General features: G+C 66.9%; 56 protein-coding genes, 1 other RNA gene, 1 pseudogene and 1 riboswitch. Of the genes and pseudogenes, 31 read left to right on the top strand and 27 right to left on the bottom strand.

Annotated elements, in window-relative coordinates; translation table 11 throughout:
• The 5 genes from AC1DBQ_RS04040 to AC1DBQ_RS04020 all read left to right on the top strand — a co-directional run.
• On the top strand, window positions 1-1,637 hold a 1,637-nt coding region (locus AC1DBQ_RS04040), incomplete at its 5' end, for a multifunctional oxoglutarate decarboxylase/oxoglutarate dehydrogenase thiamine pyrophosphate-binding subunit/dihydrolipoyllysine-residue succinyltransferase subunit (protein ID WP_476927280.1).
• A gap of 111 nt (window positions 1,638-1,748) precedes the next feature.
• The gene (locus AC1DBQ_RS04035; RefSeq protein ID WP_476927279.1) at window positions 1,749-2,348 is read left to right on the top strand and encodes a GDSL-type esterase/lipase family protein; all 600 of its coding nucleotides are present in this window, start codon (window positions 1,749-1,751) and stop codon (window positions 2,346-2,348) included.
• A gap of 141 nt (window positions 2,349-2,489) precedes the next feature.
• Window positions 2,490-3,317, top strand: a complete 828-nt coding sequence (locus AC1DBQ_RS04030) for a DUF4097 family beta strand repeat-containing protein (RefSeq protein ID WP_476927278.1) — start codon at window positions 2,490-2,492, stop codon at window positions 3,315-3,317.
• A complete protein-coding gene (locus AC1DBQ_RS04025; RefSeq protein ID WP_476927277.1) occupies window positions 3,317-3,952 on the top strand; it encodes a PadR family transcriptional regulator in 636 nt (211 codons plus the stop codon). The genes AC1DBQ_RS04030 and AC1DBQ_RS04025 overlap by 1 nt, the downstream gene beginning before the upstream one ends.
• Window positions 3,953-4,058: 106 nt before the next feature.
• Window positions 4,059-4,133, top strand: coding sequence for a 50S ribosomal protein bL37 (locus tag AC1DBQ_RS04020; protein ID WP_369299106.1), 75 nt, complete (start codon window positions 4,059-4,061; stop codon window positions 4,131-4,133).
• A 90-nt stretch (window positions 4,134-4,223) separates the two neighbouring features.
• Here the strand turns inward: AC1DBQ_RS04020 and rsrA are convergent, their stop codons facing one another.
• Complete coding sequence (gene rsrA, locus AC1DBQ_RS04015) at window positions 4,224-4,484, bottom strand: mycothiol system anti-sigma-R factor (RefSeq protein ID WP_116766878.1); 261 nt, start codon at window positions 4,482-4,484, stop codon at window positions 4,224-4,226.
• Window positions 4,481-5,233 carry a sigma-70 family RNA polymerase sigma factor gene (locus AC1DBQ_RS04010; protein ID WP_476927276.1) on the bottom strand — a complete coding sequence of 251 codons (753 nt, stop codon included), beginning with the start codon at window positions 5,231-5,233 and terminating at the stop codon, window positions 4,481-4,483. The genes rsrA and AC1DBQ_RS04010 overlap by 4 nt, the downstream gene beginning before the upstream one ends.
• 249 nt (window positions 5,234-5,482) lie before the next feature.
• Between AC1DBQ_RS04010 and AC1DBQ_RS04005 the strand changes: the two genes are divergently transcribed.
• From AC1DBQ_RS04005 to AC1DBQ_RS03970, 8 genes are all read left to right on the top strand, one after another.
• Window positions 5,483-6,031, top strand: a complete 549-nt coding sequence (locus tag AC1DBQ_RS04005; protein WP_476927275.1) for a DoxX family protein — start codon at window positions 5,483-5,485, stop codon at window positions 6,029-6,031.
• Window positions 6,032-6,038: 7 nt separating this feature from the next.
• Window positions 6,039-7,457, top strand: a complete 1,419-nt coding sequence (gene aroA, locus AC1DBQ_RS04000; RefSeq protein ID WP_476927274.1) for a 3-phosphoshikimate 1-carboxyvinyltransferase — start codon at window positions 6,039-6,041, stop codon at window positions 7,455-7,457.
• Window positions 7,441-8,556: a ribosome small subunit-dependent GTPase A gene (gene rsgA / locus AC1DBQ_RS03995; protein WP_476927273.1), complete on the top strand. Its 1,116-nt coding sequence runs from the start codon at window positions 7,441-7,443 to the stop codon at window positions 8,554-8,556. Before aroA ends, rsgA begins: the two co-directional genes overlap by 17 nt.
• A 76-nt stretch (window positions 8,557-8,632) precedes the next feature.
• Window positions 8,633-9,445 carry a histidinol-phosphatase gene (gene hisN / locus AC1DBQ_RS03990; RefSeq protein ID WP_476927272.1) on the top strand — a complete coding sequence of 271 codons (813 nt, stop codon included), beginning with the start codon at window positions 8,633-8,635 and terminating at the stop codon, window positions 9,443-9,445.
• A gap of 172 nt (window positions 9,446-9,617) precedes the next feature.
• Window positions 9,618-9,731, top strand: a riboswitch (SAM riboswitch).
• 34 nt (window positions 9,732-9,765) lie between these two features.
• Window positions 9,766-11,196, top strand: coding sequence for an aminotransferase class V-fold PLP-dependent enzyme (locus AC1DBQ_RS03985; protein ID WP_476927271.1), 1,431 nt, complete (start codon window positions 9,766-9,768; stop codon window positions 11,194-11,196).
• A 146-nt stretch (window positions 11,197-11,342) separates the two neighbouring features.
• The gene (locus tag AC1DBQ_RS03980) at window positions 11,343-12,116 is read left to right on the top strand and encodes a class I SAM-dependent methyltransferase (RefSeq protein ID WP_476927270.1); all 774 of its coding nucleotides are present in this window, start codon (window positions 11,343-11,345) and stop codon (window positions 12,114-12,116) included.
• Window positions 12,117-12,269: 153 nt separating this feature from the next.
• Complete coding sequence (locus AC1DBQ_RS03975; protein WP_476927269.1) at window positions 12,270-13,556, top strand: Nramp family divalent metal transporter; 1,287 nt, start codon at window positions 12,270-12,272, stop codon at window positions 13,554-13,556.
• 16 nt (window positions 13,557-13,572) lie between these two features.
• Complete coding sequence (locus AC1DBQ_RS03970; protein ID WP_476927268.1) at window positions 13,573-14,286, top strand: metal-dependent transcriptional regulator; 714 nt, start codon at window positions 13,573-13,575, stop codon at window positions 14,284-14,286.
• On the opposite strand, the gene AC1DBQ_RS03965 is transcribed toward AC1DBQ_RS03970, so the two are convergent.
• Window positions 14,283-15,599 (bottom strand): MFS transporter, encoded by a 1,317-nt coding sequence (locus tag AC1DBQ_RS03965; RefSeq protein WP_476927281.1) that lies wholly within the window; start codon window positions 15,597-15,599, stop codon window positions 14,283-14,285. The genes AC1DBQ_RS03970 and AC1DBQ_RS03965 overlap by 4 nt on opposite strands.
• A gap of 162 nt (window positions 15,600-15,761) precedes the next feature.
• On the opposite strand from AC1DBQ_RS03965, the gene AC1DBQ_RS03960 reads away from it, so the two are divergent.
• From AC1DBQ_RS03960 to AC1DBQ_RS03945, 4 genes are all read left to right on the top strand, one after another.
• Window positions 15,762-16,133, top strand: a complete 372-nt coding sequence (locus AC1DBQ_RS03960; protein WP_476927267.1) for a hypothetical protein — start codon at window positions 15,762-15,764, stop codon at window positions 16,131-16,133.
• A 47-nt stretch (window positions 16,134-16,180) separates the two neighbouring features.
• Complete coding sequence (locus AC1DBQ_RS03955) at window positions 16,181-16,315, top strand: hypothetical protein (RefSeq protein ID WP_476927266.1); 135 nt, start codon at window positions 16,181-16,183, stop codon at window positions 16,313-16,315.
• Between the two features lie 138 nt (window positions 16,316-16,453).
• Window positions 16,454-16,924: a DUF6325 family protein gene (locus AC1DBQ_RS03950; RefSeq protein ID WP_476927265.1), complete on the top strand. Its 471-nt coding sequence runs from the start codon at window positions 16,454-16,456 to the stop codon at window positions 16,922-16,924.
• Window positions 16,925-16,960: 36 nt separating this feature from the next.
• The gene (locus tag AC1DBQ_RS03945) at window positions 16,961-17,287 is read left to right on the top strand and encodes an SHOCT domain-containing protein (protein ID WP_476927264.1); all 327 of its coding nucleotides are present in this window, start codon (window positions 16,961-16,963) and stop codon (window positions 17,285-17,287) included.
• 113 nt (window positions 17,288-17,400) lie between these two features.
• On the opposite strand, the gene ssrA is transcribed toward AC1DBQ_RS03945, so the two are convergent.
• The 13 genes from ssrA to AC1DBQ_RS03880 form a co-directional block, all read right to left on the bottom strand.
• Window positions 17,401-17,769: a transfer-messenger RNA gene (gene ssrA, locus AC1DBQ_RS03940) on the bottom strand.
• 151 nt (window positions 17,770-17,920) lie between these two features.
• The gene (gene smpB / locus AC1DBQ_RS03935) at window positions 17,921-18,391 is read right to left on the bottom strand and encodes an SsrA-binding protein SmpB (protein WP_476927263.1); all 471 of its coding nucleotides are present in this window, start codon (window positions 18,389-18,391) and stop codon (window positions 17,921-17,923) included.
• 103 nt (window positions 18,392-18,494) lie between these two features.
• Window positions 18,495-19,895, bottom strand: a complete 1,401-nt coding sequence (locus tag AC1DBQ_RS03930) for a M23 family metallopeptidase (RefSeq protein ID WP_476927262.1) — start codon at window positions 19,893-19,895, stop codon at window positions 18,495-18,497.
• 26 nt (window positions 19,896-19,921) lie between these two features.
• Window positions 19,922-20,836, bottom strand: coding sequence for a permease-like cell division protein FtsX (ftsX, locus tag AC1DBQ_RS03925; protein WP_476927261.1), 915 nt, complete (start codon window positions 20,834-20,836; stop codon window positions 19,922-19,924).
• Window positions 20,833-21,648, bottom strand: coding sequence for a cell division ATP-binding protein FtsE (gene ftsE / locus AC1DBQ_RS03920; RefSeq protein WP_476927260.1), 816 nt, complete (start codon window positions 21,646-21,648; stop codon window positions 20,833-20,835). Before ftsE ends, ftsX begins: the two co-directional genes overlap by 4 nt.
• 194 nt (window positions 21,649-21,842) lie before the next feature.
• Entirely contained in the window at window positions 21,843-22,958 is a 1,116-nt protein-coding gene (prfB, locus tag AC1DBQ_RS03915) for a peptide chain release factor 2 (RefSeq protein WP_476927259.1), read from the bottom strand.
• A 173-nt stretch (window positions 22,959-23,131) separates the two neighbouring features.
• A complete protein-coding gene (locus tag AC1DBQ_RS03910) occupies window positions 23,132-23,545 on the bottom strand; it encodes a pilus assembly protein TadG-related protein (protein ID WP_476927258.1) in 414 nt (137 codons plus the stop codon).
• A 62-nt stretch (window positions 23,546-23,607) separates the two neighbouring features.
• On the bottom strand, window positions 23,608-24,000 hold the full coding sequence (locus AC1DBQ_RS03905) for a hypothetical protein (protein WP_476927257.1): 393 nt from the start codon (window positions 23,998-24,000) through the stop codon (window positions 23,608-23,610).
• Window positions 24,001-24,094: 94 nt separating this feature from the next.
• Complete coding sequence (locus AC1DBQ_RS03900) at window positions 24,095-24,511, bottom strand: TadE family protein (protein WP_476927256.1); 417 nt, start codon at window positions 24,509-24,511, stop codon at window positions 24,095-24,097.
• Between the two features lie 3 nt (window positions 24,512-24,514).
• The gene (locus AC1DBQ_RS03895; RefSeq protein ID WP_476927255.1) at window positions 24,515-24,760 is read right to left on the bottom strand and encodes a hypothetical protein; all 246 of its coding nucleotides are present in this window, start codon (window positions 24,758-24,760) and stop codon (window positions 24,515-24,517) included.
• Window positions 24,761-25,094: 334 nt separating this feature from the next.
• Window positions 25,095-26,036 (bottom strand): type II secretion system F family protein, encoded by a 942-nt coding sequence (locus AC1DBQ_RS03890; RefSeq protein ID WP_476927254.1) that lies wholly within the window; start codon window positions 26,034-26,036, stop codon window positions 25,095-25,097.
• Window positions 26,033-26,887, bottom strand: a complete 855-nt coding sequence (locus AC1DBQ_RS03885; RefSeq protein ID WP_476927253.1) for a type II secretion system F family protein — start codon at window positions 26,885-26,887, stop codon at window positions 26,033-26,035. Before AC1DBQ_RS03885 ends, AC1DBQ_RS03890 begins: the two co-directional genes overlap by 4 nt.
• Window positions 26,887-28,110, bottom strand: a complete 1,224-nt coding sequence (locus tag AC1DBQ_RS03880; RefSeq protein ID WP_476927252.1) for a CpaF family protein — start codon at window positions 28,108-28,110, stop codon at window positions 26,887-26,889. Before AC1DBQ_RS03880 ends, AC1DBQ_RS03885 begins: the two co-directional genes overlap by 1 nt.
• A gap of 366 nt (window positions 28,111-28,476) precedes the next feature.
• Here AC1DBQ_RS03880 and AC1DBQ_RS03875 point away from each other — a divergent pair, with 366 nt between their 5' ends.
• Window positions 28,477-30,051: a DUF2142 domain-containing protein gene (locus AC1DBQ_RS03875; RefSeq protein ID WP_476927251.1), complete on the top strand. Its 1,575-nt coding sequence runs from the start codon at window positions 28,477-28,479 to the stop codon at window positions 30,049-30,051.
• On the opposite strand, the gene AC1DBQ_RS03870 is transcribed toward AC1DBQ_RS03875, so the two are convergent.
• The gene (locus AC1DBQ_RS03870; RefSeq protein ID WP_476927250.1) at window positions 30,048-30,524 is read right to left on the bottom strand and encodes a GtrA family protein; all 477 of its coding nucleotides are present in this window, start codon (window positions 30,522-30,524) and stop codon (window positions 30,048-30,050) included. The genes AC1DBQ_RS03875 and AC1DBQ_RS03870 overlap by 4 nt on opposite strands.
• 265 nt (window positions 30,525-30,789) lie before the next feature.
• Here AC1DBQ_RS03870 and AC1DBQ_RS03865 point away from each other — a divergent pair, with 265 nt between their 5' ends.
• Both AC1DBQ_RS03865 and AC1DBQ_RS03860 read left to right on the top strand, forming a co-directional pair.
• Window positions 30,790-31,794 (top strand): substrate-binding domain-containing protein, encoded by a 1,005-nt coding sequence (locus tag AC1DBQ_RS03865; RefSeq protein WP_476927249.1) that lies wholly within the window; start codon window positions 30,790-30,792, stop codon window positions 31,792-31,794.
• Window positions 31,791-33,455: a DUF2142 domain-containing protein gene (locus AC1DBQ_RS03860; RefSeq protein ID WP_476927248.1), complete on the top strand. Its 1,665-nt coding sequence runs from the start codon at window positions 31,791-31,793 to the stop codon at window positions 33,453-33,455. The genes AC1DBQ_RS03865 and AC1DBQ_RS03860 overlap by 4 nt, the downstream gene beginning before the upstream one ends.
• Before the next feature lie 87 nt (window positions 33,456-33,542).
• Here the strand turns inward: AC1DBQ_RS03860 and AC1DBQ_RS03855 are convergent, their stop codons facing one another.
• The 4 genes from AC1DBQ_RS03855 to rfbB all read right to left on the bottom strand — a co-directional run bounded on the left by AC1DBQ_RS03855 (window position 33,543) and on the right by rfbB (window position 37,429).
• Window positions 33,543-34,349: an IS3 family transposase gene (locus AC1DBQ_RS03855; RefSeq protein ID WP_476927247.1), complete on the bottom strand. Its 807-nt coding sequence runs from the start codon at window positions 34,347-34,349 to the stop codon at window positions 33,543-33,545.
• Window positions 34,350-34,393: 44 nt separating this feature from the next.
• Window positions 34,394-34,720, bottom strand: coding sequence for a transposase (locus tag AC1DBQ_RS03850; protein WP_476927246.1), 327 nt, complete (start codon window positions 34,718-34,720; stop codon window positions 34,394-34,396).
• A 180-nt stretch (window positions 34,721-34,900) separates the two neighbouring features.
• Window positions 34,901-36,427 (bottom strand): sugar nucleotide-binding protein, encoded by a 1,527-nt coding sequence (locus tag AC1DBQ_RS03845; RefSeq protein WP_476927245.1) that lies wholly within the window; start codon window positions 36,425-36,427, stop codon window positions 34,901-34,903.
• 3 nt (window positions 36,428-36,430) lie between these two features.
• Complete coding sequence (rfbB, locus tag AC1DBQ_RS03840; protein ID WP_476927244.1) at window positions 36,431-37,429, bottom strand: dTDP-glucose 4,6-dehydratase; 999 nt, start codon at window positions 37,427-37,429, stop codon at window positions 36,431-36,433.
• Window positions 37,430-37,583: 154 nt separating this feature from the next.
• Here rfbB and AC1DBQ_RS03835 point away from each other — a divergent pair, with 154 nt between their 5' ends.
• Window positions 37,584-39,374, top strand: coding sequence for a GH25 family lysozyme (locus AC1DBQ_RS03835; RefSeq protein WP_476927243.1), 1,791 nt, complete (start codon window positions 37,584-37,586; stop codon window positions 39,372-39,374).
• 91 nt (window positions 39,375-39,465) lie between these two features.
• Here AC1DBQ_RS03835 and AC1DBQ_RS03830 read toward each other — a convergent pair whose 3' ends face one another.
• Window positions 39,466-40,230, bottom strand: coding sequence for a glycosyltransferase (locus tag AC1DBQ_RS03830; RefSeq protein WP_476927242.1), 765 nt, complete (start codon window positions 40,228-40,230; stop codon window positions 39,466-39,468).
• Window positions 40,231-40,317: 87 nt separating this feature from the next.
• On the opposite strand from AC1DBQ_RS03830, the gene AC1DBQ_RS03825 reads away from it, so the two are divergent.
• The 7 genes and pseudogenes from AC1DBQ_RS03825 (at window position 40,318) to AC1DBQ_RS03795 (ending at window position 46,734) form a co-directional block, all read left to right on the top strand.
• Window positions 40,318-41,553 carry a polysaccharide biosynthesis protein gene (locus tag AC1DBQ_RS03825; RefSeq protein ID WP_476927241.1) on the top strand — a complete coding sequence of 412 codons (1,236 nt, stop codon included), beginning with the start codon at window positions 40,318-40,320 and terminating at the stop codon, window positions 41,551-41,553.
• A complete protein-coding gene (locus tag AC1DBQ_RS03820; protein WP_476927240.1) occupies window positions 41,540-42,481 on the top strand; it encodes a glycosyltransferase in 942 nt (313 codons plus the stop codon). The genes AC1DBQ_RS03825 and AC1DBQ_RS03820 overlap by 14 nt, the downstream gene beginning before the upstream one ends.
• A gap of 77 nt (window positions 42,482-42,558) precedes the next feature.
• Complete coding sequence (locus tag AC1DBQ_RS03815; protein ID WP_476927239.1) at window positions 42,559-43,308, top strand: glycosyltransferase family 2 protein; 750 nt, start codon at window positions 42,559-42,561, stop codon at window positions 43,306-43,308.
• 3 nt (window positions 43,309-43,311) lie between these two features.
• Window positions 43,312-43,815: a DUF2304 family protein gene (locus AC1DBQ_RS03810; RefSeq protein ID WP_476927238.1), complete on the top strand. Its 504-nt coding sequence runs from the start codon at window positions 43,312-43,314 to the stop codon at window positions 43,813-43,815.
• Window position 43,816: 1 nt separating this feature from the next.
• A complete protein-coding gene (locus tag AC1DBQ_RS03805; RefSeq protein ID WP_476927237.1) occupies window positions 43,817-44,704 on the top strand; it encodes a glycosyltransferase family 2 protein in 888 nt (295 codons plus the stop codon).
• Window positions 44,705-44,728: 24 nt separating this feature from the next.
• Window positions 44,729-45,766, top strand: a pseudogene (locus AC1DBQ_RS03800) (NAD-dependent epimerase/dehydratase family protein); the annotation flags it as partial.
• 74 nt (window positions 45,767-45,840) lie between these two features.
• The gene (locus AC1DBQ_RS03795; RefSeq protein WP_476927236.1) at window positions 45,841-46,734 is read left to right on the top strand and encodes a glycosyltransferase; all 894 of its coding nucleotides are present in this window, start codon (window positions 45,841-45,843) and stop codon (window positions 46,732-46,734) included.
• Window positions 46,735-46,781: 47 nt separating this feature from the next.
• Here the strand turns inward: AC1DBQ_RS03795 and AC1DBQ_RS03790 are convergent, their stop codons facing one another.
• Window positions 46,782-47,864, bottom strand: coding sequence for an acyltransferase family protein (locus AC1DBQ_RS03790; RefSeq protein ID WP_476927235.1), 1,083 nt, complete (start codon window positions 47,862-47,864; stop codon window positions 46,782-46,784).
• 163 nt (window positions 47,865-48,027) lie between these two features.
• Here AC1DBQ_RS03790 and rfbA point away from each other — a divergent pair, with 163 nt between their 5' ends.
• Both rfbA and AC1DBQ_RS03780 read left to right on the top strand, forming a co-directional pair.
• Window positions 48,028-48,897: a glucose-1-phosphate thymidylyltransferase RfbA gene (rfbA, locus tag AC1DBQ_RS03785; RefSeq protein WP_476927234.1), complete on the top strand. Its 870-nt coding sequence runs from the start codon at window positions 48,028-48,030 to the stop codon at window positions 48,895-48,897.
• A 78-nt stretch (window positions 48,898-48,975) separates the two neighbouring features.
• Complete coding sequence (locus AC1DBQ_RS03780; RefSeq protein ID WP_476927233.1) at window positions 48,976-51,072, top strand: DUF6541 family protein; 2,097 nt, start codon at window positions 48,976-48,978, stop codon at window positions 51,070-51,072.
• A gap of 60 nt (window positions 51,073-51,132) precedes the next feature.
• Here the strand turns inward: AC1DBQ_RS03780 and AC1DBQ_RS03775 are convergent, their stop codons facing one another.
• Both AC1DBQ_RS03775 and AC1DBQ_RS03770 read right to left on the bottom strand, forming a co-directional pair.
• The gene (locus AC1DBQ_RS03775) at window positions 51,133-51,861 is read right to left on the bottom strand and encodes a hypothetical protein (protein ID WP_476927232.1); all 729 of its coding nucleotides are present in this window, start codon (window positions 51,859-51,861) and stop codon (window positions 51,133-51,135) included.
• Window positions 51,845-53,227, bottom strand: a complete 1,383-nt coding sequence (locus AC1DBQ_RS03770) for a hypothetical protein (RefSeq protein ID WP_476927231.1) — start codon at window positions 53,225-53,227, stop codon at window positions 51,845-51,847. Before AC1DBQ_RS03770 ends, AC1DBQ_RS03775 begins: the two co-directional genes overlap by 17 nt.
• A gap of 76 nt (window positions 53,228-53,303) precedes the next feature.
• Between AC1DBQ_RS03770 and AC1DBQ_RS03765 the strand changes: the two genes are divergently transcribed.
• Window positions 53,304-53,663, top strand: a complete 360-nt coding sequence (locus AC1DBQ_RS03765) for a hypothetical protein (RefSeq protein ID WP_476927230.1) — start codon at window positions 53,304-53,306, stop codon at window positions 53,661-53,663.
• Window positions 53,664-53,831: 168 nt separating this feature from the next.
• On the opposite strand, the gene AC1DBQ_RS03760 is transcribed toward AC1DBQ_RS03765, so the two are convergent.
• Window positions 53,832-54,584 carry an ABC transporter ATP-binding protein gene (locus AC1DBQ_RS03760; protein WP_476927229.1) on the bottom strand — a complete coding sequence of 251 codons (753 nt, stop codon included), beginning with the start codon at window positions 54,582-54,584 and terminating at the stop codon, window positions 53,832-53,834.
• A gap of 1 nt (window position 54,585) precedes the next feature.
• The coding region (locus AC1DBQ_RS03755; RefSeq protein ID WP_476927228.1) for an ABC transporter permease at window positions 54,586-55,313 on the bottom strand (728 nt) is incomplete at its 5' end.

Genomic DNA, 55,313 nt, shown 5'->3' with positions numbered 1-55,313 from the left:
CCGCCCCGTCGTCCTCGCGGTCCTCCACCTACTCCACGGACGTCGCCAAGATGATCCAGGCGCCGGTGTTCCACGTGAACGGCGATGACCCCGAAGCCGTTGTCCGCATCGGCCAGCTCGCCTACGAGTTCCGCCAGCGCTTCCACAAGGACGTTGTCATCGACATGGTGTGCTACCGCCGCCGCGGCCACAACGAGGGCGACGACCCCTCGATGACCCAGCCGCTGATGTACAACCTGATCGAAGCCAAGCGTTCGGTCCGCAAGCTGTACACCGAATCGCTGATCGGCCGCGGTGACATCACCGAGGAAGAAGMCGAGCAGCTGCTGCGCGACTACCAGGAACGCCTGGAACGCGTCTTCGCGGAAACCCACGCCGCCCAGACGTCCCCGATCCMGATCATCACGGCCGATTCCGCCGCGGTGTCCGATCTCGAACGCCCCATGGCCCAGCAGTCCGATTCCGGCGTCAGCACCCCGACGTCCACCGCGATCTCCGCGCAGACCCTGGCCCGCATCGGCAAGGCCCACACCGAGATCCCCGGGGGCTTCACCGTCCACKCCAAGCTCAAGCAGCTGCTGGAGAAGCGCGAAGCCATGTCCCGTGAAGGCGGCATCKACTGGGGCTTCGGCGAGCTCGCCGCGTTCGGCTCGCTCATCATGGAAGGCGTCCCGGTCCGGCTCGCCGGCCAGGACTCGCGCCGCGGCACCTTCGTGCAGCGTCACGCCGTCTTCCACGACCGCGCCAACGGCGACGAGTGGCTGCCCCTGGCCCACCTGTCCGAGGACCAGGCCAAGCTGTGGATCTACGACTCCCTGCTCTCCGAATACGCCGCCATGGGCTTCGAATACGGCTACTCCGTGGAGCGCCCCGACGCCCTGGTGCTGTGGGAGGCGCAGTTCGGTGACTTCGTCAACGGCGCGMAGACCATCATCGATGAGTTCATTTCCTCCGCCGAGCAGAAGTGGGGCCAGCGGTCCTCGCTCGTGCTCATGCTGCCGCACGGCTACGAGGGCCAGGGCCCGGACCACTCCTCCGCCCGGATCGAGCGTTTCCTGCAGCTGTGTGCCGAAGAGAACATGATCGTGGCCAACCCCACGACGTCGGCCTCCCACTTCCACTTGCTGCGCCGCCAGGCATACAGCAGGCCGCGCAAGCCGCTGATCATCTTCACGCCGAAGCAGCTCCTGCGCCTCAAGKCGGCGGCATCCTCCGTGGAGGACTTCACCACCGGCTCGTTCCGTCCGGTCATCCCGGAGCACGAGCAGCTGCAGGCGGACGCTGTCGAACGCGTCCTGCTGGTCTCCGGGCGCCTGTACTACGATCTGCTGTCCACCCGGCAGAAGACCGAGAACAAGACCACGGCAATCGTGCGCGTCGAGCAGCTTTACCCGCTGCCGGCCGCCGAGATCGCCGCGGAGCTGGCCAAGTACCCCAACGCCGAAGTGGTCTGGGCCCAGGACGAACCCGCGAACCAGGGTCCGTGGCCGTTCATCGGCCTGAACCTGCCGGACGCCCTGGACCGCAGGGTCCGCCTCATTTCGCGCCCCGCCTCGGCTTCCACCGCCGCAGGGTCGATGAAGCGCCACGCGGCCGAGCAGGACACCCTGCTCAAGCAGGCATTCGCGCGTAAATAGCGTCATTGCTGCCCGGCCGGAGACTGAAACACAACACTCCGGCCGGGCAGCTCTGTTTAATGGACTGTTAGTGGTCAGCTTGATGGACAGCGTTGAAGTGAAGAGGTAGTCGTGGAAGATCGGAAGCTGCGGATCGCAGCCGTTGGGGACGAGCTGTTGGCCGGGCTCGGTGATCCGCGGGCTCTGGGCTGGTTGGGCCGGGTGCTGGCCCGGACGCCGCAGGACAGCGTCGCCCTGGAGTGCTACCCCCTGCCGTGCCCGGAAGAGGGCACCGAGGGAATTGCCGCGCGCTGGCTCGAGGAGGCGGGCCGCCGCTTCGGCAACCACCACGAAAACCGCCTGGTAATCGGCCTATCCGGGCGCGACATCGAATTCGGCCTGTCCACGGCCCGCAGCCGGCTGAACCTCGCCAACATCCTGGACTCCGCCTCGCAGAACAAGATCGAGGTCTTCGTCGTGGGGCCGCCGCCCACCCTCGACCCCGCGCAGAACCGCCGGCTCGGCGAACYCAACACGGCGTTCGCCGACGTCACCACGCGCCGCAAGCACCTCTACGTGGATACCTTCTCGCCGCTCCTGAACCACGAACAATGGCGCCAGGACCTCGCAGCCAACGGCGGCACGCCCGGCCAGGCAGGCTACGGCCTCATGGCGTGGCTGGTGCTGCACCGCGGCTGGTTCCAATGGCTCGGCATCGAGGCGCCGGAGTAGCCCGGCCAGCCCGCGGCCGGCCGGCTCTCCCGGGAATTTCGCGATATATCTTGACCCGCCGGAAAGCGCGATATATMGTGACTTCATAGTCGCGATATATCGTTAGTTGTCCAGCCGCTTTTCGCATTTTCCGGAGGAACCATGTCAGAGAACACGTGGACCGTGACAGGCCCGCAGACCATCGACGTCGACGGCGTCCGCTCGCTCAAGCTCGGCATCGTCCGCGGCCGCTTCGATATCGTCACCCATGACGAAGACGTGGCCAGGATCGAAGTCTCCGAAATCACCGGCGATCCGCTCACCATCTCCGTCATCGACGGCCGCCTGGAAGTCCGCCACCAGCTCCACGGCCCGCAGGGCTGGTTCAAAAACCTCATGGGGACAGTCAACAACCACAGCAGCAACTCGGTGGTCATCAGCATCGCCCTGCCCGCCGGCGTCGAGGTGGAGGCCGGAACGGTCAGCGGCGACGGCATGGTCTCCGGGACCAGCGGCCACGCCCGGCTCAACACAGTCTCGGGGTCCGTTCTGGCCGACGGCACGTCCGGGGACCTCTCCGTCAATACGGTCAGCGGCGAAGTGATCGCCCGCAACCACCGCGGCGTCCTGACCGCTAAGAGCGTCTCCGGCGAGGTAACGGCCTCGGGCCATTTCAGCCACATCCGCGCGAATACCGTCAGCGGCGACCTGAGCTTCGACCTCCACGGCTTCACCCAGGATTTCGGCGCCAATTCGGTCTCCGGTGACGTCACCATCCGGCTGCCGCACGACGTCGGCGTGGACATCATCGCCAAATCCGCCAGCGGAGCAGTGGTCATTAACGACCTGCGGTATTCCCAGCCCAACGGCACGGTGCAGACCATTGCGGGCCCGGACGCCAAGCTGATGCTGGTTCGGACCAACTCGGTCTCGGGAAAGACATCGATTTTCCACGGCCACCCCACTGCGGACACCGAAACGGTGCTCTGATGCCTCCCGTCTTCGCCCACGGGGCCCWGCGGCTGTACCTGCTCGCCCTGCTCGAATCAGGACCCAAGCACGGCTACGAGCTCATCAAGGCCCTCAGCGAGCGGTTCGGCGGCACCTACTCCCCCAGCGCCGGGACCATCTACCCGCGCCTGGGCAAGCTCGAGGAGGAAGGGCTTGTGGCGACCCACACGGAAGGCCGCCGCACCAACTACAGCATCACCCCGGCAGGGCTCAGGGAACTGAACAGCCGCCGGGACGAGCTCGCCGGCGTCGAAAACGACATCTCGGCCTCGGTCCGCCGGCTCGCCGACAACCTGCGCCAGGACATCCGCGTCAACATGCGCGGCCTCCGGGCCGATCTCGCGGCAACCGCGGAGGCGGCGCGCACCTCGGCCCGCGCCGCGGGGACGGCCGCCGGGACGGGCTCGGCCGGCGTCGCGGGCACGCGGTACTCCCCGGAGGGGGAACGGCGGCTGAAGGAGGCCGAACTGCTCGTCCAGGCCTTCCGCGACGACATGCGGGTGGAACTGCGGCGCCACGCCGGGAGCCGCCCCGTCACCGCCGTCACGCTCGAAACCGTCAGGACAGTGCTGGACCAGGCCCGGATCTCGATCCGCAACTCACTCGAGGACTGAGCTCGGTCGCCGAGGTCCCGTGCGGGGCCGCCGGTTCGCGGCGGGTGCCGTGATGTGGGAGACTTGAGGGCAGCTCTTTTGAGTACCAAGATTAAGGAGGCCAGCTATGAGCAAGCGTGCACGTAAACGTCGTGACCGTAAGCGTGGCGGCGCGAACCACGGTAAGCGCCCCAACACCTAAGCCACGGCTAGGATTGACTGCTTTAAGTGAAAGACCCCGGAAACCTCACGGTTCCGGGGTCTTTCGCTTTGGGGTCTCTCGCTGTGCGGCTTAGGCTTCCACAGTCCGGATGGAGTGGATCCGGTCCAGGATGGAGTTCTTGAGGTTCTCCGGAGCCGCTTCGGTGCACGAACGCTTGACCATCACGCGGATGACACATTCGAGGTCGTACTGCTCCAGGCACTCCGGGCAACTGTCCAGGTGGTCCTTGATCTCTGCGATGTCTTTATGCGTGAGCGCACCATCCAGATATTCATAGATACGTTGCATCCGGGCGTCGTCGCAATCGCCCAGTCCCTGGCAGTCGCTCATTTCCTGTTCTCCTGTTTGTTGCTGTCGGCCGCGCTGGTTGACTCGGTGGCGGCCCTGAATCCCCGCTCGGCGGCATAGTCCGCAAGCATGTCCCGCAGCATCTTCCGGCCGCGGTGCAGCCGGGACATGACGGTCCCGATGGGGGTGTTCATGATGTCYGAAATTTCCTTGTACGCGAARCCCTCGACGTCGGCGAAGTACACGGCCAGCCGGAATTCCTCGGGAATCGACTGGAGGGCGCGCTTCACATCGGAATCGKGCAGGTGGTCKAGCGCCTCGGCTTCCGCCGAACGCAGTCCCGAGGACGTATGTGACTCTGCCCGGGCCAACTGCCAGTCCTCGATCGTGTCCGAATTCGACTGCAGCGGCTCGCGCTGACGCTTCCGGTACAGGTTGATGTAGGTGTTGGTGAGGATGCGGTACAGCCAGGCTTTCAGGTTGGTACCGGGCTTGTACTGGTGGAAGGCCGAGAACGCCTTCGTGTACGCCTCCTGGACCAGGTCCTCGGCGTCCGAGGGATTCCGGGCCATCCTCATGGCCGCGGAATACAACTGGTCCACGTACTGCATGGCGTCGCGTTCAAAGCGCGCCCGGCGCTCTTCCGCGGACTCGGTGGAGACGTCCAGCGGCTTGCCGTCCACCTCGGTTTCCAGGGCGGCGGCCGCACTGGCATCAGGTGTGGGGGTGGGCGTGGCGTCGTTTCCGGCAACCTCGTGCATGGCCGTAACGGCCGGGTCCATGGTGCTCATTGCGTCCAAGTCTACTGTCACCTTCCGCCGGGCACCCGGAACTCCCGGAAGCGCGACGGTCCACGGCTGCCCGGAACCGGCTTCCAGTTCCGTTCTGTCCAACACTTGCGTCAAATCTCCGCCTTCCTGAGCCGTGCTTAAACCTGCCTTTCACAACCACGTCCGGCAGGCAAATATTCCGCAAAAGTGCAAGACTAGAACCGGTTCTYCCGCAGTGAATCCGCAGTTCGTCCATCCAGGAGGAAATTCATGTCGATTGTCCGCTTTCTCGCCCGGCCCATGCTCGCCTCCAGTTTCGTCCTCGCCGGCGTGCACAAGCTCAAGAATGCGGATGACACTGCGGCACAGCTGTCTCCCCTGCTCCGGCGCACTGCCGACGCACTGCCGTTCCAGGTCAACGAGAAGGTCCTGGCGCGAGCGATTGGCGGAGCCCAGGTCGGCGCCGGCGTCTGCTTCGCCCTCGGCAAGTCCGCCCGGCTGGCAGCCACCGTCTTGGCCGTCATTTCGGCCCTCAACAGCTACGTGGAATGGCGCAGCGCGGACATCTCCTCAAAGGAAGCCCGCGACGCCCGCCGCAAGCAGCTCCTGAAAAACGTTTCCCTGACCGGCGGCGCGCTGCTCGCTGCCGTCGACACCGCCGGCAAGCCCAGCCTGGCGTGGCGCGCCGGCACCTTCGCTGCGGACGCGAAGAAGAACGCGAGCCACTTCGCGGCMGATGCCAAAAAGACCACCAACAAGCGGCTGAAGAAGGCCGACAAAGTGGTCCGCAAGGCCGTMGACCACAAGGCCGGGGCCTAAGACGGTAATGACTGGCACCACCCCCTCCGCAGCCGCCCAGTCCCGCTCAGCCGGCCGCCATGCTGCCGTCGCCGCTCCGCCTTGGCCCGCGCCGTTCGCGGCACGGCCGGTCGACGCCACCGTCACCGTTCCGGGTTCCAAGTCCCTGACCAACCGGTACCTCGTGCTCGCGGCCCTCGCGGACGGGCCKTCCCGCCTGCGGGCCCCCCTGCACTCCCGGGATTCAGCGCTGATGATTGCGGCCCTGCGGCAACTGGGGGCCACCGTGACGGAAGTTCCCGGCGACGGCGCGTTCGGCCCCGACCTGGAAATCATCCCGATCAGCCTGGACGCCGCCGCGGCGGACACTGCGATCGACTGCGGCCTGGCCGGCACCGTCATGCGCTTTGTGCCGCCAGTGGCCGCGCTACGCCGCGGAGAGTCACATTTCGACGGCGACCCGCACGCCCRCAAACGGCCGATGGGCACCATCATCGCGGCACTGGCCGGCTTGGGCGTGGCGGTCAGCGCGCCCGACGGCGGTCCGGCGTCGTCGCTGCCCTTCACCGTGCACGGCACGGGTGCAGTGCGYGGCGGCCACCTCGTCATCGACKCCAGTGCATCGTCCCAGTTCGTCTCCGCCCTGCTCCTGGCCGGCGCCCGCTTCACCGAGGGGCTCCATCTGGAACACCAAAKCCGGGAAGACGCAGGCAGGCCCGTGCCGAGCCTGGACCACATCAACATGACGGTGTCCGTGCTGCGCGGCGTGGGCGTCACGGTCGATGACTCGGTACCGAACCACTGGGTGGTCTCCCCCGGCCCGATCCGCGCGTTCGACCAGCGGATCGAGCAGGACCTCTCCAACGCCGGCCCGTTCCTCGCGGCTGCCCTCGCCACCGGCGGCACCGTGCGGATCCCCAACTGGCCCGCCGGGACCACGCAGGTCGGTGACCTCTGGCGCGGCATCCTGGCCGCCATGGGCGCGACCGTGACGCTCGACGCCGGCACCCTGACCGTCACCGGCGGACGCGAAATCAAGGGCGGCGACTTCGACGAAACCAGCGAACTCGCCCCCACCGTCGCCGCGCTCTGCGCCCTCGCCACTGGCCCCTCCCGGCTGAGCGGCATCGCCCACCTCCGCGGTCACGAAACAGACCGGCTCGCCGCCCTCGTCGCCGAGATCACCCGCCTCGGCGGCGATGCCGAGGAAACAACGGATGGACTCATCATCCGGCCCGCCAAGCTGCACGGCGGCGTCGTGCACAGCTACGCGGACCACCGCATGGCCACGGCCGGCGCCATCCTCGGCCTGGCCGTGCCAGGCGTCGAGGTCGAGGACATCGCGACCACGGCCAAGACCATGCCCGACTTCCCACGGCTCTGGGAAGCCATGCTGGCGCAGGGACCCACCGCAGACGAGGACGCCGCCGGTGGCACGCAGCACTGATTCCTGGGACGAGTCCGACGTCCGGATCCGTCCGAACAAGAAGGGCTCCCGGCCCCGCACCAAGGACCGGCCCAGCTACGACGACGCCGTCACGGGCCGCATCATCACCGTTGACCGCGGCCGCTACACCGCCGTCGTCGGCGAAGGCACCCCCGGGGAACGCAAGATCATCGCGGCGCGGGCCCGGGAACTGCGCCGCAATCCCGTGGTGGCCGGCGACTTCGTCTCCCTCGTCGGGGACGTCACCGGTGAACCTGACACCCTGGCGCGGCTGGTGAAGATCCTGGACCGCAAGACGCTGCTGCGCCGCAGTGCCGATGACACCGACCCGATCGAACGGGCCGTTGTGGCCAACGCCGACCAGCTCGTGGTGGTGGTGGCGGCGGCCAATCCCGAGCCCCGGACCGGTTTCATCGACCGCGCGCTCGTGGCCGCGTACGACGCCGGCATTGAGCCGCTGCTGCTCGTCACCAAGGCCGATGTCAAGGATCCCGCCGAGCTGCTGTCCAATTACACGCACCTCKACTTCCCCGTCATCATCTCCAAGACGGCGGACTCCGCCGCATMAGGCATCGACGCCCGCTCCGACGACGGCCTTTCCGCCCGGCTCGATAAGGACGCCGTCTCCCAGCTCCGCGGCTACCTCGACGGCAAGGTCACCGTCATGCTGGGCCATTCCGGCGTCGGCAAATCCACCATGGTCAACGCCCTGACCGGGGCCGAACGTGCCACCGGAGGCGTCAACGCGGTGACCGGCCGCGGCCGCCATACCTCTTCCTCCGCRCTGGCGCTCAAAGTCAACGATGCCCCGGCSGGCAGCTGGATCATCGATACCCCCGGCATCCGGTCCTTCGGGCTGGCCCACGTGGATCCGGACCGGATCCTGAGGTCCTTCCCGGACCTGGAGCCGGGCACGGACGATTGCGAACGCGGCTGCAAGCACGACTCCACCGCCGTCAACTGCGGCGTCGATGCATGGGTTGCGGCCGGGCATGCGGGACCCTCCGGGCCGGCACGGCTGGCCTCCCTGCGCCGGCTGCTGGGCACGGACCCGCGGATGGAAGCGCAGGACACCAAGGAACTMGGCACTGTGTCCTGATGCGGCCCCTCACCGGCCCGCGGCGCAGCACCGCGGCCTCCCGGCGGCCCGCCCGCTTAGACGGTAGTTTGGAACCATGAGCCAAACCGATTCGAGCTACAACGATGACCTGCGCCTTGCCCATGTCCTGGCAGATTCCGTCGATTCCCAGACCATGAGCCGATTCAAGGCGCTGGACCTTCGGATCGAGACGAAGCCCGACCTCACCCCGGTCACCGACGCCGACAAGTCCGCCKAAGAAGCCATCCGCGGCCAGCTCTCCCGCTCCCGGCCGCGCGACGCGGTCCTGGGCGAGGAATTCGGCAGCTCGGGCCACGGCTCCCGGCGCTGGATCATTGACCCGATCGACGGCACCAAGAACTTCGTCCGCGGCGTCCCGGTCTGGGCCACCCTGATCGCCCTCGTTGACGAGGGCGAACCGGTGGTCGGCGTCGTCAGCGCGCCGGCCCTGGGCAAGCGCTGGTGGGCGGCCAAGGGCGCGGGCGCCTACACCGGCCGCTCCCTGGCCTCCGCCACCCGGCTGAAGGTGTCCAACGTTTCCAAGCTCGAGGACGCGTCGCTGTCCTACTCCAGCCTCGGCGGCTGGAAGGAACGCGGAAACCTGGACGAGTTCCTGGGCCTCACCGAGGAAGTGTGGCGCACCCGCGCCTATGGCGATTTCTGGTCCTACTGCCTCGTGGCTGAGGGTGCGGTKGACATCGCCTGCGAACCCGAACTGAACCTCTACGACATGGCCGCCCTCGTGCCGATCGTCACCGAAGCCGGCGGCCGCTTCACCTCGCTCGAGGGCGAGGACGGCCCCTTCGGYGGCAACGCCCTGGCCACCAACTCGATCCTCCACTCGGAAGTGCTCAAGCGGCTCAACCCAGGACTCGACGACCTCCTCTAGGATCATCTGACCTTTCACAACAACCGAACAAACGACGGCGGCGGCCCCCATTCCGGGGCCGCCGCCGTCGTTTGTTCGGTCGACGTGCGCTTTKCGGCGCGCACGTAACAAAACGCTTCACATTCGGAGGCCGCCTTTTCCCCGGCTGCACCGATGTCCTACGCTCGATGCAGGTCACGAGTGCCAGCGCTAAACCCCGGTTTGCTGGCCGGCAACCCTCCAGTCGCGGTGGGGTGCCCCGGGTGACGACCTGGCCGGTCCGGAACGGACCCGGCAAGCGCGGATTCCCACGATGTGGGGTCCTGTTCGAGTGAGGTCCCATGACAACTGCCATTTTCCCCGCCGCCCCCGAAGTCGACGCACGGTTTGCCGCCGCCGCACGTCCGCTCGCCGCCGTCACGGGCGCCGAGATCCAGTCCCCGCTGATCAAGGGCGGCCACGCCCGCTACGCCAACCTMGATTACGGCGCCTCCGCCCCGGCCCTGTCCGTGGTCTCGGCCTACTTGAACGAAATCCTGCCGTACTACGCCAGCGTCCACCGCGGCGCCGGCTACGCCTCCCAGATCAGCACCTCGGTCTACGAKAACGCCCGGGACATCGTGCGGGACTTCGTGGGCGGCCGGCCGGACGATTCCGTGATCTTCACCCGCAACACCACCGATTCCCTGAACCTGCTGGCCGGGTGCCTGCCGCTGCGGGACGGCCGGCCCGCGGGCGAGGTCATCTACCTCGACATCGAACACCACGCGAACCTCCTGCCCTGGCAGAACGTCCCGCACCGCAGCGTCGTGGCCGCACCCACCCTCGCGGCCACCATCGACCGCTTGCGGGACGAGCTCGCCCGCGGCGGCGTGAGCCTGCTGGCCGTTACCGGCGCCTCCAACGTCACCGGCGAGATCCTGCCAATCCGCGCCCTTGCCGCGCTGGCGCACGAGTACGGTGCCAGGATCGTCGTCGACGCAGCGCAGCTGGCGCCGCACCGGCGGATCGATATCGCCGCGGACGACGTCGACTACCTCGCCTTCTCGGGTCACAAGCTCTACGCCCCGTTCGGTACCGGCGTACTGGTGGGGCGCACGGACTGGCTCGACGCCGGCACCCCGCACCTGGCCGGCGGCGGCGCTGTCCGCGACGCCCGGCTCGACTCCGTCAGCTGGACCACCGGACCGGCCCRGCACGAGGGCGGCTCACCGAACGTCCTGGGTGCGGCCGCGCTGGCCCGCGCCACCCAGGTGATCGCAKAGCTGGACCCGGCACAGTGGTACGCCCACGAGGACGCCATCCGGTCCTTCCTGGTCGAGGGCCTCCAGCGCATCGAGGGCGTGACCGTGCACCAGATCTTCGCCGACTCGTCGTCTGCCGACTCGTCGCTTGCCGACGGTCAGCCGGGCGCAGGCACCATCGGCGTCGTGAACTTCTCCGTGGCGGGCTACGACGCCGGACTGGTGGCCGCCTACCTGTCGGCCGAACACGGGATCGGCCTGCGCGACGGCCGCTTCTGTGCCCACCCGCTGCTCAAGCGGCTMGGCCTGCCCGCCGGCTCCCTGCGGGCCAGCTTTGGCCTGGGCTCCCGGCTGGAGGATGCCGAGCGCCTGCTGGCCGGCCTGCGGCAACTGCGGCAAACAGGGCTTGGCTGGGATTACGTGGTGGATGCCGGCCGCTGGGTGCCGGCCAATGACACCCGCAGCTACCCGCACTGGGCGCCGAACACGCCGGGCACTGCCGGCGCCGCGCCGTGCACCCTGGACTAGGCACTGCTTGGCCTGGGCACTGCTGCCCAGGCACTACTGACTGGGCGCTGGGGATCAGGCACTGCGCCGGTGCGGTAAATTCGAAAGGTACCTGAACCAGCAGGACCTTCCCCGAAGGAGATCGCACGTTGCACAGCGTGCCCAAAATGCACGGCAGACCCAAACTGCACGCCGGGCCCAAGCTGCACAGTCAGCGGCGCCAGGAACTCGGACAAAGCTTCCAGGACGGCGGAGAGCACTACGACCGCGTCCGCCCGGGCTATCCGCAGGAATCGGCCGACTGGCTGATCCCGGCGGGGGCCAGGGATGCCGCGGACATTGGGGCCGGCACCGGCAAGTTCACCGCACTCCTGGCCGCACGGGGGCTGCACACGGTGGCTGTGGACCCCTCCGCCGACATGCTCGAGCAGCTGCGCCGGGCCCTGCCGGAGGTTATCGCCGTCGAGGGTACCGCGGAGGACTCGGGCCTTGAGTCGGGAGCCTTTGATCTTGTCACTGTCGCCCAGGCGTGGCACTGGTGCGATCCCMGCCTGGCCAGCAGCGAGATCGCCCGGATCCTGCGGCCGCACGGCGTCCTGGGCCTGGTCTGGAACCAGCTGGACACCGCCGTGCCGTGGGTACACCGGCTCTCCCGCATCATGCACGCCGGGGATGTCCACAAACCGCACTTCCGCCCGCCCGTGGGCCCCGAGTTCACCGCGTTGGAGAGCCATCTGACCCGCTGGGAAGACTCTGTCACCGGGGAGGACATCAAGGAGCTGGCGAAGTCCCGCAGCTACTATCTCGCAGCGTCGGAGGCCACCCGGGCCAAGGTCATGGMCAACCTCGACTGGTACCTGAACGAGCACCTGGGCCATGCCCCCGGCGAGATCCTCCGGCTGCCCTACCTGACGCAGACGTGGCGTGCCATCCGGGCCTGACCCCGGGCCGGATTGCAGGGGAAGGCCATCGGGGCTTATTGTTTCGGTATGCCTAATAATTTCTTGTAGGCAGGCAAAACTTTGACGCCGGCCATTTTCCCGCCGTCGCCGGCCACCGCGTCAACGAGGACGCGCCAATCACGGGAGCTGTCAGTGTTGGACGTAAAGGGACACGAACAACCGCCGCAGGGCGCCCGCACCTACAAGCATCCGGGTGCCCACAAGGCGCTGATCGGCCTGCTGGGCCCGGCGTTCGTGGCATCGATCGCCTACGTCGACCCCGGAAACGTGGCCGCCAACCTGACCGCCGGCGCGAAGTACGGCTACCTGCTGGTGTGGGTCCTGGTGGTCGCCAACATCATGGCCGTCCTGGTCCAGTACCAGTCCGCCAAGCTCGGGGTTGTCACCGGCAAGAGCCTGCCGGAGATCCTGGGCGAGCGGCTCAAGCCGTTCTGGCGCCGCGCCTTCTGGCTGCAGGCCGAAATCGTGGCCGCCGCCACCGACCTCGCCKAGGTGGTGGGCGGCGCAATCGCGCTGTACCTGCTGTTTGGCCTCCCACTCCCCCTGGGCGCCCTGATTGTCGGCGCGGTGTCGATGCTCCTGCTCGCTGTCCAGGCCCGGGAGAAGCAGCGGCCGTTCGAATTCATCATCATGTTCCTGCTCGGMATCATCACMATCGGCTTCCTGGCCGGGCTGATCATCAGCCCGCCCGATCCGAGGGCCGCCTTGGCCGGGTTGATTCCCGGCTTCCAGGGCCCGGACACTGTCCTGCTGGCTGCCAGCATGCTCGGCGCCACCGTCATGCCGCACGCCATCTACGTCCACTCGGCCCTGTCCCGGGACCGGCACCGGCCCGACGAGCACCAGCATGTCCCGCCGTCGGCCGTCGCCCGCCTGGTCCGGGCCACGCGGTTCGACGTCGTGGCCGCGCTGGCCATCGCCGGCATCGTCAACATCGGGATGCTTMTTMTGGCCGCCTCCACTCTCKGCGGCGAGGAGGGCACGGACACCATCCAAGGCGCGCACGCCGCAATCTCCGCCAACCTGGGCCCCGTCGTCGGTGTGGTCTTCGCGGTCGGGCTCCTCGCATCGGGCCTGGCATCCACCYCGGTGGGCTGCTATGCCGGCGKAACCATCATGCAGGGCCTGCTCAAAATCCGGATTCCTGTCATGGCCCGGCGTGTGGTCACCCTGATTCCGGCCGTCGTCCTGCTGGCGGTCGGCTTCGACCSCACGTGGGCACTCATCCTGAGCCAGGTGGTCCTCAGCTTCGGGATTCCCTTTGTCCTGGTCCCTCTGGTGGTCCTGACCAGCAACAAGGCGCTGATGGGCAGGTTTKCCGACGGCCTGGCCCTCCGGATCGCCGCCATCATCAGCGTGGTGCTCGTCGTCGCACTCAACCTGGTCCTGCTCTGGCTCACGTTCTCCGCCCGCAGCTGACGGTAGGCTTGGGTTTGTGAAGACCAGTACGCCCTCCTCCTCGATAGAGGACTACGTCAAGGTCATCTACTCGTTCACCGAATGGCAGCAGAAGCCCATCACCTCCACGCAGCTGGCGCAGCGCCTGGGGGTCGCCAATTCCTCGGTGTCGGAGATGGTCCGCAAGCTCAAGGATCAAGGCCTCGTAGACCACAAGCCGTACAGCGCGGTCACCCTCACCAGCGACGGGGTCCGGCTGGCCCTGTCCATGGTCCGGCGGCACCGGCTGATCGAGACGTTCCTCGTCCAGGAACTCGGGTACCRCTGGGACGAGGTCCACGACGAAGCCGAGCTCCTCGAACATGCCGTTTCCGACACCTTCATTGACCGGATGGCGGCGAAACTGGGCAACCCTTCCCGGGACCCGCACGGCGATCCCATCCCGGCCGCGGACGGCACCGTGCTGATGCCCGCCGCCTTCCGGCTGAGCGAACTCGACGACGGCCACACCGGCCGCATCACCCGGATCAGCGACGAAAACCCGGAACTCCTGCGCTACCTCGCCGCCGAGGACATCGACCTCGACGCCGAAGTGGAGGTTGTGGGCCGGAGGCCGTTCGGCGGCCCGCTCGTGGTCCGGATCGGTTCCGCCGCGGCGCCCCGTGAATTCGATTTCGCCGAGGAAGTCGCCTCGGCACTGTGGGTCCACAGCGACGCCGAGCACGCGGGCTGCCGCGTCCCGGAGCGCTAAGCCGGCTGCCCGTCTGTCACGGGCGGGTTCCGGATCCCGACGGCGGAAATCAGCGCGCCGGCCAGGAACAGCGCCGCTGTCACGGCCATGGTTCGCTGCAGGGCCGCCGTCGTGACTGCCGGTCCCGTGATGACGCCGGCGAACGCGATGGTCAGCAGGCCCGCGATGCGGGCCACCGCGTTGTTCACGGCGGAGCCGATCCCGGCCTCTTCCGGCCCGACGGCGCCCAGGATGGCTGCTGTMAGCGGTGCGACGGTGAGCGACAGGCCGAGGCCGAAGACCAGCAATCCGGCCAGGATCTGGCCGGCATAGTCCAGCGGAATCTCCACGCCCGTCATCAGGACGAAGCCGGCGGMGCAGAGCAGAGGTCCTCCCGCCATGAACCAGCGGGGACCGAAGCGTCCGGCCAGAGCGCCCACCCGTGAGGACAGCAGCAGGAGCATCAGCRTCGGCGGCAGCAGGGCGAACCCGGCGGCCGTGGCGCCCAGGCCCGCCACCTGCTGGAGGTAGAGGCCCAACACAAAGAAGCCGAGCGAGAGCGCGCCGTATATGGCCGTTGTTGCGAGATTKCCCCAGCCAAAATTACGCACGGCGAAGAGCCGCAGCGGCATCATCGGGTACGGGGTCCTTGCCTCGTGCACAAGGAACGCGGCCAGGCCAAGCACCCCGGCAGCCAGCGGCACCCAAACCTGCGGAGCAGCCCAGCCCTTGCTGCCGGATTCAATGAGGGCGTACACCGTACCGCCCAGCCCTATCACCGCCATGACGGTTCCGAGCAGATCGATCCGGCTGCCGGGAATCCGCCCGTGGTCAAGTCCTCTAAGGCGCCGGAGCACCGGCCACACGGCGATGGCCGGAACCACATTGATGAAGAAAATGACACGCCAGGTGAGCACATCGACCGAAAGGCCGCCTAAGACAGGCGCGGCAACGATCGCGCCGCTGGTCCAGGCGGACCACCGGCCGATCGCCAAAGCTTGCGCCGGACCGGTGAAGACCGTGACGATCAGGGCGAGCGAGCTCGGCACCAGGAGCGCACCGGCGATGCCTTGCAGTCCGCGGGCGAGGATGAGCACCTCGGCGCTCCAAGCGAAGCCGCACAGGACGGACGTGGCGGTAAACCCCGCMAGGCCCCACTGCAGCACCCGGACGCGGCCGAACTGGTCCGACAGMGAACCGGCCACCAGGATCAACGCCCCCAACGTCAGCAGGTAGGCATCCACCACCCACTGCTGGACGACCAGGCCGCCGCCGAGGTCCCTGCTGATGGCCGGGAGAGCGAGATTGACGACGGACCCGTCCAGGAAGGCCATGAAGGACGCCACGATGGCGACGTAGAGAACGCGCTGCTGTTGGGACACGGCTGCCGCCTTCCTCGCCGCCGGGCCTGGACCGCGACCGCCGGTGGTGTGTCGAGCCTAACACCGGGCCCTTTCGGTGGCTGGTGGCCGCCGTCGTTCCCGTATCGTTGAAGGATGGTTACCCGACGTGAAGCAGCCCAGATCCTCGACATTCCCCTGGAGATGGCGCACCGTCACGGCATCCCGTCCCGCCTGTCCGAGGCTGAGCTCGGCGAGCTGCTGGACAATCCCCCGGCGTGGCTGCTCCAGTCCAAAGCGAACCGGACCGGCAAGCGCCCGGTCTGGGTCCAGCTCACGTGCGCGGTCTGCGGGTTCTCCGAAGCGGCCCGGCCCAAGAAGTGGTGGCCGGACTTCACCTACGTCTGTTGCGCCCACCATGAGGCCCGTGACATCCCGGTCCTGGGGCCCGGGCTCGTGCGCAGCGTGTACGACKGCGTCGGCAGCCGCTTCGCAGGCATCGTGGACGCCGAGGTTCCCGAGGCGTAGCTTAGAAAGAGGGGCTACTCCGGGCCCCTGCCGTGAGGGAGAGCACCATGCCTGACAAGACGCCGCACCAGAGCGTGTCGAAAAAGTCGGTTAAGACGATCAAAKAAAAACGGGCCGAGAAGAAGGCGAAGCATATCGTCGACGCCCACACTGACCCGGTGGCGCACATCAAGAAGCGCTGAACAATGCGGAAGGCCGGAGGCTGTTGCTTCCGGCCTTCCGCATCTCACCCGATGCGGGTGGTGACGCCCCGGCAGCCGACGTCCAGACTGAGACCAGCGCGCCGGACAGCGCGCTCGAACCAGACCGGAGGAATGCCAGTGACAACCACACCGGAGACCGAGGCCCACGGGCCGGTCRACTTCGTACTCCTCGAGTTCCCCATGACGGGACTGACGGGACGGGCCAGTGAGGAACTCGTCAAACTMGTCGAGCAGGGCGTGATCCGCCTCTTCGATCTCCTCGTCGTGATGAAGAACGAGGACGGCACTGTGGAAGTGCTCGAACTTACCGACCCGGGCGGGCCGGCGGCGGGGTTCTCCTACTTCGAGGGCGCACAGACAGGKCTTCTGGGCGACGACGATATCGCGGAGGCGTCGGCCGCGCTTCTCCCGGGGACGGTCGCCGCGCTGATTGTCTACGAGAACATATGGGCAGCACCGTTCGTGGCGGCCGTTCGCGAAAGCGGTGGCGAGCTCGTCGGGAGTACACGGATCCCCGCGCCGGACGTCATGGATGYGCTCGACGCCCTCGAGGCCCGCGACGCTGCGACGCCGGCAGCCGACGCATAGGCCCTGACGCAGAAGAAATGTGAGAGGAGAACAATTATGGGACTTCTTAGGGGAATGGCCCGGACGGCCGTGGTTGCCGGGACGGCATCTGCCGTCAGTGGCCGCGTCCAGCGCCGCCAGGCTAACAAGTTTGCCGAGAAGGATGCCGCGACCGCGGCCAAGCAGCAAGAGGCCTACGATGCGCAGATGGCGCAGCAGGAGCCGCCGCCCGAGTACCAGCAACCGGCCCCGCCCCCGGCGGCCTCAGGGGCCATCACGKACGAAGCCATCCAGCAGCTCAAGGAGCTCGGGGCCCTGCGGGAACAAGGGATTCTCACGGACGAAGAGTTCTTTGCCCAGAAGGCCAAGATCCTCGGCACGTGAGGCTTGCCGCCGGCCACGGCTCGCCGKACAGCCGTGGGGCGACAATTTTTCGGACAGCAAAAAGGCGGGGGAAGCGTCACAGGACGMTTCCCCCGCCTTTTTCGGGGTGATGCTTGTGGAGATGGGGGGAATTGAACCCCCGTCCGATGTCGTGTTGTCAGGGCTTCTCCGGGCGCAGTTTGCGTTGGATTTTCTCGGCCCCAGCCATGCTGCAAACAGCTGGCTGATCCGGGCCCAGTCATCTAAGAGTCCCGTTTACCCCGATGACGGAGGTAAACAGCAGTGGCTATCTAAATGACGCCAGGATCCGGGGCAATAGCAACCTCGGGCTGACGGACTGTCTTACTGCTTAGGCAGCGAGAGCGAAGTCAGTGCGTTTTGATTCGGCACTTATTGGTTTGCAGACAGCGTTTACGAGATAATTCTGCATCCTCGGCCCGCTTCACCTGTCGCGACTAACATCGTCGAAACCGATCATCCCCGTATTTTTTTATCAAACCGGACTGGCCTGATGCTGAACCGCTTCGCGGTCCTGCTTCGTTCCTTCCCGGACAATCAATCATAACGCACGACCCCTGGGAAACATTCCCGGCAACGTTCCAGGGGCCCGCCAGCCAGACGGTAGATCGCCCGCTAGCGCCGGTTGCGTTCGCGCATGACCCGCTGGGCCTCTCGCTTGTCCTGCTGTTCGCGCAGCGTCTGGCGCTTGTCGTATTCCTTCTTACCGCGGGCGACGCCGATTTCCACCTTCGCGCGGCCGTCCACGAAATACAACTGCAGCGGCACGATCGTGAAACCCGATTCCCGGATCTTGTGCGAGATCTTCGTGAGCTCCTCGCGGTGCAGCAKCAGCTTGCGGCGGCGGCGTGCGGCGTGGTTGGTCCAGCTCCCCTGGTGGTATTCGGGGATGTGGATGCCCTCCATCCACAGCTCATCGTTATAGAACGTGCAGAAGCCGTCAACCATCGAGGCATGGCCTTCGCGTAGGGACTTTACTTCAGTGCCCATCAGCGAGATGCCGGCCTCGTAGGTATCAAGGATGTGGTAGTCGTGCCGGGCCTTGCGGTTGGTGGCCACTACCTTACGGCCACTTTCTTTGGGCACGGTAGGACTCCTTGGTTGTGGTGGTGATTCACTCCGGCCAGGTGGCGCGGAACCTTTCCAGTTTACGGCAGGGCGGCCGCTGCAGCGGATGGCCCGGGACGGGCTACAGCAGGGTCATGGGGTCCACGGCCCGGCCGTTGAGCCAGGTCTCGAAGTGCGCGTGGCACCCGGTGGAGTTGCCGGTGGTTCCCGAGTAGGCGATCAGCTGCCCCTGTTCAACGTGCTKGCCGACCGAGACCGTCACAGAGGTGTTGTGGTAGTAGATCGTGGTCAGCGAGTTGCCCTGGATGACGCCGTGGGAAATCTTCACCCGGTTGCCGCCTCCGTCGTTGCCCCAGCCAGCCGAGAAGACGGTGCCGGCCGCCGCGGCGTAAACGGGGGTGCCGCACGTGGCGCCGAAGTCGATTCCGGTGTGCATATAGCCGCCGGTGCCGTAGAAGTCGATGGTGCCAGGCGGCGTCGCGCGCCAGCCGAATCCGGACGTGATGGGGATGTTGGAAGAGAACGGGTGCCGGAGGCCGAAGGCCGACGGCGGTCCCTGGACCGGAACGTAGGGCTGGACCGCCTGTCCCTGCGCACGGKCGGCCGCGGCCGCGGCCTCGGCGATGCGGCGCTGCTCGGCTTCCCAGGCCTCACGCAGTTTCCGGTCGCGTTMGGCGATATCGGCGGCGACGGCGTCCTGCTGGGCCTTGACCTGGGCCAGCTGGTTCTGGATGCCGGGCTTGGCAGCCTGGAGTTCGGCGTCGATCCTGGTGGTATCGGCGATGAGCTTGTCCACCTGCGCCTTCTTGGCTTCGGCCTCGTCCCGCGCGGCCTTCTCCCGTGCCAGCGCGGCGTCGGCCTTGGCCTTAAGGTCCGTGATCTCGGCCTCGACCGCTGCCAGCCGGGCCTGCGCGTTGACGTTCGTGGCACTCTGCTGCGTGAGCTTGTCCATCGCGGAGTTCTGGCTGCGCAGAGCCTGGTCCGCGAGGTCGATGGTGTCGGTCAGGCTGCCGCCCTGGTTCGAGCCGAAGAACAACGACAGGTTGGACGGGACGCCGCCGGACTTGTACGCCTGCGTGGCGATCTGCCCGATCAGCTTCCGGGTGTCGGCGATCTTCTGCTTGTCGCTCTMGAGCTGCGCGGTGATTTTAGCCTTGTTCTGCTGCGCGAGGTCCACGCGGGCAGCGAGGGCCTCAACCTCCTGGACCGCTCCGGCTACCCGGCCCTGGGCGTCCACGAGGGCCTGCTGGGCGGCGGGGAGCTGGCCCTGGTACAGGACCAGGTCTGCCGCGGCCTGGGCGATCCTGGCATCCACGAACTCCAGGGAGTCCTGGACCTGCGCCGCCTGATCCTTCAGTGCGGCCTGCTGGTCGTCCAGGTTGTCCGCAAATGCCACCKGCGCCGAGGCGCCCAGGCTTCCCGCGAGGACCAAGGCCAGGGTGGCGCTGATCATCCGGCTGCGGCGTCCCACCAGGCGAAGCCGGAGGGGGTGCCGGAGGGGGCGGGGGGCCATCGGTGTCATAAKCATTCCCTTTTCGTTGCGCAAAGCTAGACCCGCAAATACCGGCGGAGGGTCAGCAAGGAGGAAATTCCGGCCAGGACGACGCCCAGGCCAATCAGGGCAGGTGCCAGCATCAGGGTCTGCCCCGGCGAGATGAAGGCGGTGTCCKGGTACTGCTTGGAMAGGACCTCGCCGAGGAAGAAGTGGGCCACGGCMCACAGGGTGCCGGAGGCCAGGGCCGCGCCGATCACCGCTGCGATGACGCCTTCGAGGATGAACGGCAGCTGGATCACCATCTTGGACGCTCCCACCAGCCGCATGATGCCCGTCTCGCGGCGTCGGCTGAACGCGGAKAGCCGGATGGTGGTCGCAATCAGCAGAATGGCGCAAATGATCATGACGCCGGMGATGCTCACCGCCACGAKGGACGCCGCGTTCATGGCCGAGAACAGGCGCTCCAGCAGCTGACGTTGGTCGATCACGGTCTCCACACCGGCCTGCGAAGAAAAGGTCTCGCTGATGATCTCGTACTTCTCCGGGTCCTTCATGTTGATCCGGAACGAGGCCGGAAGCTGGTCCGGGGTCACGGAGTCGACGATCGGGGAATTGGAGAACTGCTCCTTGAAGTGCTTGTAGGCATCGTCTTTGGACTCGTACTGGWAGTCGTTGACGTACTGGGCGACCGCGGGCGACTGCAGGAGCTTGCGCAGGTTGTCTTCCTGCTCCGGGGTGGCCGGCCCGGTGGCGCAGCCGGGCGCCGTCGAACCGTCACTGCACAGGAAGATGGCCACCTGAACTTTGTMGTACCAGTAGCCCTTCATCTGGTTGATCTGCAGCTGGAGCATGCCGGCGGCGCCGACGAAGGTCAGGGACACGAAGGTCACCAGGATGACGGAGATCACCATGGACAGGTTGCGGCGCAGGCCGCTGCCGATCTCGCTCAGGACGAATGCAAGCCTCACGCCTGGCCCTCCCCTGCGGGGCGGAGCCCGCGCGCTTCGGCGCGTGTTTCCGCACGGGGGGACGCAGCGGGCGGCTCGTCCCGGCCGCTGGCGTCGCGCAGGCGGCGCGACTGGCCCACCACCGGAATCATGGACGTGTACAGGGCCCTGGCCTCGTCGCGGATCACGACGCCGTTCTTGAGTTCCACGACCCGTTTGCGCATCTCGTTKACGATGTCGTCKTCGTGCGTGGCCATCACCACGGTGGTGCCGTTCTGGTTGATCTTGTCCAGCACGCCCATGATGCCCATGGAAGTGGTGGGGTCCAGGTTGCCGGTGGGTTCGTCGGCCAGCAGGATGCCGGGCCGGTTCACGACGGCGCGGGCAATYGCCACKCGCTGCTGCTCACCGCCGGAGAGTTCGTGCGGGAGCCGGTTTTCCTTGCCTTCCAGGCCCACGGTCTTAAGGACCTCGGGGACGGTGTCGCGGATKACGCTGCGGCTCTTGCCGATKACCTGCWTCGCAAAGGCGACGTTGGCGAAGACTGTCTTTTGCGGCAGCAGGCGGAAGTCCTGGAAGACGACGCCGATGCCGCGGMGCAGGCGCGGCACGCGCCAGCTGGAGATGTTGGCGACGTTCTGGCCGGCGACGTACACGGCCCCGGAGGAGGCGCGGTCCTCTTTGAGGACCAGGCGCAGGAAGGTCGACTTGCCGGAGCCGGAGGCCCCGACGAGGAAGGCGAATTCGCCGCGGTCGATCTCAAGGTTGATMGAATCCAGCGCCGGCCGCGCCTTCTGGTCATAGACCTTGGTGACATTTTCGAAACGGATCATGGCCCTTAGTACCCTGCAGGACATGGCCGCGGGGGCCCGGTTCTGCTGCCGGCGCAAGGGCTTTCGTTTGGGGGAAGTAGAGCTCCGGCCCCTCGACTATACGCACGGGTAACGGCGGATCGGCCGGAGCGGCGGGGCGTGTCGCACGATTGTCAGCGACCTCCCAGTCGAGGCGACCGGCCGGGGTACGGGGCCTACTTCTCGGCGTTGCGGTTGTCGGTCCGCCAGCGGATCCCGGCGTCGATGAAGTCGTCGATTTCGCCGTCGAACACCGCCGAGGTGTTGCCGACCTCGTGCTCGGTGCGCAGGTCCTTGACCATCTGGTACGGGTTCAGGACGTAGGAGCGCATCTGGTCGCCCCACGAGGCTTTGACGTCGCCGGCGAATGCCTTCTTCTCGGCGTCCTCCTGCTCCTTCTTCAGCAGCAGCAGGCGGGACTGCAGCACCCGCAGGGCGGCCGCGCGGTTCTGCAGCTGCGATTTCTCGTTCTGCATGGACACCACGGTCCCGGTGGGGATGTGGGTCAGGCGCACGGCGGAGTCGGTGGTGTTGACCGACTGGCCGCCGGGGCCGGAGGACCGGAACACGTCCACACGGATCTCGTTGTCGGGGATGTCGATGGAGTCCGTCTGCTCGATCAGCGGGATCACTTCCACTGCGGCGAAGGAGGTCTGGCGGCGGCCCTGGTTGTCGAACGGGCTGATCCGGACCAGGCGGTGGGTACCGGCCTCGACGCTGAGCGTGCCGTAGGCGTAGGGCGCCTTAACCTCGAACGTCGCGGACTTAAGCCCGGCTTCTTCGGCGTAGGAGGTGTCCATGATGGTGGTCGGGTAGCCGTGGCGTTCGGCCCAGCGCAGGTACATGCGCAGCAGCATTTCGGCGAAGTCCGCCGCGTCCACGCCGCCCGCGCCGGCCCGGATGGTCACAACGGCTTCGCGMTCGTCGAACTCGCCGGAGAGCRGCGTGACCACTTCGAGCTCGCCCAGCGCCTTGCGGACCGCTTCCAGCTCCGCGGCGGCGTCGGCCATGGAGTCGGCGTCTTCCTCGTCCTGGCCGAGCTCCACGAGGACCTCGAGGTCGTCGATCCGGGCCGCCAGCTTGTTGAGGCGCTCGAGCTMGGACTGCTTGTGCGAGAGCTTCGAGGTGATGACCTGCGCCGCGGCGGGGTCGTCCCACAGGTTGGGTTCACCGGCCCGCTCGCTGAGCTCGGCGATGTCTTCCTTGAGCGCCTCGACGTTAGAGACGTTCTCGATGGACGCATAGGTGGCCCGCAGCGCGCGGATTTCAGCGGGAAAATCAATGTTTGCCATGGTTTTTTAAGCCTACGCTATGTGTCCTAGCCCCCTGACCCTCCGGGATGCCCCCTTCCCCACCCCGGATGCCCTGTCACTTGGGGCTGCTATCAGCCCCGGTTGGCAGCATCTACTGATAGGGCAACCGGGATGTTGGGGATGCGGGTCAGCGGCTGAGGCGGGTTGGCAGGTCAGCGGCTGAGGCGGGACCGCGCCGTCGACGTCGCCTCGATCCGGATGCCGTCGGGCACCAGGAAATTCACTACCGGCGGGTGGACGGCAGCGCTGAGCACCACGACGGCGGTGGCACCATCCGGGCTGCCCGTGGACGGCGCCACACTGAGGCCGCTGACGCGGCCGAAGGCGCCGTTGCGACTCAGATAGTCGACGGCGGCGCTACGCACCCTGGTACCGCTCAGGACGGCGGATGGCGTGCCGCCGGTGTTGCCGAGCTGCCCGAGCGTGAAGCTGTCCGCTGCGGCCACCGAGGCGCCGTCCGCGAGGGAGAGCAGTTTCTTGTGTTCGAGGTACACGCTGGACGCGGCAATGACGACGGTCGCGACAAGCAGCGCAATCACGACGAACCCGATGCTCAGCACCAGCACCTGGCCCTCCTGCGTTCGAGACGGGCTTCTTGTTGGTTGCTGGAATGGACCGACGTGGATTTTCACTGGAATCTTCCCACCAGTTGGGTTGCCGAGGCGCTGAGCTGGCTCGCGTTGAGATGAAGCGCATCGTTGAAGGGCACAAAGGGCAGCGGCACGGCGAGGTGGACGGTGACCGTCACCGCCGAGCCGGGAGCCAGACAGTCCGCGGGCTCGCAGCGTGTGTCGATGCTGGCGTTTTCCGCCGGCTGCCCGTAGTCGGCGAGCGCCAGCAGCACGGCCTGCTCGGCAGCGGCCCGCCCGCTTGCCGCGTCCGGCTGGGCGACATAGACCTTGGCGGCCTGGTCCGCGGCGCCAACCACAGCGAACGTGCCGCCCTGGATCTGGCCCACAGTGATGATGAAGTACACGAGGGGCACCATCAGCAGCATGGACAGGAAAACGAACTCGATCACGGCACTCCCCTGTTCCGGCGCGGCGCTGAGATCCGGGGAGGCGCCGTCGCCCCCGGCAAGAGGGACGACCCGGACTGGACGGGGCGCTGCGCGGTTAAGGCTGGATGGCCGCATGGCCCTTCACCTCCAAGAGCGCCMGTGGACCGATAAAGCCGATGACCGGCAAGGGCGCACGGACAGTGACTTCCAGCGTGCGGATKCCCTGGTACGTGGACTCGCTGGTGGCCACGTCCCGGGCGAAATCGGGGTTCAGCGCCGCCTTGATCAGCTGGACCGTCCGGTCCCGGGCATCCCCGGAGTTGCGGTCCGCCAGCGTGCCGTATCTGGCCCCCGAGGCGGCGGCGTCTATCAGCGTGTTCCGGACATGGAGGACCAAGGTGAGCTGGACGATCGCGAGGAAGAACACCGTGAGCAGCGCGCCGATCAGCACGAAGTCCACCACGGCGGCCCCACGCTCACTGTCTGTGATGGACCGGAGCCCGGTGCCGTGCCCCGCGCCCTGTGCCGCCACCTGCTACTGTCCGACCTTATCCATGGCCTGGTTGAAGAGCCCCTCCAGCGCCGGACCGGCGAGGGCCAGAAGGGCGGCCACGAGGACTGCGGACATAAGGGTGATCATCACCCAGCCGGGCACATCCCCCCGCTCCGGATGGCCTGCTCCCCCGGCACGGTGGTCCCCCGGCCGCAGCCGCGACGCKACAGACCGCCACGTCACCATGCTCAGCGCCATCAATGCCATCCGGGYTCCGAAGTTCTTCACGGTGTCCTCTTTCCTGGTTTTTCTCGTGCCTGATCTCTCTGGTTTCGTGCTTCTGTCTCGCCGGAGCTTCTGTAATTCCGGTGCTTCTGTCTTCCTGCTGCTTCTGTCTTTCCGGTACTGCTATCGATCTGGTGCGTCTGGTTTCCTGCGCTTCGTGCCCGAATCCTGGTGATGCTTCGGTGCAGATCCTGGCGTCGCATCCGGGCCGGCAAGTCCCGGACTGCGGGACGTTCTTCGTATCCTCTTCCGTCGTCGTATGGCTTTTCTTGAATTCCGGCCTTGCGGCCTGCAAGGCCGTCTGCGCCGCGTCCGGGCTGGGCTGGGCTGGCGGCTCCTAGAGTCCGAGACTGATGGCGGCCAGGCCGGGGAACACGGCGAAGATGACTGTTAGCGGAAGCACCCCGAAGACGAGAGGCACCATCATCCCGATMTCCTTCTTGCCGGCGGATTCCATGAGTTCCCTTTTGGCTGTGTCCCGGACATCCTGTGCCTGCGCCCGTAGGACGTCGGCCAGGGGTGTTCCGCGTTCCACGGCCACGATCATTCCGTCGACGAAACGGAGCAGGGGTCCCTGATCCGTCCTGGCCGAGAACTCCCGCAGGGCCTCCACGAGAGGCTTCCCGGCCCGGGTCTCGGTGAGGACGCGGCTGAATTCGTGCGACAGCTCGCCCCGGGCGCTGCGGCAGACCCTGTCCAGCGCGCCGGTGGCGCTTTCCCCGGCACTGACAGCGAGGGCCATGAGTTCGGCGATGCTGGGGAACTCCGCCATCATCAGCGCCTCCCGTTTCTTGATATGCGCTCCCAGCAGGTAGTCCCGGAGCAGGAACCCGCCCACGGCGCTCCCCACGACGCCCACCACCGCKACGAACGGGCTGAAGCGGCCGAGACTGCCGGCGAGGGCCACGAAGCCGACGGCGAGGACAAAGCCGCCGGCCGCCCACACGAGCTGTTCGGCCCGGAAGTCCACCGCCGTCTTGGCGCTCCCGGCGCGGGCAAGCCTGCGGTTCAAGGCCGTCGCACCAAKGTTGATTMGGCCTAGTGATCTAACGCCGTCGCGGATCGCCGGACGGAGAATCCTGTCCAGCGGCCCGAACGGCGTGACATTGCGCGGGGCGGTCCGCAGGAGCCGGGATTCCAGGTTGTGGGTTCTCAATTGCGGACCGATACGTTCGACGAACGCCGTCGKACGCATGAAGGGAAGCCGCACGAKGAACAGCCAGAGTCCGGCCCCGAGGACTGAGCCGCATACCGTGGCACCCGCCATCAGGCCGGTCATCGGAGCACCCGCTGCTCGTCCGGCAGCGCACCGATCCGCAACATGATGGCGTAGGAAATCAAAGAGACAGTCAGACCGCCCAGTAGGACCGCCGCCCCGGCCGCGGTGTTGTAGGCCATCACGGCCTCGGGCCTGCTGGCCAGCAGCACCAGCACAATCCAGGGCGCCGCGACGGCAAGCCGGGCGGCGTTGACGGTCCAGGACTGTCTGGCCTCCAACTCACTCCGGGTCCGGGCGCTCTCCCGCAAGAATTCGGCGAGGGTGCCGAGGAGTCGCCCGAGATCAGAGCCGCCCACCTCCCGGGTGAGCCGGAGCGCCTCGACAATCCGGTCCGCCACGGGATCGGCCAGGCGTTCTTTGAGCCGGGTGAGCGAGGGATCGAACTGGCCCCCGGAACGGTAGTCGGAGCCGAAGTCCACGAACACGTGGCGAAGCTCCACGGGGCMTTTCTCGCCAAGCTGGATCAGGGCCTCGGGCAGTGACAGGCCGGCCCTGATGGCTGACCGGAGGTGGTCCACGACGTCGGGCCAGAGCTGGCGGAGGATGGCCGTGCGCTTCCGTGCCCGCCACCGGACGATCGCCATCGGCAGCCAGCCGCCAAACAGGCCAAAGCATCCCGAGATCGGCCACGACGCTGTCACTGCGAAGAAGACCAGGGCTGTAAATACGCCGACCCCGAGGCACGAGGCGAGCAGGCCTGCCGCGCTGACCTTTTCGATCCCCGCCGTCCGCAGCAGATCCTCAACCCTGCTGGTCCGGGACTTGCGCCGGGAGATACCGGGCTGCTCCCACGCGGACCACCAGATCAACAGAAGTCCGGCCCCGYCCAGCATCCCCAGGAGCGKCGCCATTAGCGCGGCTCCAGCAGCGCCGCGACGTCATAKCCGGAGCGGGCGAACTTTTCCGCGGCGGGCATCGAGTTGGCCTTCGGCAGAAGCTGCCCGTCCGACGTCGTGAACACCATGGAGGATTCGATGATTCCGTTTTCCACCCGGCGGCCCAGCGACAGGATCTCGGTGACCTGCCGGCGCCCGTTGGCGTGCCGGCTGCAGTGGACCACCAGGTCGATGCAGGACGCCACCGTCGGAACCACGAAGGCACTGGAAATGTTGTCGCCGGCGAGCAACGGCAGCGTGCAAATCTTCGTCACTGCATCATGCGCGGAGTTTGCATGGACGGTGCACATCCCGGGAAGACCCGAATTCAAGGCTATGAGCATGTCAAGGCTCTCAGCCTCCCTGACCTCCCCCACCACGAGCCGGTCGGGCCGCATGCGCAAGGCCTCCTTGACGAGCCGCCGCAGCGGAATTTCCCCCTGCCCCTCCAGGTTCGGCTGCCGGCACTGCAGGCCCACGACGTCGCGGAGCGGAAACTGCAGTTCGAAGATCTCCTCCACCGTGATGACCCGCTCACGGGTGCCGATGCTCGCCGCGAGGCAGTTCAGCATGGTGGTTTTGCCGGCCTGGGTGGCGCCTGAGACCAGGATGTTGAGGCCGCTGGCGACGGCCGCACCGAGGAACCTGGCCGCCTGCGGGGTCAGCGTTCCCAGCTCCACCAGGTGCTCCAGCCGGCTGGCCTTGACCACGAACTTGCGGATATTGATGGCCCAGTGCCGCCGGGTGACGTCCGGGATGACCACGTGCAGACGTGAGCCGTCCGGGAGCGCCGCATCCACGAACGGGGAGGACATGTCCAGCCGACGGCCGGAGCTCTTCAGCATCCGTTCCACGAGGTCCCGGACCTGCTGATCCGTCAACGACACAGAAGTCAGCTCCGATTCGCCGTTGCGCGCCACATAGATTTCGCTGGGCGCATTGAGCCAGATTTCCTCGATGCCCGGATCGTCCAAGAGGGGCTGCAATGCGCCGAAGCCTGCCACRGCGTCGTAGACGAATCTCCGTGCCGACTCCAACKGACCCAGTGGCGGCAGCGGCGCCAGCAAGGCCCGCTCGTCGTAGTCGCTGACCGCCGCTTCGACCAGGCGCCGGACCTCCCCGGACTGCCGCAAGGKGTCCAGACCGCGCCGGCGGATCAGCTCGCGGACCTCGTCCTCGACAATGCGAACAGCCTCCATACGGCCCCCAATATGACTGACGCCCCACTGCCGAGGCGATGAAAGTGGCTTAAACCTAGGCKGCACTGCCCGGCCGGACAAGGGGTGCGGCGGCCTTATGTGGATAACCGTCACCGTGGCGGAATAACACCTTTCTCACCGGTCACAGCAGGCTCATTGGCCTCACGTCTGGACCGAGCCGGAGCGGCCGGTCGGGCGGACAGCGCTTTTGTGCCGGGTGCTTGGTAGCCCTACGATCGACGGGGGACAGACGGGCCCCGGCGTCCCGACGCGGTGTTCTGCGCGAATCTTCATGAGCAGTATTCCGGCGGGGCGCTTCAAGGGCGCTGGACGCGTCTCATCACTGTGAAACGGTGCACTGAATTCATGAGTCTTCCCTTGCGCAAAGCGCAGCGGCCCCGCCAGGCGAATCCGGCGCAGTCCAGGCCTCCCGCACCGGTCCTGCGCTTCGGCATGATCTTCCTGATCCTGTCGATATTCAGCACGTTGTGGAGCCTCGCGTCTCCCCTGATGTCGGTCCCCGACGAACCGGCCCACACGATCAAGGCCGCCGCCGTGGCCCGGGGGCAGTTCCTCGGCACGTCCGGACAGACCCAGGRCGAACAGCTTCAGGTGGTGGTGCCCAAGTACATCGCCGACACCCAGTCCCTAACCTGCTTCGCCTTCAAAGTGATCGTCACCGCGGACTGCTCCCCCGGACTGAATTCCGCGGACCGGCAGCCGACGAGGGCCGGCACGTCCGCCGGTAACTACAACCCCCTGTACTACCTKGTGGTGGGCCTGCCCTCCACCATCCTGAGCGGCGCGCCGGCCGTCTACGCCATGCGGATCCTCAGCGGGCTCCTGTGCTCTTTGTTCCTCGCTGCCACGCTCTTCGCCACCACCCAGTTCGCCAACCRGCGCTGGCCCGTCGCGGCCGCGGGGATCGCCGTTACGCCCATGGTTCTCTACCTCTGCGGATCCATCAACCCGAATGCCTTGGAGATCGTCACCACGTCCGCAGTGTTCGTGAACCTGTGCCTGGTCCTGGAGAATGTGCGGGAGCTGTCCCGGTTCCGGTTCAACATCGTTGTTGTTGGGGTCGCGGCCGCCGTCCTGGCCAACACCCGGTCGTTGTCACTGCTGTGGCTTGCCCTGGCGGTCATTGCCGCCCTGCTCATGTTCCCGCCCCGGGATCTGCTGCTCCTGGTGAAGAACAAGCTCGTCCTGGCCATGGCGGCCCTGATTGCCGTGGCAGCGGCCTGCGGCCTCCTGTGGCTCAAGACGGCCAACACCCTCGCCAGCCTGCTGGGCACTCCCGGTACCGTCACCCCGGAGCAAGCTTTCGGCACCATGGCTGAGCGGACATTCGACATCGCGGCCTCCTACGTGKCCCAGCTCGGATGGCTKGACACCAACGGTCCCACCGGCGTCTATTTCTGGTGGTCCTGCCTCACCGGGGCACTCATGGTCGCCGCGGTGTCCGTCAGGCCCTGGCGCCCTCGGCTCGGATTCATTGTGCTGCTCGCCGCCGCGATCGCCATCCCGCCAATCCTTCAGGCGCAGGTGGTCACGGAGTTGGGCTACATCTGGCAAGGCCGCTACCTTCTGCCCGTGATTGTCCCGATGCTGCTGGCCGCGGGACTGGCCCTGCGCAACCGCCCGTTTCCTGACTCGCTCTTCGCGCAGAGAATTGCAATGTGGGCGATCGGGCTGACCGCGGCCGCGCACACCGCGGTGTTCGCCAATGCCCTGCGCAGGTACGGAGTCGGAATATCCACCGAAGCCAACTGGGCGGACATGTTCGGGGCAGCCAAGTGGGAGCCGCCGCTGGGCTGGCTTCCCCTGGCTCTTGCCTATCTGGTCGTGACAGCCGTGGCGGGAGTCCTGCTGTACCGCCAATTGTCGCCCGGCCAGCCCCCGGCCGGGGAGACCATCCAAGACGGAAGCAGCCTCAGCTAATCCCGATGATGAGGGCCGCTGGCAGGGGTCGCGGAGGMGTCGAGGTCGACGATGTCGCCGTCTTGCTCCGGCGCGGGCTTGAAGATCCAGTGCTTGTAGAGCAGGAAGTTCCAGGCGGTCGTGGCGATGGTTGCAATGACCTTGCCGAGCGCGTAGGACTGGCCGGCCCMTGCGGCGAGATTGACGATCACGTCGGTTGCCACGACATTGAACGCCACAAGTGCCCCGTACTTGATGAAGCTGACATGGGCCCGGGCGCCGGACTGGAAGGTGAAGTTCTTTTGGACGAAGAAGTTGAAGACCAGGCTGGTGAGGAAGGCGATCGGGGTGGCAATCCACAGATCGACGTTGCMCACCTCGTGGAGGAGGGCCAGGAGTCCGAGGTCGATGGCGAAGGAAAGCCCTCCCACCACGAGGAACTTGACCAGGAAACCGTCGCGCACAATGGTCTTCATGCGGTGAGCAAGGCTCACAATTCAATCCCCATTGTTCGAACATACCGCCTGTAATCGTTGATGTGTCCGGGCGCTTTCATCCACCGGGACATCCGGCAAGTCTAGACCAGCGCCGCGTGCCGCGCAGACTCTGGTGACGTGTTCCRGCAACCCCTMGACACCGCGGGACCGGCTAGGGTAATAAGGAACGGTTTCGGAGGCATTCCGGAACAGGAAGGGAAATTCTTTGCGCAATCGGTCCACAGGTGGAGTTCTCGCCTGCATTCTGCTGTTGGGAATCGGAGTGACCGGTTGCTCCGGAGGAACGCCCGTCAGCGACGTCCGGGGATCCCTCACCGCGATCGGAACGCCCGTGCAGAAGGGGCCGATCGAGGCCTGGAGCAACGCCTGGAGCAAGGAACTCACCGCCACGTCGCTCAACTACTCCCCGGACGGATCCGACGTCGGGCTGACGGCACTGGCCACGCGCCAGGCCTACTTCGCCGCGCTGGACGGTCCGCTGACACCGGAGCAGCAGAACCGCACGAAGGACGTGTGCGGGCCGGAAGGCGCATTCTCCGTTCCCGTTTCCGTGACCTCCATCGGGGTCGCGCTCAACAATCCGAGCCTTCGGAACGTCAAGCTGACCCGCGAAGTCCTCGCCGGGATCTTCTCCGGCTCCATCACCCGCTGGGACGCGCGTGAGATCGCGGACATCAACCCCGACATCACCCTTCCCTCGGACGACATCGCCCCCATCGTGGCCACGGAGCCCAGCGTGGAAACGGCAGCGGCCACGAAGTACCTCAGCGCCGACCACGCGTGGACCTCGGGGGTATCCGACACCTGGCCGAAGACCGGCAACGCCGTCACCGTCAAGAAGCACTCCGACCTTGCCGACAAGGTCGACAAGACCCCCGGCGGCATCGCGTTCATGGACCTCGGCTCGATCGGCAGCCGCTTCGAAACCGCATTGCTCTCCTTCGGCGGAGGTTACGTCCGTATGTCCAAGGACTCCGCCGCGGTTGCMGCCCAKGAGGGCACCACCAGGACACTGCCCACCGGGGTGGAATTCACTCTCCCCGAGACAAGCAACCAAGGCTACGCCCTAGGCGTCGTCGGCTATCAGGCCTTCTGCGGTGAGTATTCAAACCACCAACTGAGCACGCTCGTAAAGTCCTGGGGCACCTTTGTCCTCAGTTCCGACGGCCAGGTGTCCTCAACGTATTTCGCCAATGTCGCCTCCCCCAGCGAAGAGGCCATTCGGGAATCCAAAAAGCTGATTGACACGATCGGGGACGCACAGTGATTCACGCAACCGAGGCGGCCCGCACGTCACCAGCAGGCTCCGTGCCCGGCGCCCGGCCCGGGAAGGCTCGGCGGTTCGCGCTGTCGGCAACCACCCGCGGCGGCATGGGCTTCTTCCTTCCGGTCTTCGCCCTTCTGTCCCTCCTCATCACCCTGTGGATCCTGGCCACCCCCCTCATGGCCTATCCGGACGAACCCTCGCACACCATCAAGGCGGCCGCAGTATCCCGGGGCCAGTTCTTCCMGGGCCCCGGCGAATCGTACGGCCACGGCGTCCATGTGCAGGTTCCGTCCTACATCGCCAACGTGCAGGCGCAGATGTGCTTCCCCTTCCAGGTGACGAAACCGGCAGGCTGCGCCCCGGCGATCCCCCTCGATGACAACGACCTCACCATCGGTGTGACGTCGGCCGGACTGTACAACCCCTTCTACTACTGGCTGGTCGGGMTGCCCAGCCTCGTCATGTCCGGGGCCCCGGCGATTTACGCCATGCGCATCGTCAGCGGCTTGCTGTCCGCAGCCTTCTACGCAGCCGGTTTCACGGCCCTGCACCGGCTGCGCCACCCCAAGTGGCCGCTCGTCGCGGCCGCCATTTCGACGACGCCGATGGTCCTGTTCCTGGGCAGCGGCATCAATCCGAATTCGCTGGAAATCGCGGCCTCCATGGCGGCCTTCTGCGGGCTGGTGTCCGTGCTGGAGAACTCGCGGCACCTGGAGCGCGCCCGCCCGGGCATCCTGACGGTCGGCATCGCGGCCGCGACTCTCGCGAACACCCGCAACATATCCCTGTTGTGGCTGCTGTGCGGCGCGATCGTTGCCTGCCTCTTCTTCCGGCGCGCTGATATCGTCGCCATCTTCAGGAACCKGGTGGTGCTGGTAGTAACCGCACTGGCCACGGTGGGCATCGTCCTGGGCGTGGCGTGGAATTTCCTGATGCTCCGGGCACCGGCTTCGGCCGGCGAAGCCCCGGCCGGGATCTCCAACGTCGCCGGCGAGGTGCGGCCGTACAACGCGTTCCTGACGATGATGGACAAGTCCTTCGACTTTGTCGGCCAGTACATCGGCGTTGCGGGGTGGCTGGACGCACCGGTTCCGCAGGYCGTCCAGATGTTCTGGAGCATGTTGCTCATCGGGCTCATGCTCACGGTCATGCTGGTCCGGCCCTACCGGCTGCAGGCTGCCTTCTGGGTGGCGGTCGCGTTGCTGGCGGTGGTCCCTGCCGTGGTGCAGGCGGCCCTCATCAACACCACCGGCTTCATCTGGCAGGGCCGGTACAGCCTGCCGCTGTTCACGATCGCGGTCATCTCGGCCGGGCTCGCCATGCGGTTCCGCCCGTTCGGACAGCGGCCGCAGAGCATGACCATTGCCCGGATCCTGCTGGTGGCCGGCTGCGTCGCGCACGCCTATGCCTTTGTGAACGTTCTCCGGCGCTATGTTGTGGGCATCCAGGAAACGGCCAACTGGCAGACCATGTTCACCGTGCCGGGCTGGCAGCCACCGCTGACCTGGGAGGTCCTCACCCTGGCGTTCACCGCGGCAGTCCTGCTCTGCGCCTCCAAGCTGTTCAGCTACCTGTTCCCGGGCCATGCTCTGCTCCCGAAGCGGCCGTGGCCGTCCAGGACCAGGCGAGCCCGCAAGCGTCCCGCTGCCGCGGCCGGCTGAGCCCGCCTGCTCCCGCGGCGCGCGCACTAAAAAGACCCGTCCACGCAATGAACTGGTCCCCGAAAGTTGGACTGGCCAAATAAGATCCTAAGCCGCGAGGGCCTGGGCCCGGTATTGCACCGGGCTCAGGCCCTCGAGCTTTGTCGAGATCCGTTCGGTGTTGTACCAGCGGATGTATTCCTTCAGCTGCGCCGCCAGCGCGTCAGTGCTGAGGAACCGGACGCGGTGGAAGAGCTCTTCCTTAAGGTKACCGAAGAAGTTCTCCATCACCGCGTTGTCATAGCAGTTGCCCTTGCGGGACATCGATTGCACGGCGCCTGCGCTCTCCAGGAGAGTGCGCCACGAGACGTGCTGGTACTGGAAACCCTGGTCCGAATGCACAAGCGGCTGCTGACCATGTCCGAGGCATGCGAGGGCCTCGCGCAGCGAAGCGTTGGTGAGTTCCAGGTTCGGGGAGATGCCGATCGAGTAGGAGATGATCTGCCGGTCGAACAGGTCCATGACCGGTGAGAGGTAGAGCTTCCGGTCGCCCACGCTGAATTCGGTCACATCGGTCACCCACTTCTGGTTCGGGGCATCGGCGTCGAACTCCMGGTTCAGCAGGTTCGAAGCAAGGACACCCTGCTCGCCCTGGTAGGAGGCGTAGCGCTTCCTCCGCCGGACCTTGCAGACCAGCCGCAGCGAGCGCATCAGCTTCAGCACGGTCTTCTTCGCGATCATCCATCCTTGCTTGAGCAGTGCGGTGTGGATGCGGCGGTGCCMGTACCGGCCATGGTTGTTCTCGAAGATCTCCGTGACCGCGGACTTGAGTGCCGCTTGCGGGTCGGGAGCCTGGAGACGGGCCTGGTGATAGAAAAATGTCGACCGGGCCAACCCCGCGACCTCCAGGAGCACGTCGAGGCGGTGTTCGGCCTTGAGAGCGATGACGGCGCGGATCTTTACGGCCGTTCTTCGTCCCTCAAGGCCTGCACTTTTCCCAGGAAGGCCACTTCCGCCCGCAGACGCTCGTTCTCGCGGCGTAATTGCTGCAACTCTGATTCAGGCTTGCCCGCAGTGCCGGGAGCTGTTTTCGGGCGGCCCTTGGGCTTCGGGCGCAGCCCGTCTTCGCCCTCGTTCCTGTACTGGCGCGCCCACTTCTTGATCAGCTCCGGAGAGGACAACTGGAGCTCTTTCGCCAGAGCGACCTTGCTCTCCCCAGCCTGAAACCGACGCACCGCGTCGAGTTTGAACTCGAACGAGAACAACCGCTTGGTTGGCTTGGTCACTAGCGTCGTACCTCCGCGAACTCTCCACCGGCCATATAACCCGCTGATAGCCCGGGCGCCCACCCCTAGCCTTGTTGCCACGGATTTGGCGCCCCAGCCGGCCTCGAACAACGCTACCGCGGCCTCGCGTTGCTCCCCGGATAACGAACTGCTCTCATACATAAAACTGCTCCCCGAAAGTCAGAACTGAATTCTCAGTCCAACTTTCGGGGAGCAGTTCACAATGCGCGTGAACGGGTCTTTTTCGCGTGCTGATTCTAAGCTGAACCGCACGGCCAAGCCTMAGTGMTGGGGAACTGTTGCCCCCATGTACGCCCTGAGCCGGTCCGAGGACAGCGGCGGGACGAACCCGGCGGCCTTGATCTTGTCCAGCTCGAGGGCACTGTTCAGCGGGCGCGGCGAGACGGCCTTGCCCTTGAAGTACTCCTCCGTGCTGACACCCGTCACGGCCTCCCGCGGMTTGCCGGCGAGCTCGTAGACGTCCGCGGCGATGTCCGCCCAGGACTGCGGCTCGCCGTCGTTGCTGAGGTTGTAGACGCCGTACGCGGCGCCCGACTCCAGCAGGTGCCGGATGCCGGCGGCGATGTCCTCCGTGAAGCTCAGCCGCCCGATCTGGTCGTCCACCACCGACGGCTCTATGCCGCGTTCCGCCAGCGAKGCCATGGTGCGGACKAAGTTGTTGCCTTCGCCGATCACCCAGCTCGTGCGCACGATGTAGTGCCGGGGCACCACGCTGACGACGGCGTCGCCCGCGGCTTTGGTCTGGCCGTAGACGCCCAGGGGCGCCAGGGGCTCCGACTCGTCGTGTGTGGCGCGCGTGCCGTCGAAGACATAGTCCKAGGACACGTGGACCAGTGTGAGGTCGTGTTCGACGGCGGTGCGGGCCAGCCGCGCCACGGCTGTGACGTTKACCGCCCAGGCCGCCGCACGGCCTTCGGCCGACTCGGCGGCATCCACCGCCGTGTAGGCCGCGGCGTTGATGATCGCGGAATAGTTCTTCCAGTTGCGCCCTGTGAAGGCGTCCTCGCTGCCGAGGTCGAACTCGCCGCGGCCGGCGAACTCAACGGACGCGTCGCCGTCGTACTGTTTGCGCAGGGCCTTGCCGAGCTGGCCGTCGGCGCCGACCACGAGGACCTTCTTCGGCGGMATCGGGGTCACGTCCGCCAGGCGCGGGTGTGCCTTGTCCTTGTCCGAGAGCTCGGCCTGCTCCAGCGGCACGGGCCAGCTGATGGCCGCGGTCTCGTCGGCGAGGTTCAGGAAGGTGTACTGGCCCTGGGCATCGGCGGACCAGTGGTCGTTGACGAGGTAGGTGTAGGCGGTGTTGTCCTCCAGCGTCTGGAAGGCGTTCCCCACCCCGCGGGGAATGAAGATGGCCTGGCTGGGATCCATTTCGGCAGTGAACACGGCGCCGAACGTCGGGCCTTCGCGCAGGTCCACCCAGGCRCCGAAAATCCGGCCGGTGGCCACGGAAATKAACTTGTCCCACGGCTCGGCGTGGATGCCGCGGGTGGTGCCCGCCGACTCGTTGAAGGAGATGTTGTTCTGCACCGGGCGGAAGTCCGGCAGGCCGAGCGCCACCATCTTTTCCCGCTGCCAGTTTTCCTTGAACCAACCCCGGTTGTCGCCGTGGACCGGAAGATCGTACAGGACGACGCCGGGAATCGGGGTTTCGTGTGCTGTGAGCTTCTTCGAGAACTCGATCGACATGATCTACTGGCCCTGTTCCTTGTACTTGGCTTCGGTCGCGGCCTTCTGCGGACGCCACCAGTCCTCGTTGTTCCGGTACCAGGCGATGGTGTCTTCGATGCCGGCGTCGAAGTTGGAGAACTTCGGCTCCCAGCCGAGTTCGTTGCGCAGCTTGGAGGAGTCGATCGCGTAGCGCATGTCGTGGCCGGGGCGGTCCACGACGTGGTCGTAGGCATCCGGCGCCTGGCCCATGTGCTTGAGGATCAGCTCGACGACGTCCTTGTTGTTCTTCTCGCCGTCGGCGCCGATCAGGTAGGTCTCGCCGATCCGGCCCTTGGCGATGATCGCCAGGACGGCGGACGAGTGGTCGTTGGCGTGGATCCAGTCCCGGACGTTCTCGCCCTTGCCGTACAGCTTGGGGCGGATGCCGTCGATCACGTTGGTGATCTGGCGCGGAATGAATTTCTCCACGTGCTGGTACGGGCCGTAGTTGTTCGAGCAGTTGCTGATGGTCGCCTGCAGGCCGAAGGACCGCACCCAGGCCCGGACGAGCAGATCCGAACCCGCTTTGGTGGAGGAATACGGGCTTGAGGGGTTGTAGGGCGTGTTCTCGGTGAACCGCTCCGGATCGTCGAGCTCGAGGTCGCCGTACACCTCGTCCGTGGAGATGTGGTGGAAGCGCTTGTTGTGCTTCCGTGCCGCCTCGATCAGGGTGTATGTCCCGATGATGTTCGTGTCCAGGAACGGGCGGGGATCGTGCAGCGAGTTGTCGTTGTKGGATTCCGCCGCGTAGTGAACCACGACGTCCGTCCCGGCAACCAGGCCGTCAACCACTGCGGCGTCGCAGATGTCCCCCTGCACCAGCGTGAAGCGGTCTGCCGGAAGGCCCGCCAGCGACTCCACATTGCCCGCGTAGGTGAGCTTGTCGAGGACCGTGACGTGGTGGTCGGTGTTCTCCAGTACGTAGTGGACAAAATTGGAACCGATGAAACCGGCACCGCCGGTGACGAGGAGTTTCTGCATTAGGCCAGCTTACCGGCTGACGATTTTCTCCCGTCCCGACGCGGGACACACCAAAAGCAACATTGGCCACAGTGGTAACACTGAGGGCAATTGGTTACTCTTTACGCACATACGGGGGTGATCTTGKCCTCTGTCCAGATCCTCCGGAGTAATGGTGACGACTATCAAAATCCACAAACTACGGACCGCGGCGGCACTCTGCCTTCCCTTCGCGCTGGCGCTGACCTGGKCTAATCCTGCATCTGCGGCACCTGCTCCCAGCCCCTCCCCGACCGCCACCGCCGCTGCGCCCGCGGCCACAGCGACCCCCAAACCGACAGCGACGGCGACAACCAGCGCGACCGCAAAGACCAGCGCCCCGGGCACCACCGCGCAGGCCACCACTCCCCAAGCCACGGCGCAAGCGGCGACGGCAGCGGCGTCGCCGTCATCCGCTCCGGCCACGGCGGAAGCCGGGGCCGCCCCGCAACAGGGCCAGGCAACCATGGGGCGGGCCGGACTGAATCCGGCGTCGGCATCGGCGGCCATGGCCAAGACGCAGCAGGCCGCCGTGACCCAGGCGACCGAGCCGTGGGTGGCGGAGCAGCCGCTGGACACCCGAGGGCAGCCTCTGGGACTGGACGTGAGTTCGTGGCAGGGCAGCGTCAACTGGTCCTCCGTCAAGGCCAACGGTGCCCGCTTCGCCTACGTCAAGGCCACGGAGGGCACCAGCTACGTGAACAGCCAATTCGGGCCCCAGTACACGGGCGCGAGTTCCGTCGGTCTGCTCCGCGGGGCCTACCACTTCGGCCGGCCGGATGTCTCCGGCGGCGCTGCCCAGGCCCAGTTCTTCGTCAACAACGGCGGCGGCTGGTCCGCCGACKGCATCACGATGCCCCCGGTCCTGGACATCGAGGACAACCCTTATGCCGGCCTCAACCGCTGCTACGGTGCCACGCCGGGGCAGCTGGCCACCTGGGTCCGTGACTTCACCCAGACCGTGTACCGCATGACCAACAAACAGGCCATGATCTACACGAGCTACTACTTCTGGCGCGACTGCCTGGGCAACACCAGCGAATTCAGCCAGACCAACCCCCTGTGGCTKGCCTCCTACTACACCAATGCACCGGCCGTCCCCGGCGGGTGGCCCACCTACACCGTGTGGCAGTATGCCAACGCCTACGCCGACGCTTCCCAGACCGTCAAGGCCACGTTCCCCGGCGACCAGAACGTCTTCAACGGCTCGCTGGACCAGCTGCGCAAACTCGCTTCCACCCCTGACACCTACCCGATCGGCCTCATACCCGGCGCCACGCTGCTCAGCGGCAAGTGGGCCGGCGACGGCAAGTCCTACACCGGCTGGTTCAAGGACGGGTTCTGGTGCCTGCAGATGCCCTCCGCCCCGCGGCGCTGCTTCAGTTACGGCATGCCGGGCGACAAGCCCGTGGTCGGCGACTGGAACGGTGACGGCCGCGCCGGTATCGGTATCTTCCGGAACGGCATGTGGTGGCTCGTCGATGACCTMAACACCATGGCCATCACGAAGGTGGTGGGCTTCGGCGTCGGCTCCGACACCCCGATCGTTGGCGACTGGAGCGGCGCCGGCCGCGACGGAATCGGCATCTGGCGCAACTCCAGCTTCCAGGTCAGCTATAACGTCAACAATCCGGTGGTCAATGAGTACACCGGATTCGGGATTCCCTCCGACACGCCGATCGTCGGCGACTGGGACGGCGACGGAAAGACCAGCATCGGGGTGTGGCGCAACGGCGAATGGTGGCTCAGCAACCGGATCAAGTCCCCCGTCGTCTCCAACTTCATCGCCTTCGGGGTCAGCACCGACCGTCCCATCACGGGCGACTGGAACGGTGACAAACGGACCACCGTGGGCATCGTGCGCGGCAACAGCTGGCAGCTGACCAACAGCCTCGCCACGCGGACGGTGGATGTCTCCTACTTCTAGGGACGAACGACTTTCAGGGACGCCTKACGCACGAAGGCCCGGGACCGCATCGGTCCCGGGCCTTCGTGGTCCTCGGCTGGGCTCCTGGAGGCTATGTCCGCGCCGACGCCGCGCGGAGCCTCCGGCGGGCCTCGACCATGAGGCGCAGGAGGACCACCCGTGCGGCCAGGATGACGCGCAGCGAGCGCCAGCCTCGCGGGGTGGCATTGCTCTCGTGCAGCCTCCGCAGCAGGGTCGAGGCGTCCAGGTGGCGGATGGAACCTGCGGTGTTGCCGAGKATTGCGAGCCAGAGGTCGTGGGACTCGTGCAGGTACGCGGGCACCGGGACGAAGCTGGGCAGCACTTCGCGGCGGAAGGCCATCCCGCAGCCGTAGTAGGCGCGGTAGCCGACCATGATGCCCCAGAGGTTGGCCCGGTGGCGGCTGCTGTCGGCCGCGCGGAGCCGGGGAATCGGGGGCCGGTCGCCGCCGCCGAGCACATCGAAGTTACTGGCCACKACGGCGTGCGTGGCCAGGGCTTCCAGCATGGCGTCCAGCCGGCCCTCGATCCAGACGTCGTCCTGGTCGGCCAGGAAGATCGCTCCGCCGCKGCTGGCCCGCACGGCCTGCTCGAAGGAGCGGACGTACCCCTGGTTGGCGGCGGCCTCGATCAGGCGGATCCTGGGATCAGCGAGCTGCCGGATCCTTGCCACGGTGTCATCCGTGGACGCGTCGTCCACGATCACGATCTCGTCGTCGGGGCCCAGCTGGGCCAGGATCGAGGCGAGCTGCTCCTCCACGAACTCCGCACCGTTGTACGTTGCCATGCAGATGCTGGCCCGGAGCGGAACGTCGGGCAACCGGTTCTGATCGTTCATCTGCACCATCCTAGGGGACCGCGGGCAGCGGCCGGGCATCCCGTAGGATCGAGGGACGATGTCTAAGAAACAAGGATTCCGGCTMGAATGAGAACCGTACTGCTACGACTTTCAGGGTTCACCGTTCTGCCCCTGCTGTCCTTGATCACCCCGCTMCTGCTGCTCCCGGTCATCTCCGGCTTCGTCGGCGGCGAGGGAATCTCCAGCGTCATCTCGGGGCAGGCAATCGGCACCTTCGCCGCCACCATCCTGATGTGGGGCTGGAACGTGGACGGGCCCGTCGCCGTCGCCCGGTCGGCCAGCAGCGCGGACCGGGCCYGGGTCTACCTGCGCAGCATCCGGACCCGGCTGCTGCTGCTCGTCCTCACCTTGCCCGCCGCCGCGGCCGTCGCCGCACTCGTGGCCGTTCCCGCATTCCGCTGGGAAGCCGTGGCCATGGCCTGGGCGGTCGCGTTCGCGGGGATGTCGCCGTCGTGGTTCTGCATCGGGCTGGGCCAGCCGCGGCTGCTGGCCGTCTACGACACCGTTCCGCGCTTCATCGCCACCGCCCTGGCCGTCCCCGTGCTGCTGATCAGCCACCAGCTCTGGTACTACACGGCCCTGGTCGCCGCCATGAGCCTGGCCTCCCTCATMGTGTTTCACCGKACCTACTCCCCCGGAGGAAACTGGTGGCCCCGCGACCTCCGCGGCGCCCTCCGCGAGCTCGGGGCCCAGGGCCGGACGGCGGGCATMAGCCTCGCCGGCAACGCCTACGCCTCCACGCCCACCCCGATTGCCACCGCCACGACCGCCCCGGCGGCGTCCGGCAGCCTGGCCACGGCCGACACGCTGTACCGCTTCGGCCTGTTCACCGTGGTGGCCCTGGGCAATGCCTTCCAGGGCTGGACCCTGGAACGCGGGGCGTCCGGCCGCAAACGGCGCCACCTGGCAGCTATCTGGTCCCACATCGGACTCGGCGTGATCGGCGCGGCGGTCCTGACCGTCGCCGKACCGTTTGTCAGCAGCCTCCTTTTCGCCGGACAGGCCCAGGCAACCACCGAATTGTGCTTCTACTACGGGCTCGCCTTCCTCTTCCTCAGCGCCAGCACCCCGTTCATCCGGAACCTGCTCATTCCGGCCGGCCAGCAGAGCCTCGTGCTGCGCTGGACGCTGATCTCCGCCGTGTTCGGGGTCGCGGCCATGATCTACGCCGGGTCCATCGGGAACGCCCCCGGCATCGCGCTGGGCATGGCCCTGAGCGAAGCTATCCTGTTCGTGACCCTGCTGATCCCGGGGTCACGACTGCTCGCCAAAGAAAGCATGGAGCCCGTTGTCGCCGAATAATCCGTCGCCGAATGATCCGTCCCCCAGCGTCGTCGCCGTCGTCGCCGCCTACCGCCCCGATCCGTCCCTGACCGAGACCGTGCGGGCCCTGCAGCAGCAGGTGGCGCACGTCGTCGTCGTGGACGACGGATCGCCCGACGGCTCCGAAGCCGTGCTGGCCGGCCTCGCGGACGCCGGCGCCCTGGTGGTCCGGCAACCGCAAAACTCCGGGATCGCGGCAGCCCTGAACGCTGGCATCGCGGCGGCGCGAACACACTGGAACCCGGACTTCTTCCTCACGCTGGACCAGGACTCGCGCCCCGTCGGCGAGTACGTCCGGCGGGGCCTGGCCACCTATGCCCGCGCCACCACCGCCGGCATGGGCGTCGGATTCGTGACGGCCGCCTCCTACAGCGGCCACCCCATCCCCGTACTCCACACCGAGGGCCGGTTCGTGCACGCCTTCGATCCGATGCAGTCCGGTTTCCTCATCCCGCGCTCCACCGTGGACCGGCTGGGCCCCTTCGAGGAGGCCCTGTTCATCGACGGCGTCGACTCCGAATTCACCATGCGCACCCGTGCCGCAGGGCTCGCCGTCCTGGTGGGCGAGGGCTGTGACATCGCCCACGACCTCGGACAGCGCGAGCCCGGCCGGCTCTTCGGCCGGCCGGTGCGGGTCCTGGGCCGGGAAATTTCGTATAACTACCACTCACCCAGCCGGGTCTACTACATCTGCCGGAACGGGACGCTGTTGACCCTGCGCTACCTGCGCAAGTATCCGGGCTGGGTGTTKCGGCGCCTCGTGGAGGAGCTGAAGGCGCATATCCTGCGCTTTACCTTCAGCCCGGGCCGCACCAAGCTTTTGCGCGCCGCCGTCGCAGGGTTCACGGACGCGGTGCGTGGCTCGACGGGGCGGATCCCGGCAGAGTTGGAACGGCGCCTGCGCTGAAGCGGGCGGCACCCGACGCCGCCCGGGCGGCCGCCGCCGGCGAGKACCCTGCACGCAATTGATATAGTTTGGACGATATGGAAGCCCTACCCTCCCCGCGCGTCTTGGTGATCATGCCTGCCTGGAATGAAGGCGCCGTGGTTGGCAGCACCGTGCGGGAAGTCCTCCGCACGAATGCCCGCTACGACGTGCTCGTCGTCAATGACGGCTCCACGGACTCGACGGCGCAAGAGGCGGCAGCGGCAGGTGCAACCGTCCTGAACCTGCCGTTCAACCTCGGCGTCGGGGGCGCCATGCGGGCCGGCTTCAAGTACGCCCAGCGCCTCGGCTACATCCAGGTCATCCAGGTCGACTCGGACGGCCAACACGATCCCCGGAACATTGACGAAGTCCTCGMCGGCCTCCAGCACGCGGACATCTCCATCGGCGCCCGCTTCGCCGACCGCGGCGAATACAAGGTCACCGGCCCCCGGAAGTGGGCCATGCAGCTGCTGGCCAAGGTCATTTCCGGCCTCGCCAAGACCCGCCTGACGGACGTCACCAGCGGCTTCCGGGCCGCCAACGAGCGCGCCGTCGCCCAATACCTCGACCACTATCCCGCCGAATACCTGGGCGACACGATCGACTCGCTCGTCGTGGCCATCCGCTMAGGCTGCACGGTCACGCAGGTGCCCGTGGAGATGCGGGCACGCCAGGGCGGCAAGCCAAGCCACAACCCCGTCAAGGCAGCCATTTACCTCGGAAGGTCCGTGTTCGCCCTGCTCTTCGCCCTTACCCGGAAACCCACACGACTGGCCACCCGGGCCGCTGAACCCGCAGGAGCCTAGGACATGGGAAACATCGCAGCCTTCCTGCTGGCGCTTGCCATCGTGGCCCTGGTCATCGAGATGCTTCGGCGCAAAAAGCTCCGGGAGAAGTACGCCGTCCTCTGGCTGGTGGTCGGCGTCGCCACCCTGGTCCTGGCCGCCTTCCCCCGGCTGCTGAACATCGTTGCCGAATTCGTCGGCGTCCAGATTCCCTCCAACCTGCTGTTCGCCATGAGCATCCTCATGCTGCTGGGCGTCTGCCTGCACTTGTCTTGGGAAATCTCTGTCGTCGAGGACGAAACCCGGACCCTGGCGGAGGAGGTGGCCATCCTGCGCACCCAGCTCGAGTCCCTGGAGCAGCACCGCCACCTGTCCGCGCCGGATGCCGGCCGCCCCGATCCGGTCCCGAATCCCCTCCCGGGTTCCCGCAAGAACCCCCTCGCAAATCCCCTCGCGGGTGAGGCCGCGCCGGCGGCCCAGGCCCGCGCGCACGCCACCGACCGTCCCGCCGAAAGCACGGAATCCTAAGATGCCCCTCGATATTTTCATTCCCTACTGGGGCGACCCCGGCTACATGAAGGAAACCGTCCGCAGCGTCCTGGCCCAGGACAACGGCGACTGGCTCCTGACCGTCGTGGACGATGCCTACCCCGGGACGGACATTGCCGAGTACATGGCCGGGATCCATGATGAGCGAGTCCGCTACATCCGCAAAGACGTCAATGCCGGCATCACCGAGAACTACCGCACGTGCGTCGGGATGGCCACCMAGGAGGTCATGGTCATCCTGGGCTGCGACGACGTCCTGCTGCCGAACTACGTTGACGTGATCCTGGCCGCCCACCGGCGCTTCCCCGACGCGGCGATCATCCAGCCGGGGGTCCAGGTCATCGATGAACAAAGCCAGGTGGTGGCCACGCTGGCGGACTCCGTGAAGCAGAAGATCGTCCGTCCCCGGGGACGAGGCAAGCAGCTMATCGCTGGTGAGGCCATTGCCAGCAACCTCATGCACGGGGACTGGCTGTACTGGCCCTCCCTCGCGTTCCGGACCGACAAGATCCGCGAAGTGGACTTCCGGGACGGGTTCCCGATCATCCAGGACCTCGCCCTCATCATGGACATGATCTACAAGGGCGATCAGCTGCTGATCGAGCCCACGGTGTGCTTCCAGTACCGCCGGCACTCCAACAGCGCCTCCTCGACCAAGCTCGTTGACGGTTCACGATTCGCCGGCGAACGCGAATACTTCGCCCTGTCCGCGGAGCAGGCCGACGCTCTCGGCTGGCGCCGGGCCAAGCGCGCCGCCAAGCTCAGGCTCACGTCCCGGGCGCATGCCCTCTCCCTGCTTCCCCAGGCCGTCCTGGACCGCAACTCCACAGCCGTCAGCGCCCTCGTGCGCCACTCCTTCGGCAAGTAAACGCCCCGCAACGAAAGGTCCGCTGTGACTTCTTCCGAAAYCTCCGCACGCCCCGGCGGAACCGTCCTTGTCACCGGCGGTGCCGGTTTCATTGGCTGCGCCATTTCCGCATCCCTCKCCGACGCTTTCGACCGGGTAGTCGTGGTGGACAGCCTCCACCCGCAGATCCATGCCACGGGCGAGCGTCCGKCGGAGCTTGACGCGCGGGCGGAACTGATCGTTGCCGACGTCGCCGAGGCCCAGACCTGGGACACGGTCCTGGCCCAGCACTCCCCCGACGTCGTGATTCACTTGGCTGCCGAGACCGGAACGGGCCAGTCGCTCGAAGAGTCCACCCGGCACACGCACGTCAACGTGGTGGGCACGTCGCAGCTGCTGGACGGGCTCAACCGCCACGGCAAGCTTCCGCGCAGGATCGTGCTGTCCTCCAGCCGCGCCGTGTACGGCKAGGGTGCCTGGAGCGACGCCGACGGCAAGGCCTTCTACCCGGGACAGCGCACCAGCGCCACCCTGGACCAGGCCCAGTGGGACTTCCCCGGCGCCACCCCGCTGCCGATGAAAGCCTCCGTGACGTTCCCGGCTCCCGTCAGCGTCTACGGCGCCACGAAACTGGCCCAGGAACATGTCCTGCAGGCCTGGGCCAAGTCMTATGGTGTTGAGACCGTCATCCTGCGGCTGCAGAACGTCTACGGTCCCGGCCAGTCCCTGATMAACCCGTACACCGGCATCATGAGCCTGTTCTGCCGCATGGCGATGGGCGGGAAATCCATTCCGCTATATGAGGACGGCGAAGTGCGCCGCGACTTCATCCTGATCGACGACGTTGCCTCCGCGATTGTCGCCGGCGCCGTCTCGCCCACGGTCCAGGGCGAGCCCATGGACATCGGATCCGGCGAGTTCCAGACCATCGGCACCGCCGCGAAGCTCATCGCACAGCACTACAACGCGCCCGCGCCGCATGTCACCGGCCAGTACCGGCAGGGCGACGTCCGGCACGCATGGGCGGACATCACGGCGGCGAAGGACGTGCTCGGGTGGACCCCGCAGTACAACCTCGCCCAGGGCATCGACCGGCTCGCCACCTGGATCGACGCCCAGCCCGACGTCCAGCCCGCCTKACCCKAACGGACGCTCCCGTGCCTCGGACTACCGCCGTCGTTTCCTTGTTCAACCCCGACGACGGCGTGCTGGCGAACGCCGCCGCGCTGCTCGCCCAGGCTGACTCAGTGGTGGTCGTCGACGACGGCAGTCCCCGGGACCCMGCCCGGATCCTGGCAGCGCTGGAAGGCCTGGGCTGCGGTGTGGTGCGGCTCGCCGACAACTCCGGCATCGCCGCTGCGCTCAACGCGGGAATCACCGCAGCATTCGCGGCCGCCCCGAAGCCCGACTACATCCTGACCATGGACCAGGACTCGCTGTTGGACCCCGGCTACGTCGACGCGCTTCTCACCGCCGCCGCGGCCGCCGCCGGGGCCGGCGTCCCGGTCGGCATGGTTGCCCCGGCGTCGGTCCGTGGCCTGCCGGTGCGCCGAGGCCCGGTCCTGAACGGCATCCAGCTCGGCGGGGAACCCATCCAGTCAGGACTGCTGGTGCCGGTGCCGGTCCTCGAACAGCTGGGCCTCTTCCAGGGCCCGCTGTTCATCGACGGCGTGGACAGCGAGTTCCACCTCCGGTGCGAGGCCGCGGGGCTCCGCACCGTGCTGGCCCCCAACGCCGCGCTCAACCATGCCCTGGGCAGCCCGGCCACAGCCAACRTCTTTGGTCGCGACGTGTCCGTCGCGGGCCGGCCCCTGAAGATCAGGACGGCCGCCGACTGGCGCTACTACTACCTCTTCCGGAACCGGATCCTGCTCGCACGCCAGTACGGCCGGCGCTTTCCGCTGTGGACGCTCAAGGGCCTGCTGGCCGACTACCGCCACCTGGCGATCGTCACGCTGCTGGCCCCCGGCCGCGGGATCCGCCTGGCCAACGCCTTCCGTGGCATGGCGGACGGCGTGCGCGGAGTCTCCGGACGGCGCGCCCGGCACTAGGGGCCYGGGGTCCCTCATGGGATGCGGGCCCGGGACGTGGCGTCCGGTCAGCCGGCGTTTTTCGCCCGCCGCATGACCGGGCGCTCAACGAAGAACCAGCTGGCCGCGGCGAACGGGATCGTGCACAGCGTGGCCGCCACCGTGAACCACGCGACGCCCCAGTGGTACGCCCCGAACACCGCCAGCAGCTGCTGGACGGGAAACGCGTAGATGTAGGCGCCGTAGGAGATGTCGTGACGGCCCACAATGGCGGGCTGCGGCAGCCACGTGGAAATCCAGAGAAGCCCGTAAGCAATGAAAGGCGCGGCGAGCTGCCCGCCGAAGCCGTCGACGAAGAAGATCGACAGGGCAGCCAGCACGATCGAGACCGGGCCGGCCACCTTGTGGATGCCGATCTTGTTGCTGAGCACCTGCACCACGGCGCCGCCGAGGAAGTACGGGATCAGGCRTGCCGCKAGTTCAAAGTCCAGGTTCGACTGCAGATAGGGCTTGAGGACGCCGACGTTGGCCCACAGGGCCACGCTGGCAATGAACGCGGCCACCACCGGCCACGAGGACTTGCGGACCAGGGGGATGAACGCCATCACGGCGACCAACAGGTAGCACATGAACTCGAAGTACAGCGTCCACAGCGAGCCGTTCCATGCCCCCGGATACGGCACGCCCGCCGGGGTGCCGGCAATGTCGTAGCTGACAATCCGCAGGGACAGGTTAGCGAAGATGGAATTCAAGGGCGTAGTGGGCGTCTGCATGAAGCCGTGCAGAGAGCCGTGCTGGATCACGTAGGCGATCGGGGCGAAGCCGAAGGCCATGACGATCAGGCAGACGATGAACCCCGGRAAGATCCGGGCGACACGGTGCACCAGGTACCGGCCGATCCCGCTGCCAAAGCGGCTGGCCGTAATCAGGTAACCGCTGATGCCGAAGAACCCGGCCACCGCCCAGCCGCCAAGGTTTTCGCCGCGGAACCCCCAGCCGTTGCCGGCGCCGACGATGTGCCAGCTATGGGCAAGCAGGACCATGAAGGCGAGAACCAGCCTGATGAGGTTCAAGCTGTTCTTCCGCGGGTCCAGCCGGCTCCCCACTGCCGGGGCCGGCTTTGCCTTGGGTGTCAGTACAGCTGCGCTCAATTCCGGCATCCTTCATCACGTAGTCCAGACCCACAATTCTACCTTGCAGGGCCCCGCACCCCGGGCGTCCGTTGCCTTGGGCACGCTCTCGAGCACGCCTTGCGCGCGCCGGAACGGGAACCTGGTTTGCTGTCACCGGCCAAGGTACGGAAGGATTGGGCCCATGCGTGGAATAATCCTGGCCGGCGGTACCGGCTCCCGGCTTCACCCCATCACCCTGGGCATCAGCAAGCAACTMGTCCCCGTCTACGACAAGCCGATGATCTACTACCCCTTGTCCACGCTGATCCTTGCGGGCATCCGGGACATCCTCATTATCACCACGCCCCATGACGCAGAGCAGTTCCAGCGGCTCCTGGGCGACGGTTCCCAGTTCGGCGTCAACCTCACGTACATCCAGCAGCCTTCGCCGGACGGCCTGGCCCAGGCGTTCGTGCTGGGTGCCGAGCACATCGGCAACGAGACTGTGGCGCTGGTCCTCGGTGACAACATCTTCTACGGCCAGGGCATGGGCACGCAGCTGCGCCGGCACGCCGACATCGATGGCGGCGCCGTGTTCGGCTACTGGGTCCGCGATCCCAAGGCCTACGGCGTTGTGGAATTCGACGACGACGGCAAGGCCCTCTCGCTGGAAGAAAAGCCCGAAAAGCCACGCAGCCACTACGCCGTGCCTGGCCTGTACTTCTACGACAACGACGTCATCGAAATCGCCAAAAACCTCAAGCCCTCGGCCCGCGGTGAACTCGAGATCACGGACGTCAACCGGACCTACCTCGAGCGCGGCAAGCTGCATGTGGAGATCCTCCCCCGCGGCACGGCCTGGCTGGACACCGGAACCTTCGATGACCTCAGCGACGCCTCCAACTTCATCCGCACGGTGGAAAACCGCCAGGKACTGAAGATCGGCGCCCCGGAAGAGATCGCCTGGCGGCTGGGCTTCCTGACCGACGACGAACTTCGCCAGCGCGCGGAGCCCCTGGTCAAGAGCGGCTACGGAGCCTATCTGCTGGGACTGCTGGACCAGACCATCTGACGTGCCCGCCTGTCCTGACGCGCCCGCCTGCGCCGGGCCGGTACCTGCCGGTGCCCGCATTACTTCGAAGCCGAAACGTTGACCTGGTTCCAGACCCTGCCGTACCTGCTCGAGGCAGCGCTGTTCCTCCTGCTGCCCGGCGGCCTGGTGACACTGAGCCTGGGCCTGCGGCGGCTGTCCGCGGCTGCCTTGGCAGGACCGGTCACGATTTCCATTGCGGCGGTCCTCGCCGTGGTCCTGCCGTTTGCGCACATCCCGTGGTCGCCCGCTGCCGTGCTGGCCGGGGGCRTCCTGCTCGCCGCCCTGCTCGTCGGGATCCGATTCTTCGCGCTCCGGCGCCTGCACCCGGGCAGCAGCCTGCGGCACGCCCTGACCACCGCCTCCCTCGGGGCATCCCCCGCGGGAACTTCCCCCGCCGGCGCGCAGCGCCCGAAGGCACGCCGGCCCCGCAGCGACATCTGGATTGCGGCGGCCTTCGTCGCAGGGGCGGCGCTGATCGTGCTTGAACTCGCGGTCGTTTTCGGCACTCCGGAAAGCTTCTCCCAGACATTCGACAACGTGTTCCACCTCAACGGGGTGCGGTACATTCTCGATACCGGCAACGCGTCCTCGCTGTCGATGTCGAAGATGACCAGCGGCGACGCGGCACCATACTTCTATCCCGCCGCCTGGCATGGCCTGGCCGCGGCCCTCGTCCAGCTGACAGGCCTGCCGATTACGGCGGCAGTGAACGTGCTGAACATGGCGGTGGCTGCAGTGGTGTGGCCGCTGGGCTGCATGATGCTGACACGGACGGTGGCGGCCAACCGGCCGGTGGCCGTCGGCGCTGCCGCGATCCTATCCGCACTGTTCGCGCCGTTCCCGCTCCTGCTGCTGGATTTCGGCGTGCTGTACCCGAATTTCCTGGCMATCAGCATGCTCCCGGCCGTCCTGGCCAGCATTGCCCTGCTGTTCCGMGTCGCGCGCGATCTTCAGTGGCCGCMGATGCCGCGGTTCACGCTGCCCCTGCTGATCCTCCCGGGACTTGCCCTGGCCCATCCGAACGGCTTCATGTCCCTCCTGGCACTCTCGGTTCCGATCGTCCTGCAGGCCTACGCCCGTTTGGCCTCCAACCGCGGCTACCGGGCCCGCCACCGGAGCGTCTGGCTCCTTGCCAGCCTGGGCCTGGGCGCCGGTGCCGTGGCCCTCTATCTGCTGTGGACCAATATCCGGCCGCCGGAAGATGCCGCATTCTGGGAACCCGTGCAAACGCCCCGGGGTGCCGTGTGGGACGTTGTCGCCAACGCCGCGATCGACCGCCCGGCTGCGATCGGCGTCAGCGTGCTCATGCTGATCGGACTCTACGTGTGCTGGCGGCGCGGCGGCAGGACATGGATGATCGCAGCCTTTGTCATCACCGGCGTGCTGTACGTGGTCGTCTCCGGCACCCTGAAGGGCGATCTCCGCAGCGCCCTGACCGGCGTCTGGTACAACGACAGCAACAGGCTCGCGGCGCTCCTGCCGCTGACGGCCCTGCCGTTTGCCGCCGTTGGCGTAGATTCCTTCGCTGTCTGGCTKCGCCGCCGGCTTGACCGGCTGGCAGCGTCGCGCCCGGCAGCGAGGGACAGTGCCGCTAAGGAAAGTGCAGGCAAGGAAAATGCAGAGACCGGCCGCGGCAGCAGGATTGCCTTCACCGCCATCTGCGGCGTACTGGCGCTTGCCGTGGTTGCGGCCCAGGTCCCGTCGATGAGGGCCGCCATGGGTTCGGCCCGGATGAACTACCTCGAAACCGACCATTCGCTGCTCATCTCCACGGACGAACAGAAGATCATTGACCGGCTGGACGGGATTGTTCCCGAGGGCGACGCCATTGCCGTGAACCCGTGGACCGGCGGTGCCCTGGCCTACGCCCTGGCCCACCGCGAGACCACCGCCAAACACATTCTGACGGCCAACACGGCCGCCGTCGACACCCTCAACCAGAACCTCCGCAACGCCGACACCAATCCTGACGTGTGCGCCGCGCTGAAGGCGACGGGCGTCCGCTACGTCCTGGACTTTGGCGCCAATGAAGTCCACTTCGGCGATCATCCCTTCCCGGGACTGGAGAACCTCAACAACTCGCTGGCCGTCCGGCTCGTCCTGGCAGAAGGCGGCGCACGGCTTTACGAGGTGACAGCCTGCAGGGGCACATGAGTCCTGGGAAGCGGGTCCGGACACGAGGCCCTGGAATGCGGCCCGCGAAATGAGCGCCGCCTAGCTGAGCTTGGCGAGTTCGGCGAGTTCGGCTTTCAGGTTCTCCGGCTCGGCCGCATCGGCCGGGAGGGCAAGGGTCACCCGCACTACGGTCAAACCGTTCGCCGCCTCAAGGACATATTCGGTGGTCCCGCTGAGGCGGTTGACCGAATACCATGCCTTGGCCCCCAAGTCCGGGACGGGCTCGGGGGACATCATCAGCCGGGGCAGTCCGAGTCCGTCCAGCGCGGCCTGGTCCGGCGCGGTGGTCCTGGCCACAAGAAGTGCATTCCCCACGTCGGCGGCCTCTCCGGCACCGACGGGGGCCAGGGCGAACGTGCAGACGACGTCGGCAACGCCGTCCTTCGAGGACGCCTGGGCTTCCGCCGGCTGAACGTTAGCGGCCACAGCCCCCAGCACACGCCGGACATCGGGCAGCGCCGGCTGGGCGCAGCGGTCGCCCGTCGACGGTGCCACCGTGCGGCCGTCGTGCGTCAACGGCTCGTCCCCGGGTGCGACGCCGGAGGTTGCGGTYGGAGTGGGGGCCGACGTCGGGACGGCGGCGGACTGTTCCGGGGCAGGGGCCGGAGCGGCGGTGCAGCCGGCCAGGGCCAGGCTTGCGGCGAGGGCAAGCAGGCCGGGGTAGCGCAGCCCGGAACGCCGCGCCGGGCACTGGGCCGGGTGGCRTCGGCCCGCTGCCTCACCCCGCCGGGGAACGGCCTGGCTGGCTGGRCTAGTTGAAGATGTCATACGCAACCCCCATCACAAACCGGTCTCCCGAATGCGCCGTCCTCAGGTACTGCAGGAGGTCTCCGTMGTTGAGGGAGATACATCCCCAGGTGGGCAGGTTGTTGGCGTGGAGGAAAATCGCAAATCCCGCATTCATGGTGATGGGCGCATCCGGCGGCCGGTTGTAGTTGATGACGACGCCCTGGCGGTAATCATGGGACGGCCGGGTTGCGAAGTACCACATGTTCTCGTCCGGGAAGACGTCCGAGCTCGACTCGAAATACTTATTGTAGTTCGCGTTGAGCCGGCCGCCCCAGCGCGAATAGGGATTGAGGGTGCGGTACGGCAGGGCCGTCCCGGGGTTGCCCAGGCCGAAGGCCTGGGTGACGGTGAAGGACCCCGTCGGGGAGAACGCCTGCCAGGTGGGTCCGGTCGCGATGCCAGGCGCCGCGAAGCCGGACTCGCCGGCGTGCCCGAGCGCGCCCCATTCTTTGGCGTAGCTTCCGTCCGGCTGGCGGACGCAGGTAATGAAGGTGATGCGGGTGGACCTGTAGTCGTCGGCGATCGCGAAGGACACCCGTGAGGCGCCGGCGGTGCGGTACTTCACAGCTCCGGAGCTGATGGCCGGGCAGTAGGCTGCCGAGGTCAGCCTGTAACGGACGCCGTATCCCGGGATCCACTGGAGGACGCCGTACTGGAAGGACTGGMTGCAGAAACCGCTCCGGTCGCAGGCCTCGGCCGTGACCGGGTACCCGAGGGCGCCGTCCTGGGCCTTGCGGGCCGAGTAGAACTGTCCGAGACCGCCCCACACCGCCTGGGTCCCGGCGCCGGCCGCATAGTAGATCCGTCCACGCTGGAAGGCCTGGGCGCAGCCGCCGCCGCGGAGCCCGCAGCTTTCGGCGCCCGTCGGGTAGCCCAGGTAGCCCCGGCTTCCGCCCAGGGCAAGGTAACGGGCGTTGATAGCGCCCCACACCGGGAAGGTCCCGGCACCGGGGGCAAAGTACACGGTGCCGCGCTGGAAGCGCTGCGTGCAGGCCCCTCCGGACAGGCCGCAGGTCTCGGCATCCAGCGGATAGCCGAGATACCCCTTCAGGCCGCCGAGGGATTCATAGGTGGCATTGATGGCGCCCCAGACTGGAAAGGTCCCCTTCCCGGTMACGTTGTAGAGGCTGCCGCGTTGGAATGCCTGCTGGCACACCCGGGGATCTCCCCCGCAGCGGGCGTCCCCGGTCGGGTAGGCGAGATAGCTTGTGACGCCGCCGCCCTTGAGCCAGGCGTCCTCCAGCGCCCCGGTCAGCAGGTGGGCGCCGGTGGCTTTGCTCCAGGCGATCGTTCCGTGTTTGAAGGTCTGCAGGCAGCCCCCGTCGGCCAGGCCGCATTGCTGCACGCCCGTCGCCGGGCCCGCGGCTCCAGTGGCGCCGCCGAGGCGCTCGTATTCGACGCCGATGGCACCGGGGACGCGGATGGCCGCCTCCGCAGCGGCTGCCGTGGGCGCCGTCGTCGCCGCCTTTGCGGCCGGCGTCGGTTTTGGCGTCGCGAGTGACGACGGYGTTGGCGTCGGCGTCGGTTTTGGCGTTGCCGCCGTCGTCGTCGTCGTCGGCGTCGGTTGTGGTGTTGCCGTGGCCGGGCCAGCGGTCGCAGTGGCCGGCGCCGCCGTCGGCGGCACCGTCGGTGAGCTGGCGGCGGCGGCGTTGCCTGGGGTGGCCGATGGTGCGGGCTGCGGTGGCGGGGAGCTGTCCGCGGAAGCTCCCTGGGCGAGGCTGGCCGCCACAAAGCCGGTTACGGCCGCGACTGCGACGGCCCTCGTCATGATCCGCAGCTGACCGGGCCACGAAGGCCTCGGTCCCCTGCCGCGTCGCTCGCTGGACCCCACAGCTGTCATCGTTGCTCCCGCATCCCCCGGTACGGGGCTGAGCCCCCGTTTCGGGCCTATCCTAACGGACGGCCTGCGGGGAGCCTGCCGGGCACGCCGCTACACGGCGAGGGGCCTGCTACMTGGCGAGGGACCTGCGCCGGAGTTCGCCGACGACGTCGTGCACTTCGCCGTCCATGACGATTTCGCCATGTTCCAGCAGCACACCGCGCTCACACACGGTGGCCACCAGGTCCAGGTCATGACTCACGACAAACAGGGTCTTCCCCATGTCCGAGAGTTCCTTGATCTTCGCGATGCACTTGCGCTGGAAGGGCTCGTCGCCCACGGCGAGAATCTCGTCGATCAGGAAKACTTCCGGGTCCGTGTGCACCGCGATGCTGAACGCCAGCCGCAGGTACATGCCGGAGGAATAGAACTTCACCTCGGTGTCGATGAACTCGCCGATTTCGGAGAATTCCACGATCGAGTCGAACTTCTCGTCGATCTGTTTTTCGGTCATGCCCAGGATGGCGCCGTTGAGGTAGACGTTGTCCCGGCCGCTGAGGTCGTGGTGGAAGCCTGCGCCGACCTCGATCAGGCCGGCGACGCGGCCGCGCGTGCGCACCGTGCCGCCGTCGGGCTGCAGTACCCCGGAAATGAGCTTCAGGAGMGTTGACTTTCCGGAACCGTTGAGCCCCATGAGCGCGACAGTCTCGMCCTGCTTCACTTCGAGCGAGACGTGGTTGAGGGCCAGGAACTTCTTGGACAGGTCACCCTTGCGCCCCCTCACGAGCCAGACGAGGGCTTCCTTCAAGGAACGGGTGTGTCGGAGCACGAACTGTTTCCGGACGTCGGTGCAGATGATGGCCACGTGGCCTTGCGGCGTCATGTCAGAGCTCCTGAGCGAAGTGGACGGCAAGCCGGCGGAACGTCAACTGCCCGACGAACAGCACGACCAGCGTGATCAGCATGGCAACGGGCAGCCACAGCGTCAGCAGGCCAGGGGGTGTGGCGTCGTTGACCAGCTGGTCCGCCTTGAGCGTCGGTTCCCAGAAGGCCCAGTGGAAGACCTCGACGGCGACCGTCATCGGGTTCAGCTGGTAGATCCAGAACCAGTCGCCCATCACCTTTGCGACCATCGTCCAGAGGTAGAGGACCGGGGAGGCCCAGGTGACGACMATGACGATCATGTCGACGATGTTTTCCGAGTCCCGGAAATACACGTTCATGGCGCCGAACAGCAGGCCGAGGCCCGTGCCCAGGACGGCGACCACGATGAAGATCAGGACCACCGCGGCGAGCTGCAGCAGCGTGGGCGACCACCCGACGACCAGGCAGGCACCGACCAGCACCACCAGTTGGGGCAGKAAGTGCGCTGCCGAGACCCAGACCGTTGCCACCGGGAAGAGTTCCCGGGGCAGGTAGATCTTCCGGATCAGGTCCCGGTTGTCCACGATCGAGCGGGTGGCGTTGGACAGCGATTCCGTGAAGAAGTTCACCAGGACAATGCCGGAGAACAGGTAGATCGCATAGTTCGGCGTTCCCCGCTGAAGGTTCAGGAAGATGCCCAACGCCACGAAGTAGATCAGGAACTGCACGAGCGGCTTCACGTAGGACC

The organism is Arthrobacter sp. 10T413_2 (genome assembly GCF_056394205.1).
Note: the sequence above shows the minus strand (reverse complement) of the source record. Positions and strands in the feature narration are given on the sequence as shown.

Coding starts and splice junctions, on each gene's coding strand:
- rsrA (WP_116766878.1), bottom strand. CDS start 4,484: ATGAGCGACTGCCAGGGACTGGGCGATTGCGACGACGCCCGGATGCAA.
- AC1DBQ_RS03810 (WP_476927238.1), top strand. CDS start 43,312: ATGGGAAACATCGCAGCCTTCCTGCTGGCGCTTGCCATCGTGGCCCTG.
- AC1DBQ_RS04030 (WP_476927278.1), top strand. CDS start 2,490: ATGTCAGAGAACACGTGGACCGTGACAGGCCCGCAGACCATCGACGTC.